This is a genomic window from Flavobacterium salilacus subsp. salilacus (assembly GCF_004634195.1).
Taxonomy (GTDB): Bacteria; Bacteroidota; Bacteroidia; order Flavobacteriales; family Flavobacteriaceae; genus Flavobacterium; species Flavobacterium salilacus.
Map to the genome: position 1 here is coordinate 230,686 of NZ_SKBP01000001.1, position 57,671 is coordinate 288,356.

Sequence of the window (57,671 nt, forward strand, 5' to 3'; positions counted from 1 at the left end):
ATAATCTTTCAGGAAAACCACCATCGCATGCTCCTAAATAATCATCGTGCGTACATGGTAATAACGTATTCCTTTTTAATTTATTATTAACGTTTGTTATAAAAGGCACTTCTATCCACCATCTGTCTGTTTTATCACTCTTATAAAATATAAGTTCTTCTTCATCCATCGGAACTATATACTTTATATAATTTTCTTTGGTATCAAAAGGATATTCATTAGAACGATAGTGTACTCCTTCGATAAAATACCATACTATCTGCGCAATTAAAAGTCCTTCCTGTTTTGTGTCCTGATGGTTAAAAATTCCGAAACACGTAACTTTATCACTTATTCCTGCGTAGCGCGCTAAAGTACAAATTTCTTTTCCATTAAAACCATTTGGCAAAAAATTAACAATATTTCCTGAATCGCCCGATTTTACTGACTCCATATCAAGACTTACGATGTCTGCATCTCTAAAAACCGGCTCTGCAATGGTAGGATTACCTGCAATTTCACCAAGTCTATAGGCATCAAAATACAATTTTTCTATTAAATCTATCTCTTCCTGCGGATTAAAATAGGTTTGATACCCAACATTACTGTAATTAAATAAATTATTAGGCTCATCAACTATTATATGTGTAAGGTATGACTTTGCTGTTATCGTTTCTTTTTCTTTACCAAAATCAAACTTACTGTCTATAGCCACAAGATTTACCATTTGCTCAAGCCTGTCATACCCTCTGTACATTGCATAGGTTATATCTTGCGACCCGCCTATTATTACAGGTATTATTTTGTTTTTTACAAGTTCCTCAACAATAGTTTTTACTACATAGTAGGTATCCTTTACAGTGTTGCCCGCAGGTATATTGCCCAAATCGGCTATTGTTTTATCCCAATTACCCGGATATAACCCGTATAACTGCTTTCGTATATAATTAAGGTGTATCGGCTTGTTTCCGCTTTCCGCCCCTCGGTTATCCAAAACTCCTATTATGGCTATACTCACCCCTTCAGTATCGGGAAAATTACCTTCAAAATGTAAGAGCATCTTTTTGCCTAATGATTGCGAGGGCAATGCTTCTGCATAGCTTGTAAATGTGCTCTCTAAAGGTTTTAAAAACTCAAAAGCCATAAATAATTATTTCTTTTTAACTGTTGTTTTGCGAGCGGTAGCTTTCTTGGGGGTAGTTTTTTTCGCAGCTACTTTTTTTGCAGGTGCTTTTTGCTCTATTATTGCCTTAACCTCGTCAAGCGAAAGAGCAGCGGCATCTACATCCTTACTAAGTTCTATTTTGGTTTTCCCTTTTAGTATAACCGAGCGTCCCCAACGGGCTTTCTCTACCCGTATGCCTTCGTCTTCCCAGTTATGTATTACTTTTTCAATTTCTTTCTTTAGCTTGTCTTCTATAAGCTCTGCGATATCTGATTGCGAGAGGTTGTCAAAATTATATTTTTTATTGACATTAATAAACATTCCGTTCCATTTTATGAAAGGACCGAAACGCCCCACCCCTTTTTGAACCGGCATATCTTTATAACTGGCAATAGGAGCATCTGCCTGCTCTTTCTCTGCTATAAGTTCTTTGGCTCTTTCAAAAGTAACATCCAACGGGTCTTCTCCTTTGGGCAGCGATACAAATGTTTTACCAAAACGCACATAGGGACCAAAACGACCATTATTTACCTCTACTTCTTCTCCTTTATATATACCTAAATTTTTTGGCAATAAAAATAAGCCTAAAGCCTCATCAAGTGTAATACTGCCAATGTTTTGTTCCGGCAGCAGGCTGGCAAATTGTTTGTTCTCATCCTCAGCATCCCCTATTTGTGCCATTGGGCCAAATTTACCTAAACGCACACTTACAGGTTTCCCGCTTTCGGGGTGCGTACCTAATATGCGCTCTCCTGATTCTCTGTCTGCATTTTTCTCAACGTCCTGAACCTTTGGATGAAAATGACCGTAAAAATCAGTCATCATCTTAGTCCAGTCCTCATTACCCGATGCAATTTCATCAAAATCCTGTTCTACTTTCGCGGTAAAATTGTAATCCAGTATTGTTTCGAAATGATTCACAAGAAAATCATTAACAATAATACCGATATCCGTAGGCACTAGTTTTCCTTTATCCGAACCTACATTCTCACTAAGTTCCTGCTCGGCAACATTGTCAGCTTTCAACGTTAGTTGCTGATATTTACGTTCCTGCCCTTCAAAACTACCCTTTTCTACATAATTTCTGCTGATGATAGTAGATATAGTAGGCGCGTAGGTAGAGGGACGACCTATACCCAATTCTTCCAGTTTCTTTACCAGTGAAGCCTCGGTATAACGTGCCGGAGGTCTGCTAAAACGTTCGGTGGCGGTTATATAATTATTCATAAGCCTCTCGCTTATGCGTAATGCAGGGAGCATTCCCTCCTGCTCTACATCCTCATCATCGCTGCCTTCGAGATATACTTTGAGGAAGCCTTCAAATTTTAGTACCTCGCCTGATGCAGTAAATATTTCTTTGTGATTGTTTGCTTCAATTTTTACATTAGTACGCTCCAGTTGCGCATCACTCATTTGCGATGCTACGGTACGTTTCCAAATCAAGTCATACAGCCTTGCCTGATCACGATCTATATTTACGGTATGGCGTGTCATATCCGTAGGTCGTATTGCTTCGTGGGCTTCCTGTGCTCCCTTACTTTTGGTAGCATAGTTTCTGGGTTTGCTAAATTCTTTACCGTACGATCTGATAATTTCAGCTTCGGCAGCACTCATAGCATCATTAGAGAGGTTTACACTATCCGTTCTCATATAGGTTATAAGCCCCGCTTCATACAGGCGTTGTGCCAGCATCATGGTTACTCCTACCGGAAGATATAGTTTTCGAGCCGCTTCCTGTTGTAGTGTGGAAGTGGTAAAGGGTGCTGCAGGCGATTTTTTTGCCGGTTTGGTTTCCAAATCCGACACCTTATATACAGAGCCTATATTTTTATTTAAAAAGTCGTGGGCTTCCTGCTTAGTAGAAAAATTCTTAGGCAGTTTTGCTTTAAAAACCTTCCCGCTTTCGTTGGCAAACTCGGCAGTAATACTATACGATGCTTCAACATTAAAGTTTTGTATATCACGTTCGCGTTCTACAATAAGGCGTACAGAGACTGATTGTACCCTGCCTGCCGAAAGACCGCTTTTTACCTTTTTCCATAACACCGGCGAAAGTTCATACCCCACAAGCCTGTCCAGCACACGGCGTGCCTGTTGTGCGTTTACAAGATCATAATTTATATCTCTCGGATTTTCTATCGCTTTTAATATGGCCGACTTGGTAATTTCATGAAAAACAATACGTTTGGTTTTTGCTTTATCCAACTTCAACTCTTCTGCAAGATGCCAGGCTATTGCCTCTCCCTCACGATCCTCATCACTTGCCAACCAAACCATTTCGGCTGATTTAGATAAATCTCTGAGTTTTTTAACCAAAGCCTTTTTATCCGGAGATACTTCATATTTTGGTTTAAATCCATTGGCTACATCCACCCCTATTTCTTTAGAGGGCAAATCGGCAATATGCCCGTAACTGGACTCTACCCGGTAGTCTTTCCCTAAAAATTTTTCTATGGTTTTTGCCTTTGCAGGCGACTCAACAATCACTAAATTCTTTGCCATCATACGTTTCTTTGTGTCGCAAAAGTATAGGAATTTTTTAAATATTGGTTTTTCCTGTTTTTAAAAATAACCGTTTTGGCTAAAGATTAACCTTAACAAAACACTAAAAACAAGTATAAAACCCTGACTTCATCAACCTTTAGCCAATAAAAAAATCTTTCAAATCAGCACTATAGATATTTTATTTTTTTAAATTATTTTCTGTAACTTGCCAATAACGGAATTATAAGTACCCTAAAAACAGGCTAAAATATCTTTTTATGAAAAACCTGGAAATAAAATTATTGCTCCCTTACAACTGGTATCATGCCCGAAGGATAAAAATATATGACGACCAAAATAACCTTTTGGTAAAAATTGCACACTGCGAGCATGTATCCGTCCCATTAAATGAAAATTGTAAAACCATAACCATACGCATTGATTACTTTAAATCGGTTATACCCGTACCTGAAAATGGCAACGAACTTTTCCTTGCCGTATATATGAATTTCCGGGATACCTTTATTCATAAATATATAGATACCCTGAAACGTAAGTGCGTTACGGGGCATTTTATGCCTGCGGAAGAATTTGACAACTTCAACCTCAGCTTTTACAGCAACGCTATAAACTACCTGCCCGTTTCTAAATTCGACAAACCTTCGGTACTGCTCGGTATAATAATCGCCTCGGGGCTTATTATTACATCGGTAATACAGCAGGAAAACCCTTATCAGGATTTGGTTTTCTTTATTGGAGCGGCAAGTATTATTTCGCTTATTATGCTGCAATCTGAAAAAGACAAGATAAAAACCTTCGACTACAAAAGCCGTATTATTGCTACTGCCTTTTCTTTTGTACTTGCTTTCCTTTTTCTGTCTCCGTCATTTGTTGTAAGTATGCTTTTTTTCATATGTATTGCCACCTATATAATACGTGTAATTGCAAGCCTTACTACTTTAAAAAGAGCTTAAACAAATATGCCAAGTTGTCATACGTTTAAAATTAAATAGTATCTTTGCCAATTCAGAAAATGCACTACAGTTGTGAACTATGGAAAAGATAATTGAAGAAAACAAGCAAGGACAAAGCCTTGTTTTAGAGCAGAAAGAAGGAAATACCAAAAAACTTTTTATTGAAAGCTATGGCTGTCAGATGAATTTTTCTGACAGCGAAATTGTTGCATCTATACTTGCAAATCAAGGCTATAACACTACTCAGCATCTTGAAGAGGCAGACTTGGTTTTGGTAAATACCTGCTCTATTCGTGATAAAGCAGAACAGACCGTAAGAAAAAGGTTGGAAAAATATAACGCAGTAAAAAAAATAAACCCCGCAATGAAAGTGGGTGTACTGGGCTGTATGGCAGAACGATTGAAAAGCCAGTTTCTTGAAGAAGAAAAAATTGTTGACCTTGTTGTAGGTCCTGATGCTTATAAAGACCTACCCAACCTGCTGCAAGAGGTAGAAGAAGGCAGAGATGCCATAAACGTTATCCTTTCTAAAGAGGAAACCTATGGCGACATTGCTCCTGTTCGCCTCAACAGTAACGGAGTAACCGCCTTTGTATCTATTACCAGAGGGTGCGATAATATGTGTACTTTTTGCGTAGTGCCTTTTACACGAGGGCGTGAGCGCAGCCGTGACCCGCAAAGTATTTTAGATGAAATAAATGACCTTTGGACAAGAGGCTTTAAAGAAGTTACCCTGCTGGGACAAAATGTGGACAGTTACCTGTGGTATGGCGGCGGACTTAAAAAAGATTTTGTAAAAGCTACCGAAATGCAAAAAGCAACCGCAGTAGATTTTGCACAACTGCTTGACATGGTGGCAATAGCCTACCCGAAAATGCGTTTCCGTTTTTCGACTTCCAACCCACAGGATATGCACCTGGAAGTAATAGAAGTTATGGCAAAACACCATAATATATGCAAGTACATTCATTTACCCGTACAAAGTGGCAGTACCCGAATATTGAAAGAGATGAACCGCCAGCATACCCGTGAAGAGTATATGGAGCTTGTAGATAACATTTACCGCATAATACCGGACATTTCGCTTTCGCAGGATATGATAACGGGATTCCCAACCGAAACGGAAGAAGACCATAAAGACACACTCTCGTTAATGGAATATTGCAACTTTGATTTCGGGTTCATGTTCGCCTATTCAGAGCGTCCGGGAACATTGGCAGCACGTAAACTGGAAGATGACATTCCTGACGAAGTAAAAAACCGAAGGCTTACCGAAATTATTAACCTGCAACAAAAAATGGCTTATGAGCGCACACAACGCTTTGTAGGACAAACAGTAGAAGTACTGATTGAAAAAAGTTCCAAAAGATCGGATGCGCACTGGAGCGGGCGTAACTCGCAAAACACCACTGTGGTTTTCCCCAAAGGAGATTATAAACCGGGCGAATTTGTAAATGTGAAAACTACCGATTGTACTTCGGCTACACTAATAGGTGAAGCTGTAGGGTATAGCGATATGAATAGCCCCCTAACCCCCGAAGGGTAAACTCAATTGGAAAATACTGATAAAAAAATTATTATTAACTAAAAATAAATCCCCCTTTGGGGGTCAGGGGGCTTATGGAAAGCATACAAGCCATAAAACAACGCTTTGAAATTATAGGGAACGACCCTAAACTTAACCGCGCTATAGAAAAAGCCATACAAGTATCTCCTACCGATATTTCGGTACTGGTTACCGGCGAAAGCGGTGTAGGTAAAGAAAGTATCCCAAAAATAATACACGCCCTGTCGCACCGCAAGCACGGTAAATATATTGCCGTAAACTGTGGCGCAATACCCGAAGGCACCATAGACAGTGAACTTTTTGGGCATGAAAAAGGAGCTTTTACAGGAGCAACCTCTACACGTGAAGGCTATTTTGAAGTAGCTGATGGGGGCACTATTTTTCTTGACGAGGTGGGCGAACTGCCACTTACTACACAGGTACGCTTATTGCGCGTACTGGAAAATGGTGAGTTTATAAAAGTAGGCTCGTCGCAGGTACAAAAAACAAATGTGCGCATTGTGGCTGCTACCAATGTAAACATGACAGAGGCTATAGAAAAAGGAAAATTCAGGGAAGACTTATATTATCGTCTCAGCACCGTAGAGATTATGTTACCGCCATTGCGCGAGCGGAAAGAAGATATACACTTACTTTTCCGTAAGTTTTCGTCCGATTTTGCCCAAAAATATAAAATGCCTCCTATAAAGCTCGATGATGATGCTGTACAACTATTACTAAAATACCGATGGGGCGGAAACATAAGGCAACTGCGTAATATAGCCGAACAAATATCCGTTTTAGAAACCAACAGGGCTATAACTATAGGAACATTGCGGGGCTATCTGCCGGAAGCAGGCAGTAATCTGCCGGCCGTTATAAAAGACAAAAAACAGGAAAGCGACTTTAGCAACGAACGCGAAATACTGTATAAGGTGCTGTTTGACATGAAGGCTGACCTGAATGACTTAAAGAAACTGACAATGGAGCTGATGCAAAACGGTAACAGCAACAAAGTACAGGAATCTAACAAACACCTGATACAACGTATTTATGGTTCGGGAGAAGATCACGGCAGCGAATTTGAAGAAATGGCAAGACCCGAAATGGTAGCTTCGCAACCTGTAAACACGGTTGAGCCTATTATAGACCATCATGAAGATGATGATGATGACGGTAACTACCTTTTTGCCGAAACGGTTGAGGAAGAGGAAACGTTAAGGCTCGATGAAAAAGAGGTAGAATTAATAAAAAAAGCATTAGAGCGTAATAAAGGTAAGCGTAAAGCAGCAGCGGATGAATTGGGTATATCAGAAAGGACACTGTACAGGAAAATTAAACAATATGACCTTTAAGAAAAATGTAATGAAAAAATTAAAGCTATTTGCAGCATTGGCATTAGTATTTATGATAAACGGGTGCAGTATTTATAACTTTACAGGAACCGGAAAAATAGATGCTGAAACTTTTCAGGTTAACTATTTTCAAAATAATGCCGATATTATAGAACCCGGTGTAGAGAGGACATTTACACAAAGATTGCAAGAGTTGATACAGAACCAAACCAACCTGAGCCTTACCAATACTGATGGCGACTTGGTATATGAGGGTGAAATAACACAGTTTCGTATTACACCCATGACGGCTACTGCCGACCAGCGTGCGGCACAAAACAGGTTGAGCGTTACCATAAATGTAAGGTTTACCAACAAAAAAAATGAAGAAGATGATTTTGAAAAACCTTTCAGCTTTTTTTATGACTACCCTGCTAACGACCTCCTTTCGGGGCAAGTATTGAATACTGCCCTCGATGAAATTTTTGAAAGAATAACACAGGACATTTTTAATGAATCGCTGGCTAAGTGGTAGAATGTCCGATGTCGGAAGACAAGAGTTCTGTTTTCTTCGGACATCAGACACCAAACATCGAACAAAAAAGAAATTTGAATACAAAAGACTATATATCCCTGCTTAACAAGCCTTATTCGTTAAATGAAAGGCAAACACCGGAGTTGGAAAGCATCCTTTCAGAATTTCCATATCTCCAAAGCGCGCGTGCCATTCATTTAAAAGGGCTGTACAATCAGGACAGCTTTCGCTATAATACAGAGCTTAAAAAAACGGCTGCTTTTACTACCGACCGTTCTGTACTTTTTGATTTTATTACTTCCGAAAATTTTCAGAGTATTGATAAACTACATTTTGAAGAAGCAAAAAAAGCAGTAACAGAAATACCTGTAAAAGGGAGTGAAGAAGTAAAACCTCCTGTAAACAAACTGGAAGAGTCTATAAAGCAAACTGTTGAAGAAGCAGAAACAACTGAAAAACCAACTTTGTCACAGAAAGAGGCAATACAGGAAAGTGAAATTGCAGAAAAACTTGAAATAGGCAAACCTATAGCATTTACAAAAAACGAAACCCATTCGTTTTCAGAGTGGCTGCAACTTGCGCAGTTAAAACCTGTAATTCGGGAAGAAACTCCTAAAGAGCCTGAAAAAGAATCAGGATTGGAGAAAAAACTGGATATAATAGACCGATTTATAGAAGCTAATCCGAAAATTACACCGGCTAAAAACGCTACGTCAAGCCCCATACCCCATAGCAATAACCACAGTAACAACAGCAGCCTGATGACAGAAACGCTGGCGCGGGTGTACCTGGAACAAAAAAAATATACAAAAGCCATACAGGCATATGAAATTTTAATTTTGAAATATCCGGAAAAAAGTGTTTTCTTTGCAGACCGTATTGCAGATATCAAGATTTTACAACAAAACAATAATTAATAGACGATGGAATTTTCAATTTTTTTATTTCTGATAACAGTAGTAAGCTTTTTGCTTGTTGTGATAATTATGGTGCAAAACCCTAAAGGAGGAGGTTTATCTTCAAGTTTTGGCGGATCTCAAATGATGGGTAGTGTACAACAAACCAATAATTTTTTAGACAAAGGCACATGGGTACTTGCTACAGTGCTTATAGCACTTATACTACTTTCAACATTAAGCTTCTCCGGAGGCTATGCAGGAAACGACAGTAAGCTGATAGACGAATCTGCTGTACCAACTGCTCCGGCTCCGGCTCCGGCAGGTACAGAACAAGGCGATACAACACCTGCTGCCACGGAAGAAGGTACAACAACACAGGAATAAAAATTACAATATATAATATAAATGCCGGCAACTGACATGCTGGCATTTTTTTTTGTTCATACTGTCAGTTTACGGGATTGGCATAGTTTCTGAAAAAACAGAAACAACATTTAATAACAACAAAAAATAATATCATATGGCTTTAAACATTAAACCACTTTCAGACCGCGTTCTAATAGAGCCGGTTGCTGCAGAAACACAAACTGCTTCCGGAATCTTTATTCCTGACACTGCAAAAGAAAAACCGCAAAAAGGTATTGTAGTAGCCGTTGGTAACGGAACTAAAGACCATGAAATGACCGTAAAGGTGGGCGATACTGTGCTATACGGCAAGTATGCAGGAACTGAGCTTAAATTTGAAGGTAAAGACTACCTGATAATGAAAGAAGAGGAAATTTTCGCAGTACTATAAATTGAGTTTAATAATTGAAACTATAACAAAATAAACAATGGCTAAAGAAATAAAATTTGATATTGAAGCACGCGATGGTTTAAAACGTGGTGTAGATGCTCTTGCAAACGCTGTAAAAGTAACACTTGGACCTAAAGGGCGTAATGTTATTATAAGTAAATCTTTCGGTGCACCAACCGTAACAAAAGATGGTGTATCGGTTGCTAAAGAAATAGAACTTGAAGACACCCTTGAAAACATGGGTGCACAAATGGTTAAAGAGGTAGCCTCTAAAACCAACGACCTTGCAGGTGATGGTACTACTACAGCTACCGTACTGGCACAGGCTATTGTAAAAGAAGGTCTTAAAAACGTTGCTGCGGGTGCCAACCCAATGGATTTGAAACGCGGTATAGACAAAGCTGTTGAAGCTATTGTAAACGACCTTGCCAAACAAACAAAAGAAGTAGGTACATCTACCGAAAAAATAAAACAAGTTGCCTCTATATCTGCTAATAATGACGAAGCTATAGGCGAGCTTATTGCTACTGCATTTGGAAAAGTAGGTAAAGAAGGGGTTATTACTGTTGAAGAAGCCAAAGGAACAGATACTTATGTAGATGTTGTAGAGGGTATGCAGTTTGACAGAGGTTACCTGTCAGCTTACTTCGTGACGAACTCTGAAAAAATGGAAGCTGAGCTTGAAAGACCATACATTTTGTTATATGATAAAAAAGTATCGTCTATGAAAGACCTGCTTCCGGTACTGGAGCCGGTTGCACAAAGCGGAAGACCACTATTGATTATTGCAGAAGATGTGGATGGTGAAGCACTTGCCACACTTGTAGTAAACAAACTGAGAGGTTCGCTTAAAATTGCTGCTGTTAAAGCTCCGGGCTTTGGCGACAGGAGAAAAGCATTGCTTGAAGATATAGCTATCCTTACAGGCGGTACTGTAATATCTGAAGAAAGAGGTTACACACTTGAAAATACCACGCTTGACATGCTGGGTACTTGTGAGAAAGTAACTATAGATAAAGATAATACTACACTTGTAAACGGTGCAGGCGAACCGGAAATGATACAAAACCGTGTAAACCAGATTAAAGCGCAGATGGAAACTACTACATCTGACTATGACAGGGAGAAATTGCAGGAACGCCTTGCTAAACTTGCAGGTGGTGTTGCCGTACTTTATGTAGGTGCAGCATCTGAAGTAGAAATGAAAGAGAAAAAAGACCGAGTAGATGATGCACTGCACGCTACAAGAGCGGCTGTAGAAGAAGGTATCGTAGCCGGTGGTGGTGTAGCACTGTTAAGAGCAAAACAAGCACTTGCCGATATAAAAACTGAAAATGCAGACGAAGCTACGGGAGTACAAATAGTAGCTCGCGCTGTAGAAGCTCCTTTAAGAACCATAGTTGAAAATGCAGGTCTTGAAGGATCAGTAGTAGTGGCAAAGGTAGCCGAAGGCACAGGTAATTTCGGATACAATGCCAAGACTGACGAGTATGTAGATATGCTTTCGGCGGGTATCATAGACCCTAAAAAAGTAACACGTGTAGCACTTGAAAATGCTGCTTCGGTTGCAGGTATGATATTAACTACCGAGTGTGCGCTTATCGATATAAAAGAAGATAACGCCAGCGGTATGCCAATGGGCGGCGGTATGCCGGGCATGATGTAATATCATCATAACCAAATATATAGTAAAGGGATACTCTGACAGAGTATCCCTTTTTTTATAAAAATATAAATTTTGTGATAACATATATCACAATACTGCTATTTTCGCGTTATAATTGTCCAACAACCGATTACTTTTATGAAACACCTTATGTTACGCAAATTTATATTGCTCTTATTTATACTAACGGGCAACATTTTAACTGCTCAGACCTCTAAAAAAGATGAAATTGCTAAAAAACTGACTGATTATTTTTTTCTGGAAAGAGAAAACATCCATGTACATTTTGATAAAGATGTTTTCCTTACTGACGAGTCGGTATGGTTTAAAGGCTATACCTACCACCGGAAAAACAGTACACCTTTTTTTGCCTGCGTAAATATTTTTGCCACACTTATAGATGCTGAAGGTACTGTTATAGAAAGCCAGTTGCTGTATGGCAATATGGGTTCTTTTTCAGGTAGCTTTAAATTAAAAGACTCGATGAAATCAGGGCGGTATTATGTTCAGTTTTATACTAATTGGATGAATAACTTTACTGAAGATGAATCGTTTGTAGGCGAAATTACTGTAGTTAACAAAAATATTAACCCCTCCCTGTTTAATACCCCTAACTATTCGAAAGTAAATATTGACTTGCATCCTGAAGGCGGCACGCTGGTAGAAGGGATTAATAATAATATAGGCATAAGTATAACTGACTGTAACAATAAACCGATAGCTGCCGGAAAAGCAATGTTAGTAAATGAAAAGGGTGAAACAGGAAAAGTTATTAATCTGAACGAACAGGGCTACGGAAAATTTGACTTTATCCCGGACAGAACTAAACAATATAAAATTGTTGTAACAATAGAGGATAACAAATATGAGCAAGCTATACCCCCGGCAGAACTAAAAGGCGTATCGCTGGAGGTTAACAGTTATACCCTATCTGATAAAACCATGATTAAAACACGCATTAATTCATTAATGCAGGTGTCCTTATCCGGCAAGCCTTTATACTTAGTAATACACCAAGACGAAAAGGCAATTATTACAGAAATTGATTTTAAAGGGCAGGGATCAGAACTATCGGCTGCCATCAATAACCTCGACCTTTTTGAAGGGCTTAACACGATACGTATATTGGACAGCGAGCTGAATGAACTTGCACAAAGGGTTTTTTACATCTATCCCGAATCGGTATTAAATATGGAGATAGCAAAGGCTAAAGAAACCAACGAAAATATAGAGCTAACCGGTAAAATTAGCCATGCTAACATGAATTTAAGTATATCGATGCTGCCTGCCAATACAGTTACGCTGAAAGAACATAATGATATCTATGCTTCACTATTGATTTCTCCTTACATAGAAAATCATAAAACACTGGAGGCAAGAAGCTATTTAAATACTGTTTCCCGAAAAAACCAGTATGAAATGGATTTGTTTCTGCTAAACCAAAATAGCAAGTACAACTGGCGAGATATTAAAGGAAACCCTCCGAAAAGCAACTATACCTTTGATATAGGGCTTTCCTTAAAAGGAACAATAAACAACAGCGGAAACCTTAAAAATCATAAAGTAAAAGTATCTTCTTTTGAAGGCATGATAGATGAAACCATCGAAATTAATGAAAAGAATGAGTTTTATTTGGATAATCTTATTCTTGCCGATTCTGTTAAGCTCGATTTTTTCCTGGTAAAAGATGATACCAAAAAACAAATAAAACTTTATCCTCAGCTTTTTAATATTAACAGAGTATATAACAAGCAGAATAAACCCGAAGTTGCTGAATGTATTATACCTGAAAGCAGTAACGTTGCTTCAAGTTTACCGGAACTACCCGACCAAATAGATATGAATGCCATTGTACTTGATGAAGTAGAACTACACGGTACTACCAATAAGCTAAAGTATCAAAGGGCATTTGGTAACTCACAATTAAGAGGGTACAAAATTTCAGAAGATGACAGTAAGAGTTTCTTTTACATATTAGACCTCATTCGCTATCATGGCTTTGATGTAGAGACCAGCGGTGGTAGTGTAAGTATAACCGGTCGTACTATTAATACTATAAACGGTCAGCGAACCACACCCATGATATATATAGATAATATTCAGGTACTGAGTTTTGATATATTGTGGAATATGCAAACCGAAGATATTGATGAATTTTATATAAACCAGCATGCTGTAGTTCCCTCTGTAAATAACAGAATGGGTATTATACGATTATATATGAGGAAAGATTACTCAAGTAAAGCAAAAAACAACTCACCAACATCCTTTTTAGTAAAAAACGGCTTTAAACGTATTGCCCCGTTTAAAAACACCACCTACCTGTCAACAGCTACAAAAGGGTTTGAAAACTTTGGTGTGATTGACTGGGAGCCACTCATAACAACAGATGAAAAGGGAGAGTTTAAACTGGAACTGCCCCGCACGGGTCAGGACAGTATAAAACTCCTTATAGAAGGCATTAGCCCTGACGGCAAACTTATATCGGAAATAAAAACCATATCCCTCAATTAAACAAAGAGTTACTAAACAAGCATTTTTGTCATTCTGACGAAAGAAGAATCTCTTGTCTGTTAAACCATTGAGATTCTTTACTTCATTACATTGCGTTCAGAATGACGCGATGTGAACTTTTCGCTTATATTAAAAACCAGCTTAATTAAAATATACCTGATATTGTGCTACCACAGCACCTCGCCTATCCGTTTTGTCACCCATAGAATCATATACAGGGCGACTTTGATAAGCTACGGTAAACTTAGAGGTGTGCCCCTCCAGAAGCCAGTTTACACCTACATCAAAAAAATCCATTGGGTCGTTTAGCCCTTCATAATCGGCATGCTGCAAAGATGCATAAGGTAATAAGGTAGTTTTGCCTATAAGGTTATCTTTAAACTTATACCCTGCCTGTGCATAAAATATTGTGCCAGTACCATACATAGGAAAACCATTACCGCTGCCATTCAACACATCTGGGTTATTACTTCCGTTGGCAGGGTTCATTACAGCGGCATTGCGCAGGTAATTTTTACCAAAATCATAGTGCGTTACATTACCATATATACTCACAGCCTCTCCGTTTGTTCCTGTAGGAGCATCATAAAAAACATCGGCAGCAAGGTGCACCATATTACTCATTATGGTATCATTAACCGTATTTAAATGCCACATGGCATCTTTTTGATAAATAAACCCTGCTCCTATATTAAATACTTTTTTCTTACCGTGATAAGTACCGGCATTATAGGGCGTCATGTTCGATTCTTTATCTTTAAATTGATACTGAAAATACCCGTTCCATTGCATTTCGGGCGGATTGGAGGAAAAACCGGCTATGTCTTCGCTGATGACGGGATTGTAATTTGAAGATTTTGTAATATCCATAGGCTGTGCTAATGCCAAGCGGTAATCTAACCTACCCAATTTACCTTTTGCGAAAACAGATAATTTTCTCAGGAACTGATCGGTAACATCATTAGTGCTTTGCAGGAACAACGGTGCATCAATACCCAATATAGAACCTACCGATGGCGATGAAAAACGAGACAGCCCGCTCCATGCCGAAAGCCCCATACCCATAGACAGCTTTTCTTTATCTATAGCATATTCGCCATAGGCATCGTGTACAAAAAAACCTGCTTTCCTGTCGGATATTGCATTAAAATTATTTTCGCCAAACTGCCCATAAGCAAAAACCCTGTCCGTAAGCTGCCCATACATCTGTATCCTGTATCGGCGTATGCCTATATCAGTACCGCTGCTGCGTTCTACATCATTTATTGTTGTGCCGGGATTGTATTGCATATTTCTTAACCATGCCTGGGTAAGAAAAGTAAACTTAACGTAATTACTGCCATCTTCATTAAGGTATAATTTTCTGTCTTTAAAAATTTCCTGTGCTTTAGCGGTTTGTGGTAATAGTATCATTAAGCCACATAGCATTACAAAAAGTTTAGTTTTCTTCATTCTCTGATTGTTTGATTTTTATTTTGAAAGATGCAGTTATTATACAAAAACCGATAGAAACGAACCCTAAAATTAAGCTTTTCATAAAAACTATCAAGCCTATAGTTCTAAATAACCATAAAAAAAAGAGGCTGTTTCAAAAGTGCTTAAATAAGCATTTTTGTCATTCTGACGAAGGAAGAATCTTTTATCTATTAAACGATTGAGATTCTTAACTCCATCACATTACGTTCAGAATGACACTTTTGAGACAGCCTCTTTTTTTTATATGATATTTATTGCTTACCCCCTGTCATACTGACAACAATTGTGCAAGCCTTCATAATCTTCATCTTTAGCTTTCACAGTATCAGTATCATGACCTGTTTTGGCTATAGCCTTGCGCACGTCATCTATACTGCATTTGTTCTCATCAATAATAAGGTGGATATCCTGATGGTCGGCATGCCAATCGGCATACTTAACACCCGAAACGCCAAAAGCAGCCTTCTCGATACGTTTTTTACACATCTCGCAGTTGCCTTTTACTTCTATATTATACTTGGCGTTTTTCTTCTTTTTCTCCTGTGCCTGCATTGTTAATCCCATCAGCATAACAAGCATTAATAAAAATATTTTTTTCATAGTATGTAAGTTAATAGTTTTTAAATATAAAAAATTTTCTGATTTACTTTATCTTAAATCGTAATCCGGCATAATACATCTGCCCAAAAACAGGCGCATATACTATAGAAGTATCAAAATAGGGACCAAAAGGATCGCTTGCTCCTAAAATTGCTTTATCCTGACGGTAGTTACCTATATTTTCTCCACCCACATATACTTCAAAAACGCCGGAAAAGGTACGTGTTATTTGTGCGTTCATTAACGAAAAAGCAGGTGAATAATTGCCCATTTGTTCCTGCACAGGGTTAGTGCCCGTATAAGGCAAACGCTGTTTGCCCAGCCAATTGTAGGTAAAGTCGAACTTCCATTGCTTACCGCCTTTTTTCACGTGGGTTTCATAGCCTACATTGGTGAAAAACCTATGTTTTGACTGCAATGGCATTTCGGCAGTACCGGAAGTATAGTCGGTAGTAACATCATAGTACTTATAAGCCGTACGGATATTGAAGTGATGGGTTATCTCATAGTTTAACTCCAATTGTAAGCTATTAGCCGATGATGCTCCTTCAAGGTTATAAAACTGTACCTGCTGTGGTGAAGCAAATACATCAACCACTGCACGGTTCTCAAAATCTGTTCTATAAAAATCGACAACAAATTCTGCATTTTTATTGAATAGTGTAAAGCCCTGCATAAAGCTGACGCCATAATTCCAGGCAATTTCAGGGTCAAGCCCGTACACCTTACCGCCACTGTTTAAAATATTTAACTCACGCGAACTGCCAAAATAGGCTTGATTTTCAGCAAATATATTAGCTGCTCGTTTACCTCTGCCTGCCGAAGCTCGCAGCACCGCTTTGTTCCAAGGGTTATAGCGAAGGTGCATTCTGGGTGTAAAGAAAGCGCCTAAACGGTTGTGCACATCAAAACGCCCCCCTGTAACAATACTAAAGTTATCGGTATTATCATACGTATATTCAAAAAATGCACCTACCGAGTTATCTATTCTGCCTACATCTGTAGTGTTTACAAACTCATCATAGTTATCGTAGGTAAAGTTAATTCCTGTCGAAAACTTATTGAGTGTATTATTTATAATAGAGTTGAAAATCAGGTTAGAATAGAAACTCTTTTGGTCGATATCATATTGTTTCAAACCAAAATAAGATTCCTGCTTGTGCCAGTTGTAAGCCGTTTGTATCCCCATACTCTGAAATGGCATATCAGGAAAAACATACCCAAATTTTGCCGAAAGGTCTAATTTATCAGTATTAATTTCAGAACCCCAGTAGTTTGTGGTAAGTTTATCCCTGTCCGGATCAAAATCAAGTTCGCCTGTTTGTTTTTCATCACGCATATAGCGTGCATTAATGAAACTTACCCAACCTTTCTCGGCATCAGTATATTGCCAACGGTTCATTACGTTTACCTGTTTTGCCAATGGGTTATCCAGGAAACCGTCATCATTCATATCATTTTTTGCCACACGGGTATTACCGTGTACAAAAAGGGTGCTGCTCCACTTGTCAGACACTTTTTTGTTAAAGTGCGTGTTCAACTCAAACCGTCCACCTGTAGAACCATAGGCATTCAGGAAAAACGGAATGTCATTTACAGGCTTAAGAAGTTCATAATTTATTTGTCCCGATATACTCTCATATCCATTAACCACAGAACCGGCACCTTTGGTTATCTGTATGCTCTCTACCCATGTACCCGGCACGAACGACAACCCATAAGCCTGAGATGCACCGCGAACAGCAGGTATGTTTTCCTCTGCAATAAGCAGGTACGGGCTGGTAAGCCCCAGCATTTTTATTTGGCGTGTACCTGTAAGTGCATCCGAAAAGTTAACGTCTATAGAAGGGTTGGTTTCAAAGCTTTCGCCTATATTACAGCAGGCAGCTTTCAGCAGTTCTTTACTACCCATGTTCGATACATTAGCCGTTTTTACATACGACCGCTCCAAACTTTTTCTGTTTTTTGTTACCTCCACTTCATCCAGTTCTTTACCGCTTGAAAGTTTCATGGTATAGGTTATATAGTTGGGCGAAGCTATACTTAGTGTATCAGTACGGAAACCGATATAGCTTATTACAAGTTGTGTATTTTCAGAGCTGTAAGGCAGGTTAAAAGTACCATCCTCTATAGTAGATGTACCAATAGTGGTGTTAAGCCAGTATAGGCTTGCACCGGGCAGCGGTTGTTTTTTGTCGTCCAGTATTTTTCCGCTAATGGTTTCCTGTGCCTGTGCAAAGGCAGCAGTAAATAAAAATAAAATTAAAAATATTTTACGCATATAATAGTATGTAATGTTAATAATAATTTTGTTCCACAATGTGGATAAAAGATTATAACATTACTTAGGCGTACAGGGTATAACGGCAATAGAGTTTAAAGAGTGGCGGTGCGTTGGTCTCGCAATAAAAAGCGGGAGTTTGCTTTTTTACTACAGGGGTTGTACCATAAAACGCAATGGGCTTCCATTCATTTATGATGCAAAAATTGACAAGGTCTAATTGTAATGATTTTACAATGATGAGATTGTCTGCCTTATCTTTCAGTTTTACAAGGTCGTTTTTACAGCAGCTTTTATGGCTGTCTTGAGCCATACCACAACATGCTCTTGCCTCTTTTGCATGATGGTCGTTACAAGGTTCTTGTACTTTATAAGCAAAAGAAACTTCGGAAATCTGACCTTTGCAATAATGCACATTAAGCGCAAGCCCCATATTGGCTACCAATATCAGGAAGGACAAAACGAAACTTATGTGCTTTTTTAATTGCATAGTATGCAAAATTAGTTATTTACTGTTTATATAACAGCTATTTACCTGAAAAATTTTCTGAACGTACTTTTTTTTGATAATAAAAAGCAGGTATAAAGAGTATTAAGAATAAAGGCTGTATTAAAAAACGCCTGATATAGAATAACAATAACATATCGACTTCATCTGTACTGAGCACTATATAAAATGCCGCTACAAGTGCTATAAAAAAAAGGATATATAATACAGTACAAATTTTTATAATTGCCTTGTCTTTAAAAACAAGGTAAATTATGGCTAATGATAATACCGTATTGAGCAGGTATCGAAAAGCCAACCCTCCGAAGAGTTTAAGATTGTCGTATAGTGGCAATTCTTTCGATTCTGCTCTAAAAAAAGCAAGGAAAGGATCATAAAATAGCTGTTCCTGAAAAACCCTCACTAATATAATCAGTACAAGCAATACCATTATAGCAGCTATAGTACCCGCGTTAAGCTTTATCTTCTTTTGCATTTCCTGAAAGTTTCATTACCCACACTACCCATAGTGCAAACACCACACCATAAATAAACAGCGGGAAAAGTATATCGTGCATTAGCTCCTCATATTGGGGGTAGTAATAAAAACCAAGCCCTAACAAGGCTATACGCACTATATTTAAAATATGTATTATTACTATTCCTGCTATTATGTATAGGGATGTTCTTTTAAAAGTAGTTGAAAATGCAATAATAAAAGCGGTAAACAGTATCATTACACTAACGGCGTTACACCCTTCAACAATTCGGGCAACACTATCGTTATTTACATAAAAAACATAGGATGCTTCTTTTAAATGGGGTTTTATATGTGCTTCTTTCCCTATTAACTCTACAATATATTCAGACTGTTCTGCTACCAATGTAGTCATACCGTCAACCTCAAAGTTTTCTGCATCAAACTGCCTCAGATATAATGAATAAAGTACCGAAAGTATAAGGTAACTCAACCCGAACTTAATGAGAAAAAGAAAAAAAGGACGGTTTTTTTGCCAGACACTCATTAGATAATTTTTAACAAAAATAAGTAAAATAAAATGAGGTTTAATAAATACATTTGTAGTAAAGAAATATACAAAAATGACATTTGAAGAGCTAAAACCAAAAGTAACCAATATACTGTACCAAAATAACGGTCTGCGTGACGAAAAGTTATTGCAGCTATGCCACATGCTTAAAGATAATATAGACTATTATGACTGGGTAGGGTTTTACTTTAGAAATGGCGATAAAGAAGAACTAATTTTAGGTCCCTATGCAGGCGAACCTACTGACCATACCGTTATACCTTTCGGTAAAGGCATTTGTGGACAAGTGGCGGTTTCCAATAAAAATTATGTAGTACCTGATGTAAATGCAGAAGATAACTATATAGCATGCAGTATTTCTGTAAAATCAGAAATTGTAATACCTCTTTTTGTTGACGGTAAAAATATAGGGCAGATTGATATTGACTCTAACGTGATTGATGCTTTTACCGAAAATGACGAGCGCTTCCTCGAATTTGTAAACAATGAAGTAGCAAAAATGTTTAAAAAGTAATGCTTTTAAATAAAATTGTTACAAAAACGCAATAATAAAATAACCTATTGCCAATATAAAAAATATAATTACCTTTGCAGCCAATCAGGAAAATCCTGAATATACATAATAATTATTTAAATAATATTGGCATGTACTTAACTAAAGAAGTTAAACAAGAAATTTTTGAAAAGCACGGTAAAGCTGCAACCAACACAGGTTCGGCAGAAGGTCAAATCGCGCTATTCACATTCAGAATCAACCACCTTACAGAGCACCTGAAAAAAAATCGTCATGATTATAATACAGAGCGTTCTCTTGTAAAACTGGTAGGTAAACGAAGAAGCCTGCTTGACTACCTGAAGAAAAAAGAAATCAACAGGTATCGTGAGATTATCAAAGAATTAAACATCAGAAAATAATCGAGATGAAAAGAGGTGCCTGCGCGCCTCTTTTTGTTTTTAGATAATGCAGAAAAAGTTTTGGTTTTTCATTGGGTTTAAAACAACTACACAACAACAACTACAACACAACTAAAACCCATTGTTTAATCAAAAGTATTAGAATTTATGATTCCAAATGTAACAAGAGAGATTATCGATCTGGGAGATGGAAGAAGTATTTCGATCGAGACAGGGAAACTTGCCAAACAGGCTGATGGCGCTGTAGTAGTACGTATGGGAGATGCCATGCTACTTGCTACAGTGGTATCGGCAAAAACGGCAAGCCCGGGTGTTGACTTCTTACCATTAACCGTTGATTATCGCGAAAAATTTGCGGCCGCGGGTCGTTTTCCGGGAGGTTTCTTTAAGCGCGAGGCACGACCAAGCGACAGTGAAGTACTAACTATGCGATTAGTGGATCGTGTACTGCGCCCGCTTTTCCCTAATGATTACCATGCCGAAACGCAGGTAATGATACAATTAATGTCGCATGACGAAGAGGTAATGCCGGATGCATTGGCAGGACTTGCAGCATCGGCAGCACTTGCCGTATCTGACGCTCCGTTCAGCACACTTATATCAGAGGTGCGCGTAGCGAGAGTAAACGGCGAGTTTATAATCAATCCAAGCAAAGCACAACTTGCCGAGTCTGACATCGATATGATGATAGGTGCTTCAGCAGAGTCTATTGCTATGGTTGAGGGCGAAATGAAGGAAATATCTGAAAAAGAAATGGTTGAGGCAATTAAATTTGCCCACGAAGCCATTAAATTACAGATTGCAGCCCAAGAAAAACTGAAAGCTGCCGTAGGCAAAGAAAGAAGAACGTATGAAGAGGAAAGAAATGACGAAGCTATTTATGCTAAAGTACGCGAACTATCTTACGAAAAATATTTTGCCATAGCGCAGGAAGGTTCTTCAAAACAAGAGCGCTCCGAAAAATTCTCTCTTATTAAAGAGGAAATAAAAGCAGCCTTTACAGAAGAAGAGCTACTTGAAAATGCCGACCTTATTGGTAAATATCTTTCTAAATCGCAAAAAGAAGCGGTAAGAAATGTAATTCTTGATCTTGGACTTCGTCTTGACGGAAGAAAAACGAACGAGATACGCCCAATATGGTGCGAGGTAGATTACTTACCGTCAGTACACGGGTCTGCCCTGTTTACAAGGGGAGAAACACAGGCACTGGCAACAGTAACACTGGGTACATCCCGCGAGGCTAACGTTATTGACTTACCTACTGATCAGGGAGAAGAAAAATTCTACCTGCATTACAACTTCCCTCCTTTCTCTACAGGAGAGGCAAAACCGCTAAGAGGTACATCAAGACGCGAAGTTGGGCATGGTAACCTTGCACAACGTGCGCTTAAAAACATGATACCACAGGAAAATCCATATACTATACGTATCGTATCAGAAGTATTGGAGTCTAACGGTTCATCATCTATGGCAACAGTATGTGCAGGAACACTTGCACTTATGGATGCCGGTGTACAAATGAAAAAACCGGTATCGGGTATTGCCATGGGACTTATCTCTGATGAGAAAACAGGTCGTTGGGCGGTGTTATCTGACATCCTTGGTGACGAAGACCACTTAGGCGATATGGACTTTAAAGTAACCGGAACCGCAGATGGTATTACTGCCTGCCAGATGGATATTAAAATTGAAGGTCTTGCTTATGATATCATGGAGAAAGCCCTTGAGCAGGCAAAAGAAGGTCGCCTTCACATATTAGGCAAACTAACCGAAGTTCTTGCTCAACCAAGAGAAGAAGTTAAGCGTTATGCTCCTAAAATTATAAAAGTAACCATACCGGGTGCGTTTATAGGTGCGCTTATAGGACCCGGAGGAAAAGTAATACAAGAACTTCAAAAAGCATCGGGTACTACTATTGTTATTAACGAAGTTGATGAGCAGGGAGAAGTTGAAATACTGGGTACAAGCCCTGAAGGTATTGATATGGTACTGCGCAAAATAGACTCTATTATATTTAAACCGCAAGTTGGAGAAACATACAGCGTAAAAGTTGTAAAAATGCTTGACTTTGGTGCTGTGGTAGAGTATATGGATGCTCCGGGTAACGAAGTATTGCTTCACGTAAGTGAATTAGCTTGGGAACGTACTGAAAATGTAACGGATGTTGTTAATATGGGCGATATATTTGATGTAAAATACATTGGTATAGACCCTAAAACAAGAAAAGAGAAAGTTTCGAGAAAGGCATTGTTACCACGCCCGCCAAGGGATGAGAACAGACCTCCGAGAGAAGACAGAGGACCAAGAGATGACCGCCCGAGAGATAACAACAGAGGCAGGGATAACCGAGGTAGAGATGACAGAAACTCACGAGACAGAGATAACAACAGGGAACGCAGAGAGGGTAACGATAGCGATACCAGCGAGTCGTAAATCCAAATCGGCTTACACCTGTAGGATTTCAAAATAAAAAAGACCGACGATTGTCGGTCTTTTTTATTTTATATAATTTGATTATAAGCCTTTCCGGGTTATTTTCCGGCACTTTTTAAAATCGTGATAGATGCACTTTCTCCTTCTTTAAGATTAGACATCAACTCAAAAACACGATCATTATCTATAAGCTGCATCATTGCTGTATTTGGCTTAACATCTCCTTCATTAACCGCTGTTATTTTAAATACATTAGTTGTTTTAAGATCAATCGTAATAACCTTTTTCTTTTTAGTTATTTTATAATTGTTTAAATAAGGCTTATCGTTAAGGTAAACCATTATCATATCACCATCTTCTTTTCCCGCATCCCAAATTTCCAAGTGTACTTTATCCGATTTTGCAAAAACATTCAGGTTTTGATCTTTAATAAGTGTATTCACTTTAAGGCTGTCTAAAATAGCTATCGGGTTTACTTTTCGCTTCGTTTCTTCGTCAACTTTCTTAGATCGCTGTATTTTTTTGTTGATTTTATTAAGTGCCTTATCAATTTTTTTTGATCCTATAAGTGTAATTGTACCGTCAATACACTTCTCATTATTCTTAAAAAGCCCTTTAAAATCTCCTTCAAGAGCACTATTATCATTAACTAATTTTACCTTTCCGCTAAAGTTGATAAAACAAAACATATCATCACTTATTGGCGATTTGGTGTATAAAATATCTTCTTCTCTAAATGTAAAAACTTTGTTTTTAGAATTATATGTCCCTTTTACGATATTTTTAGTTTCATGAGCCCCGCCAAGATCTGTTACGGAGTACCCTGAAATTTTACCATCCTGCTCTGTAAACACTAATCTGTAGGCTATAATTGTCTCATCCTTACCATTTAACTTAACCCCTCCATAATATTCATATTTTTCTTGTGAAAAAAATGTTGTAGAAATCATAAAGAAAGTTAAAAAAAGTATGTTTTTCATTTATAGTTTTTTATATATTTGGCACAAACTTAAAACATTTATCCATGAAATTAAAATTATTATTTTCGATGATTGCACTATTGATGATTTCAATAACTGCAACTTATGCTTCTTTCCCTGTGCAAAGAACTACAACTGACAATGTAACAGTTGTTGAAGAGGAAAATGACGAATTAAGCTCTCCTGCTGCTGCCGCAAGTGGTAAAAGCCAGCTTATCGCGTTACTACTTGTTATCTTTGTAGGTGGTATTGGTATTCACCGTTTTTACCTTGGTTACACTTGGCAAGGTATCGTTCAGTTACTAACTCTTGGTGGTTGTGGTATCTGGGCTCTTATTGACCTTATCAGAATCATTACCGGTGACCTTCAACCTAAAGACGGAAAATATTCTAAAACCCTTTAATTAGAGAATGTTAAGAAAAGTTGTCTTTTATACAAGGGTATGGGTAACTATTCTGGCTCCTGTAGTTTTACTTTTTTTACCTGCTGATTTTTTTGATAAGGGCGAAAGTATTTGCCTTTCCAAATCATTAGCCGGTATAGAGTGCTACGCATGCGGAATGACAAGGGCAGTAATGCACTTTATACATTTTGAATTTGAAGCCGCATGGGAGTTTAACAAGTTATCATACATTGTAGTGCCTCTTTTGTTTCCCTTATGGCTAAAAGCCGTATTTGAAGCGCAAGGCAAACAATTACCCGGAATTTTAGGCAAACTCACTTAAAATAAATCCATGTTATTAAATTGACTTTTAATAACACAATAAAAAATAAAATCCCTGCTATTACGGCAGGGATTTTTTTATGCTGTCATTCCAACCTATTCATAGCTTTTTATTCCTCTAATAAAAAAACATAACCAACAGATTGTAAGACGAATACATTTTTTAATTAAAAAATTGTTGCTCCTGTGTAACTTTTTTGTATCCCGCTACGTATAACTACTCACATACATACTTAAATTAGTCAGGATTTTTATTAAATGAGACAACTTAAAATCACCAAGCAGGTAACCAATAGGGAAACTGCATCTTTAGACAAGTACCTTCAGGAAATTGGAAAAGTAGATTTAATTACAGCGGATGAGGAGGTAGAATTAGCACAACGTATAAAAGCCGGAGACCAGAGAGCACTCGAAAAACTTACAAAAGCCAACCTGCGTTTCGTAGTATCGGTAGCAAAACAATATCAAAACCAAGGATTAACCCTTCCCGACCTTATTAACGAAGGTAACTTGGGGCTTATTAAAGCCGCACAACGTTTTGACGAAACTCGTGGTTTTAAATTTATATCGTATGCCGTATGGTGGATTCGTCAGTCGATACTTCAGGCACTTGCCGAGCAATCGCGTATAGTACGTCTTCCGCTTAACAAAATCGGTTCTATTAACAAAATTAACAAGATGTATGCTTTGCTTGAGCAAAGCAGCGAGCGTGCGCCTTCGGCAGAAGAAATTGCCAAAGAGCTTGACATGACCGTTAACGATGTTAAGGAGAGTATGAAAAACTCAGGGCGTCACCTATCTATGGATGCGCCACTTGTTGAAGGAGAAGATTCTAACTTGTACGATGTACTGCGTTCAGGCGAATCGCCAAACCCGGATCGTGAATTAATACACGAGTCACTTCGCACCGAAATAGAGCGTGCTCTTGAAACACTTACCCCTCGTGAGGCTGATGTTGTAAGACTTTACTTTGGTTTAGGAGACCAACATCCTATGACGCTTGAAGAAATAGGTGAAACTTTTGACCTTACCCGCGAGCGTGTTCGCCAAATTAAAGAAAAGGCTATCAGAAGATTAAAACACACCTCGCGCAGCAAAATTCTTAAAACGTACCTTGGGTAACGTTAAAAAGTGTAAAAAATTATATTCTTAATTTTATAATTTGTTTATAATTTGTATTTTGGCTGCACAATATTGCAATTCAACGAATAAAAATATATAACGTACTTACAGTTCAATAACTGTTCGTTTTTTGATTGATGATTGAACTCCGGCTGATTACCGGAGTTTTTCTTTTATATATCCTGACGTAATTGGTTTTAGTTTTTCTTAAAGACCGTTTTTATGTATTGTACTTTACAACTTTCTACTTTATGACTTTACGACCATAAAGAGTATCTTTGCAAAATAAACACACAACACTTAATGATGAAAAATACACTAATAGCCCCGTCTGTACTTTCGGCAGATTTTGCTAATCTGCAACGCGATATCGAAATGATAAATAACAGCAATGCCGACTGGTTTCATATCGATATAATGGATGGCGTATTTGTACCTAATATTTCTTTTGGCATGCCGGTGCTGGAAGCTATTACCCGCCATGCCAAAAAAACCATTGATGTACACCTCATGATTGTAAACCCTGACCAGTACATTAAAACTTTTGCACAGCTTGGAGCTACCAATTTAACGGTACACTACGAAGCCTGTACCCACCTGCACCGCACGCTACAGGCTATAAAAGCCGAAGGCATGAAAGCAGGTGTTGCATTAAACCCACATACTAATGTGAACCTTTTGGAAGATGTTATAAACGACATTGACCTGGTTTGCATGATGAGCGTTAATCCGGGTTTTGGCGGGCAGTCGTTTATAGAAAATACGTATGCCAAGATTACTAAACTAAAAGAGATTATTATGAAACACAACGCCCCTACCCTTATAGAGATAGACGGCGGTGTGAGTGATAAAAACGCAGCCAAGCTGGTAACAGCAGGGGCAGATGTATTGGTGGCAGGTAACTATGTTTTTAAATCGGATAATCCTGTTGCTACCATTGCCGAACTGAAAAAAATTACCGCGATATAATCGCTGTTATTTTTTATCCATAAGTTTCCACGTTATCATTGATTCCTTTATCGAATTTATTATTTTATCAGTCAGCATTCTGTTTAAAACTACCTTGCTACCGATAAATAGTAAGGCTCTGTTAACAAAATTTAGCTTAACGATATTAATAGTAACTTTTTGAACCCTGCGTTTTACGTGGGGTTTTAGTTTATCTATAACATCTTCTTTAATAACAGGCCAGTTGCTGCCATTGCTAAATGTGGGCATAGGGAAATAATCTTCGCCGGGGTGTTTGGAGAAAATGGGTATTATCTGATAGTAATTATCTTTTGATGATTTAAAATCTTCAATATTTATACCGGCATAGCCATTCCTGAAAATCGGGTTTTTAGTAAGCGCCTCTTCAGGTACCGTAAAATAATCTCTTAAAAATATTTCGCAGTTAAAGCGACCTAAATAATAGTCGTGCACCCTGAACTCCTTGCTTATAAAACCTCCGAAGCCTGCCAGTGTACCACAAGCAATGGCATTTTCGCCAAAGGCATCTACTGTGTTGCCGTCGGGATCTTTAAAAAAACGGGAGGGCGATATCAGGAACTGACCGGCATATCCTTCCTGCATAGCAAGCATATAATCTTCCGGCTTCACTTTCATCTGATTGGTTACGGCTGTAAGCAATTTTCCGAAAACAGAAAGCATATCTTTTTCAAAACTAAATGCCGTTTTATCATCTTTCGACTTGCTGGGGAACGGGTCTATCATTAAAACGGTATTAACAAAGGTGTTATAATCCGTATTCATTTTAACAACTTCATCGTCTTTAATTTTAGAAGATTGGGCTTTTGTAATATCATCCAGTACCTCCCTTACCTTTTCAAAAGGTTCATTATTAATCATCCCCCCATCAACATTCAACGTTTTATAATCTGCCGTACTGTCCTCGGCGTTTGGAAAATAATTCTTCAGCCATTTGGATTTATACACGTCATTAGCCTTCCTGTTCAGTTCTCTGGATTCCAAACCAATAGGAAAAGCACCGGTAGCCATAGCCGCATCCTTTGCGGTTTCCACATTATCGTTATTCCTGAAGCTCAACGGAATCCACCCTTCCTCTATTTTTGCTTTTTCCTCGGGAGTATCATACAGCCCAAAACAGGCATAATCATTATGCACCGTCATTACATATTTTTCTCTGCTCACATCAGCATTAAAATCAACATTATAATCAAACCCTTTAAGGTTGGAGAGTGTAGTAAATATTTTAACAGGAGTTTCAAAATAGGCACGAGGCGGTTTGGGTCTGCCATGGTCTATTGTAGTCACTTTGTCGGCAATTTCATCTATAAATTGGGAGTTGAGCAATGCTACCACATTATCATTCTTTTTTATATCCGATGTGCCTAACATTTTTACAAACATATCCTCTCCTAAAAGATCGACCCAAGCGTTATAAAACCTGTTTTCAGGATGTTCTTTCAGTATATCTTTTTGTTGTGGAACAGGAACGGGTGTTATTTCATCTTCTAATGCCGATGCAGTAATTATACCTGTCATCCCTCCTGCCGAAGCTCCGCCAATAACAGGTATTGCTACTTTATGAGTAGGTATACCGGGATTTCCTCGTTGCTTTTCCCACTCTTGTAAGGCTTCAAGCAAATAATCTACTACTCCGGCTGTATAGGCTCCGGCAGAAACCGCCCCTGCCATACACAACCCTACCCTGAAAGTATCATTTTCCATATTCAGTAATTTTTTAGTTAATAAGCAATATCAAATCTAAAACATTTTGAGGATACAATTGCTACCTAATAGTAGGTATTCATCTTGTAAAATGTGTTCAAAATATAATTTTCTTTCAAAATATTTTTTTAGACAAACCTAAATATATACTTTTGCGTAACTAATTTTAAAATTAGACATGAAGATATATTATGTATTTATTCTGCTTATAAGCAGTATGGCATTTTCTCAAAACGGAAGTATTAAAGGCAAAATAACAGGCAACGGAGCGGCAGTTCCCGCAGTAATGGTATCTATACCGCAATTAAATATTATTATTGCTGCCGATGAAAACGGTAACTATGAAATTAACGGTGTTCCTTATGGTACACATCAAGTACTATTTGATTTTATAGGCTTTAAAACCGAAAAAAAGAAAGTAAAAGTAGATTCAACTATTCCTGTAACGCTGAATATACAGCTACAGGAAGACAATATGGCTTTGGAAGAAGTAGTAATAACCGGTACAATGAAGGAAATAAGCCGAAGCGAAAGCCCTGTTCCCGTAGAGATTATAACTCCTAAACTTTTTAAAAAGAACCCTACAGCCAGTTTGTTCGAATCGGTAGGGATGGTAAACGGTGTGCAACCACAACTTAATTGTAACGTGTGTAACACAGGCGACATCCACATCAATGGTATGGAAGGACCTTATACGCTGATATTAATAGATGGTATGCCCATAGTAAGTGCGCTCTCCACCGTTTACGGGCTTAACGGAATACCTAACAGTATGGTAGAGCGTATTGAGGTGGTAAAAGGTCCTGCCTCTTCACTATACGGCTCTGAAGCTATGGGTGGTATTATTAATGTAATTACCAAAAGCCCGTACAAAGCCCCCGTGATAAGTGCCGACAGCTTCCTGACGAGTTGGGGCGAGCTTAGTATGGACGTTGCAGGGAAAATAAGCGCAGGAAAAGCCACCTCATTAATCGGGGTAAATTACTTTAACTACAACAGTCGTATTGATAATAACGGGGATAATTTTACCGACCTGACGCTGCAAAACCGCGTTTCAATATTCAATAAATGGAATTTTGAACGCAATGAGAATCGGGTAGCAAGTGTTGCAGCACGCTATGTATATGAAGACCGTTGGGGTGGCGAAATGAATTGGGACAAGCAATGGCGCGGCAGCGACAGCATATATGGCGAGAGTATTTACACTAAACGTGCCGAGCTTATAGGGCTATATCAGCTCCCTGCTTCTGAGCGCATTTTTACACAGTTCTCATACAACTGGCACGACCAAAACTCATGGTACGGAAACATCCCTTATATGGCAAATCAGCATGTAGCTTTCCTGCAAACGTATTGGGATAAACCTTTAAGTGATGCTCACAGCCTGCTCTTGGGGGCTTCTATGCGCTATACGGTATATGATGATAACACGCCCGCCACAGCATCGGCAGATGGTACGAGCAACGAGCCTGCCAAAACGCCGTTACCCGGTATTTTTGTACAGGATGAATGGACAATTAACAAAAAGCATAAGCTACTGGGCGGTTATCGTTTTGATTATGATAAAAATCATGGGGCAGTACACTCGCCAAGAGTAGCTTATAAATTTTCACCTAATACGAACAACACTATACGTGCCAGCTTTGGGACAGGGTTTAGGGTGGTTAATCTTTTTACGGAAGACCATGCCGCCCTTACCGGAGCACGTGAAGTAGTTATTGCCGAAGAACTTAACCCCGAACGCTCCTTTAACGGAAACCTGAATTATGTATTAAAAGTACCTACGGACAGTTTCTTTTTGGGGTTTGATATTACAGGCTTTTACTCCTACTTTACCAATAAAATTGTAGGCGATTTTGACTCTGACCCTAACAAAATTATTTACGACAACCTCAGGGGGCATGCCATATCACAAGGGATATCGTTAAACGTTGATGCTACCTTTACTTTTCCGTTAAAAATACTTGCCGGAATATCGTATATGGATGTATTCCAGATGGAAGAAAATGAAAACGGAAACTTAGAACGCACGCAGCAACTGCACGCCCCAAAATGGTCGGGTACTTTTGTGGGTACTTACCAACTACCAAAAAATTACAGTATGGACTTAACAGGAAACTGGTACGGCCCTATGCGACTGCCTATACTGCCTAACGATTATCGCCCGGAGTACTCGCCCTGGTTTTGTATTGCTAATGTACAACTAACAAAAAAGTTTGATTACGGATTGGAATTTTATGGCGGCGTAAAAAATATTTTCGCCTTTGTACCTAAAGACCCCATTATGAGACCTTTTGACCCGTTTGATAAAAACGTTGATTTAGATAACCCTAACGGTTATACTTTTGACCCCAGTTATAATTATGCTTCGCTGCAAGGCAGGCGGGTGTTTTTAGGAGTTCGTTATAATCTGTTTTAAGATGAAAAAAATTTGCTGTTTATTTTTACTGCTTACTCTCGCAACTCTTTACGGGCAGGAACAATATACTGTAACTTTTGAAGGATTGCCCGAAAAAGCTGCGGCAAAGCCCAAACCTATACTGATAAAAGTATATACTGACTGGTGTGCCGTATGTAAAATACAGGATAAAAAAATTGAGAACGATAAAGAACTGCAAGACTTACTCTCTGACAAGATTTACTACCTTACATTTAATGCCGAAACGACCAAAAACATACTCTTTAACGATAAAGAATATAACTATATACCCCAAGGAGCAGGGAATGGGTATCATGAATTATCGGTATATTTGACCGAAGGCAAACAGTCTTACCCGTGCTGGGTGCTATTCTCATCAAAATATGAGGTATTGGGAGTTTATAATGGTTTATTAAAGAATAGTCAATTAAAAGAATTGCTAAAAAAGCAATAGTTATTACACCACTTGCCCGCTAAACTTTTCCCTGTACATTTTGGGTGTCATCCCTACATTTCTCTTGAATAAAGAGCGAAATGTTTTCAAATCATTATAACCCGATTCCAACATTACTTCCATAATACTGTGTTTAGAAGTTTCCAGTAGTTGCTTGGCAGCTTCTATACGGGTTTTTTGCAAATATTCTATGGGTGTTATGCCTGTAACCTGTTTAAAACGCCTTGCCAGGTTTCGTCGGCTCGCGGGGACTTCGGTAATAATTTCTTCTATAGTGGCAGCAGTGCTAAAATTCTTTTTAATCTCATCCTGTGCCTGCTTTACCAATTCATCGCCATGATTGTGAACGGGCACAAACGAACCAAAATATAGTTGGCAGTTTCTGTCCATATCTACCGAGAAAACTTTTGCAGTCCTTACGGCAATTTCACGACTGCAATATATTTCCAGTAACAACATCATAAGATGAAAGCTGTTAGTTGAACCGCCACTGGTATATATCCTGTCTTGTTCGGTTACAACTGCCCGTTCCTGTACTTGTACTTTGGGGAATAATCGTGCAAAAGAAGCCCAGGCATTAATATGTGTGGTAGCCGGTTTATCATTCAGTAAACCTGTAGCCGCGAGCAAAAAAGCGCCTGTACAATAGCTTGCTATGGCAGCTCCTTTTTTATATTGTTGCTGTAACCAAGGTATCCAAGGTTTATTTAATTCTATAGATTCTGAAATCAGCATATTTTTAAATGCGGGGATAAAAATAAGGTCATACCTTTCTTCATTGTGGGCAGGTTTAGGCACATAGCCCGCATAGTCGGAGTTGTTTGCTTCCCAGCAAATCAGCTCTATCGTAAAAGGATGAGGCTTGCCCTCCTCTTCATAAAAACTGTTTACGGTTTCAAACACGTCCAGCATTGCAGCTATGCTCAGCAACCTGTGATTTTCGAGAAGTAATATACCTAATTTCATAATAATCAGTTAGTAATAATAGTGATAAGCAAATATAAAAAAGGTTTTGTCTTGAACGCCCCTCTTAATTGACTTTTTAGACAACCTTATTCTTAAATCTTTTAAGATAGCTTTGTAAACAGTTAGGAGAAGTAATTTTATCGTAATTTTCTGAGGTAAAATTATTAACTGTTTATTATTATGAAAAAATTATTATCACCTTTATCAATGGGTACTGATGCAGCTACCCTTTTACTTCGAGTAATTTTCGGAGGTATGTTTGTATATTTTGGCTATGGTAAAATTGAAATGTATGATGCCATACTACCTAACTTCGGCGACATCATCGGGATAGGTTCAGAGCTTTCGTTTCACCTTGTCATCTTTGCCGAATTCTTTTGCGGGTTGTTTGTATTACTTGGTTTTGTAACACGATTTTCCGTAATACCCATTTTCATCACCATGATTGTAGCCTATTTTGTGGCGCATGGCAATGATGCTTTTAATGATAAAATGCCTGCCTTCATTTTCATGGTGCTTTGCCTTCCTGTGTTTATACTGGGCAGCGGTAAATACTCTTTAGACTACTTTATTTTTAAACCTAAAAATGATAATACATGAGAGCTTTAAAACTCCAGGTACAAATATCAGTTAACGGTTATATTGCCGGATCTAAGGGTGAAATGGACTGGCTGGAATGGAACTGGGATGAGGATATTAAAAACTATGTAAACAACCTTCACGAACCTGTAGATGCTATTGTACTGGGCAGGAAACTGGCAGAAGGTTTTATTCCGCACTGGCAGTCTTTTTCTGAAAATCCTGAAACAGCAGATGATTTCTCCCGAAAAATGGTAGATACCCATAAAGTAGTATTTACTAATACTATTGAAGATAAAGAGGATTGGAAAAACACTGTATTTACAAGCAATGATGTAACTGAAGAGATTAACAAACTTAAAGCCGGAGAAGGCGGAGATATTATTGTATATGGCGGTGGGGAATTTGTTTCTTCACTTATAGAACAGGGGTTGATTGATGATTTCTATCTTTTTGTAAACCCTGTAGCAATCAGTAAAGGCATGCCCATATTTGAAAAATTGAGTACACCACAAAAGTTAATGTTGGTTGAAGCTAAGCCTTTTGCCTGCGGTATAACCGTGTTGCATTATAGAAACAAATAAATTTATTATTAACTATAAAAATCAATCATCATGAAATTTTTAAACCCTTATTTAAATTTTAACGGTAATGCCGAAGAAGTTTTCAATTTTTACAAAAGTGTTTTTGGCGGTGAGTTTTCTACCCTGATGCGTTTTAAAGATATACCTGCCGATGTACCAATGGATGGCTGTGTGGATATGGAAGGAAATAAGCCCGCCGAAAACGAAGGCGAAAAAATTATGCACATTGCATTACCTATTGGCAACAACATCCTGATGGCAAGCGATGTGCCATCGCACATGGGACAGGTTACGGCAGGAACTAACACTTCGTTAAGTATAACTGTGGAAAGCAAAGAGGAGGCAGACAGCGTATTTGCAGCCCTATCAAGTGGCGGAACAGTTACTATGCCTATAGATAATATGTTTTGGGGCGATTATTTCGGTATGCTTACAGATAAATTCGGCATACACTGGATGGTAAGCTTCAACACGCAACAACAGTAATAATAACAATGCTTTTTGTTAAGCTAAAAATAAAAACCATGTTAAATAACTCAAAAGCATTCAGTGGCTTCTCGGTAGATGATACAGAAAAGGCAAGGGAGTTTTACAGTAATATTCTTGGCTTAACCGTTAAGGAGGGGAATATGGGCATATTGGAACTTGATATACAAGGGAGTAATCCTATAATCATTTACCCGAAAGCGAACCATGAACCTGCCACCTTTACCATACTCAACTTTCCTGTTCCTGATGTTGAAGAAACAGTAGCCGGATTAAAAGACAGAGGAGTTGTTTTTGAAAGCTATGACTATGAAGAGCTAAAAACAGATACAGATAATATTTTCAGGGGCGGAGGTCCACACATTGCGTGGTTTAAAGACCCTGCCGGCAACATACTAAGTATTATTCAGGAATAGACGGAGTATCAATCATCAATTAGAAAAAAACGAATAATTATGTATCAGGAAACAATTAATGAGCTTGAGAGCGTATTGGGAGAAACCATCTCCCTGCTTTCTTCTGCTGAAGAAGCACAATTTAATGCTGTTCCCTTTGAAGGAAGCTGGACAGCGGCACAAACAGGAATCCATCTTTTTAAATCAGAATCGGGAATGGATAAATTATTCCGTACACCCGCACCGATTGCCGAACGTGATCCGGATGAAAATGTAGAAGGACTTAAACAAACGTTACTTGATTTCAGTAGAAAAATGGAGGCGCCGGAGTTTATACTGCCCGAAGATAAGCACTATAACAAGGAGGAAGTTGTACTGCTTTTAAAAGAACTAAGACCGGAAATAATTGAGGCTTTACAAAATACTGATTTAAGAGAAGTACCTCCGTTACCGGACTGGAACCCGCTTAAAGGTTATACTAAACTGGAATTGGCTCATTTTATGATTTACCATACACAAAGGCATAACCACCAGATAGAAAACATATTAAAAAACGTATCCGCTTCATAAACTATCCTTCCCGATAGTTAATCATTGCCCTCACATATTTATATAATACCGGAAAATGCTGTGAAAATTGCTGGGGTGTTTCAAAAAAATGCTCCAGCAATACTGCTATAAACTCAAACTGGTTGGTGTAGGCATAACTACGCAAATAGCCCGACTGTATTAAAGCATCTCTGTTATCGGCAACTTGTATATGCTCCCATATTTTATCGAGCATATCACTAAAAATAACCCGCGAGCTGCCTATTTTTCGCCTGCGGTGCGAATCAAAATGCAATACATGGGCAAATTCGTGCAAGCCGAGGTTTATATTGTCATTATCATACGAGAGTCCTTCTTCAAAATGTTTCCACGAAAAAACCACAGCCCTTGCCATAGGGTTAAATTCTCCTCTATGATAATTACCGCTTTTTGATAAAAAAATATCAGGATAAAGCACAATAACCGAGAACATATCGGGCAAATACTTCCGCATACCAAAAGTGAGCATTACTGCCGTAGCTGCAATTTTCAGTTTCATTTCGCGGGTAACCTCAAGCTCATCGCGCCCTGCAAAAGTATAATTGTTTATAAATGCAGCTACCCGATGCCTAAAGTATGATTTGCGTTTTGGCGAAAGCTTTTGATAAAATACAAAATGCTGTCGCAGCACAAATTCATCTCGTGCTGCAATAGTTTTTTTTACCGGATAAAAATGCACATATACAGGGCGGTTGAAAAGCAGTATATAGGCAGGCTCTATAATAACCCCGAAAATAAAAGCCGCAAACGCAACCAGCAATATAAGTACAGCTACTATTTCCATATTACTAAAAAGCCGAATGTACCCTCTGCTTCTCTCATCTTATTTATGTGATAAAATCCCTCGTTTTAATATTTGCCCAAATTCATACATATCTTCATACGAACAATAAAATGGCACAGGTGCAAGCCTTATAACGTTGGGTTCTCTCCAATCGGTTATTACTCCATTCTCCATCAGGTAGTCAAATAGAGCCCTGCCCTCTCCATGCAAAAATACAGATAGCTGGCAAGCACGTTCTTTAGGGTCAGAAGGGGTTATAATTTCAAAGGTACTATTTACCTCTTTGTCTATTTCGTGTAATATAAACTCGAGGTAAGCGGTTATACAATCTCTTTTTTGGATTAATGCAGGCATACCCACCTCATCAAACATTTCTACTGAGGCAAGGTACGGAGCTAAAGATAGTATGGGCAGGTTACTTACCTGCCAGCCATGAGCGCCACGCACAGGATCAAACTCCGGCTCCATCAAAAAGCGACGTTCTTTGTTATGTCCCCACCAGCCGGCAAAACGTGGTAAATCCATATCATGATGGTGCATTTCGTGTACAAATGCTCCTGATGCGTTACCCGGTCCTGAATTCATATATTTATAGCTGCACCATGCTGCAAAATCTACATTCCAGTTGTGCAGTTCCATACCTATATTACCTGCTGCGTGGGCTAAATCCCACCCCACATATGCCCCAACAGCCTGTCCGGCCGCCGTTATGGTTTCTATATCAAATACCTGCCCGGTATAATAGTTTACACCGCCTATGAGAACGAGTGCTAATTCATCTCCTGCTTCTTTTATGGTATCCAGTACATCTTCGGTACGAATGTTATGCTCGCCTTCCCGCCTTTTTATTTCAATAATAGCATCGTTTGGGTCATAACCATGAAAACGCACCTGACTTTTTATCATGTACTGGTCGCTGGGGAATGCTTTTTCTTCGCATATAATTTTATACCTGTTCGGTTTCGGATTATAGAAAGTAACCATCAGCAAATGCAGGTTTACCGTAAGGGTATTCATTACTGTAACTTCGCTGGGCAGCGCGCCTACTAATTTGCTTAAAGGCAATGCAAAACGCTCATGGTAATCCCACCAGGGCTTATCGGCATAAAAATGTCCTTCTACAGCCAGCTTAGCCCAGTCGTCCATAACCTCATCTACATAGGCTTTTGTTCTTTTGGGTTGCAGCCCTAAAGAGTTTCCTGTAAAATAAATTACCTGCTTACCGTTTATATGCGGAAAGATAAATTCATCCCGATATTTAGCCAGTTTATCTTTTGAATCGAGTTGCTGTGCAAATTCGCGTGTATTTTGAAATTCCATTATTGTTTGTTGTTTGGAGGGTAAAAATAAGCAAATAAAAAAAGAACAAAATAAAAAATCCTGCTTTTACAGCAGGATTCTTATAAAATGTTTAAAATTTTTACAGTATCAGCATTGCATCACCGTAGGTATAAAAGCGATATTTTTCTTTTATTGCCTCGTCATAGGCTGCGCGCATAAGGTCGTGCCCCATAAATGCCGAAATCATCATTAATAATGTTGATTTAGGTGTATGGAAGTTGGTTATCATACAATCGGCAACACTAAAATCATACGGAGGGAAGATAAACTTGTTAGTCCACCCTACATAAGGATTTAATGTATGTTGTGATGAAACTGAGCTTTCCATAGCTCGCATAGTGGTAGTTCCTACTGCACACACACGCTTTTTAGCTGTTTTTGCACTATTTACAATATCACAGGCTTTTTGTGTAATGATAAGCTCTTCAGAGTCCATTTTATGTTTTGATAAATCTTCTACCTCTACCGGGTTAAAGGTGCCTAAGCCAACGTGCAGGGTAACTTCGGCAAAATCAATGCCTTTTATCTCAAGCCTTTTCAGCAAGTGCTTAGAGAAGTGAAGCCCGGCAGTAGGTGCGGCAACAGCGCCCTCCTCTTTAGCATATATGGTTTGGTAACGCTCGGCATCTTCCGGGGTTACTTCTCTGTTAATGTACTTTGGTATCGGTGTTTCTCCCAGTTCTGTAAGTTTAGCTCTGAATTCTTCATACGAACCATCATACAAAAAACGCAATGTTCTTCCGCGTGAGGTTGTATTATCTATTACCTCTGCTACTAATGAATCGTCATCACCAAAATAAAGTTTGTTACCAATTCTTATTTTTCGTGCAGGATCTACCAGTACATCCCACAAACGCTGCTCGGCATTTAGTTCTCTCAATAAAAAAACCTCTATTCTTGCTCCGGTTTTTTCTTTATTTCCGTATAGACGTGCGGGGAAAACTTTGGTGTTATTTAGTACCATAACATCGCCCTCATCAAAATAATCCAATACATCTTTGAACAACTTGTGCTCTATTGTTTTTGTTTTCCTGTCTATAACCATCAAACGGGCTTCATCTCTGTTTTCGGCAGGAAATTCGGCAAGCAATTCGGTGGGCAGGTTGAAATTGAAGTTTGATAATTTCATATTTGTATCTTTAATTTCAGCGCAATAGGTGCGCTACTATAATTGGGTGCAAATATACTACCGTAAAGCAGGCGTTGTCAAGTGTTTTGCAATATATTTATTGTAATATATTACTAATGGGGTAAAAACAAGGTCTCAGAATTTTTTTACAGCCTGTTAATTGTAAATCCGAGCTTTTCGATATCATCCCAAAAAGCAGGATAGGATTTAGAAACTACCTCAGCATTGTTAATAGTAATAGCGGTTTTTAGTGCGAGCGGTGCAAATGCCATAGCCATTCTGTGATCGTTATAGGTTGCGACAGAAACTCCTTCATTTAAAGGCAGGTTGTGTTGTTGCAAAGTAAGGCTATCCTGAGTAACTGTAACGGTTGCTCCAAATTTTTCAAGTTCTGTTTTAAGCGCCTCAAGTCGGTCAGCTTCCTTTATTTTTAGTGTATGAAGTCCAGTAAGGTGGCACGCCATGCCTAAACCCAAACAGGTAACTGCTATGGTTTGGGCTATATCAGGGGTATTGTTGAGCGACAAATTGATGATTGATGGTTGATGGGGTTTGGTTTTACTCAATGTAATAGCATTATTATTGAAAATGGTGGTAACTCCAAACCTGGTGTATATTTCTGCTAAGGCTGCATCGCCCTGAAAGCTGTTTTGCTTAAATGATGATAGGGTTATTGTACTGCCCAATGGTGACAAAGCGAGTATGGCATAAAAATAGGATGCTGAGCTCCAGTCGCTTTCCACTACAAGGTTTACCGAAATTTGGCTTTCAGTTTTTGGTTTTACTTCAATTCTATTATCATTCATACTTGCTACAATACCTGCTTCTTTAAGCAACGCAAGTGTCATGTTTATATAGGGTAATGAGGTAATTTCTCCTTCAAGTGTAATTTCAAGACCATTTTCCAGTTTTGATCCTATTAATAGCAATGCCGTTATGTATTGGCTGCTTACATTAGCATTGATGCTAACCTTGCTTTTAGTCAGTTTCTTCCCGACTATTTTTAGCGGCGGATAGCCTTCTTTGTCTGTATAGGTTATTTGAGCTCCAAGATTGTTAAGTGCTTTAACCACTATACCTATGGGGCGTTGTTTCATTCTTTCAGAACCTGTGAGCACTATCTCTCTGCCTTCTTGCATGGCAAAATAGGCCGTAAGAAAACGCATAGCAGTACCTGCATGATGCACATTTATAATATCGGCAGTGCTGTTGAGTGCTTCCTGCATTACAGTGCTATCGTCAGAATCGGATATGTTTTGAATATTAATTTGCGGAAAAAGTGCCTGTAATAGTAAAAGCCTGTTGGTTTCGGATTTACTCCCTGACAATACGAGTTCAGCCGATTGAATGGTTTTTATCGGATTTATTTTTATATCCATTACGGTAGCGGTTTTTATATAAAACCTATTGTTGTTGCTTTACTGCTTTTTTGCAGTGAGTTTTTTACGCAGGGGAGTTATTACAAACATCTCGAACAGTGACATGCATACAGCCCATGATATGATATACCCCCATTGATTAGGCATATCAATATCAAATATTAAAATCAAAAGCGAGGCTAATATGGCATACATGATAAACCCACCGACAAAGTGTATTACTTTTTGTTTCATAATCCTGTTTTTGAATTACTTGATTCAAAAATAGTAATTTTATTTCAACTTTTCGTTGTTATGATGCCTGTCGTGGTCGCGCTTTGCTTTCAGATTCATTTTTTTATCAAAAGCTTCTTGCAGGTTTACTCCTGTTTGGTTGGCAAGGCATAATACTACAAAAACCACATCAGCAAGTTCTTCTCCTAAGTCTTTATTTTTATCGCTTTCTTTCTCGCTTTGCTCACCATACCTGCGGGCTATAATGCGGGCTACTTCTCCTACCTCTTCGGTAAGTTGTGCCATATTGGTAAGTTCGTTAAAGTAGCGAACGCCATGTTCTTTTATCCAGTTATCTACTTCCTGTTGTGCGTTTTTTATATCCATTATTCTACTTTTTTAAGTACTACTTTTTCAGCTTGTTTTTCTATCATACTCCGGTAAAAATCTTTTAACGTAGTATAATATGTCTGAGGTATGATAGCATAATTTATTGAATGGGTAATTGCAACTTGCAATTGGTTATTTATAACCGCAATATTATATTTAAATTCACCAATATTTTCTTCCATTACCACATTTACAGGTTTGGGCAAAGACTCCACTATATATCCCTTGGGAAGATTGAGAAGTATTATACTTTTCTGCTGCATAGGAAAAACAAAATCAACCGGATATTCACGTTTTTCCTGTTTGAAAGGACTCTCTTTTGCTGTAACAAATAATAACGGGTTCAAGTATATTTTACCGCCTATAAACTCTGTCTCATTATCAGTTGTAAAATTATATTCTTCATTAATAGGTTTTGATACATCATCAACATTCGACAACTTGAAATCGTTTACAATAATATTATTGTATTTTTCCTCAATGCCGGCAACATAGTTTTCTTCATTCCTTTCTGCGTACGCTTCACGAAAATTATAGGCATAAAAATCAAAGTAAGTGTGACGCGCTTTTCCTGAAATATTTCCATCAGCAGATAAATCGGCTGTAATAGCAGTGGATTTTAAAGAATTTTTGGTAGGTATAAGTTCAATCTCCTCATTAGAGCCGTCTTTTTTTATCAGTCTTCCTTTCCAGTTTAGTGTCCTTTTCGGCAAAATTCCCGGAGCTGTATATTTGCTTGTAGCATCCAATAAGATTATAGTATCATTTATATTGACGGATGCTATTACATAGTTAAATCCTCTCACGCTGGGGTAAGCAGTTATACCGTTAGAGCGGGTACTTATAAGCACAGGGTTAGCATCCAGTCCTGCATAGCGTAACATGGCAGTAAGCATGAGGTTAATCTCGGCTGTATTACCAACCTTATCCTCATAGGCTTTTTTTACTCCTTGCTCACAATAATAACTATTCTCTTCGTTCCAATTCATTCTCGATTTAACATAGTTAAAAACAACTTCCATTTTCTCTTCAGGAGTTTTTATACCTGCTAAGAGTGCTGATAAATCATCTTCAAAATAAGAATCATGTTTTAATTCTTTTCCAAAATCTTCATCTTCATATATTTGCTTGGCAACTGCGGACCAAGTGGTTGTATATTCTTTTTTTTGCTCTCCGTCAAAGTGCGTTAATGCTAATTCATGTTTTAATGTAGATCGATAATTATCTATATTGTTTACATGGGCTTCTTGTTTTAAAGCTTTTACATTTTTTGCTGTATATGTCGTTGTAAACTCATTGTATTTAGTAACACCTCGGGTCAGTTTAGGTTCTGATTTATCTACATCGACATAACCATATAATAGGGTATTAAAGACAAAGCATGAGGGTATAGATAACTTATAGCTTACATAATTTGCCGGTATTTCATATTGAAAATGCCAATCTCTTATATTTGTATAATAAGGCGTTTTTATGGTATATCTATATTCTATTACACTGCCTTCCTTTACGTTGGGAAGCGTTATTTTTTTAATACTATAATCTTCAACTATGTCTTCATCAAATTCTCCTTCTTCTTTTAATTTTGTTTCCTCAATTTTACCGTCAACAAGATTATAGGTACAGGCATTGGAATAATAGGCTCTTATTCTTCGCCCGCCCGTATAATACACAAGCTCATCGGTAGCATATTCATAACCCTCTTTTTTATAAATTTTTATACGGGTATCCACCTTTGTAATCATGTATAATTTTCCATCTCCATCTAATATAAAAGAGGTATTACCACTACGATATAATATAGCGGCAGGTGCATCCGGATCATCAGGATGTGATTTTTGTTCTAACTCTTCCCTGCTTACTTTACCTAAATTGAACTCTTGAGCAGTAAGCTGCAAACCGGACAACAACACCAGACAAATTGTTATGATCTTAAAACGCATTTGATAAATTTTAAAAGCGTTATAGTTTTTTAAGTACTATTTTTTCGTTCTGCTTTTTAAGCATATCATTAAAATATGTCTTAAGGTCGTTGTAGTATTCCGGGTTTAACCTCCCTACATTAACATCATTACTTATTGACATTTGTATTTGGTTGCCCCGTTGCGCTATATTAAAACGAAAAGTACAGATATTGCCTTCCATAGCCACTGTTGCCGACTCAGGCATAGTTTCTATCATATAACCTTCGGGTATAGTGATACTGATGTTGTATCTGTCTTGATGAGGGTAAATAAAATCTACAGGGTAAGTACGGTTTTCCTGCTTAAAAGGATTTCCATTAATGGCGTAAAACAACATTGGCGAAATATATATTTTATCACCTATAACATCTGCGGCAGCGGTGTTTTGAAATGAGAAACCTTCTGTAACCGGCTTGTCATATTCTTTATCATTAGTAAGCTTATAATCTGATATTATTATATTACCTAATTCCTTTTCCCTTTTCGAAATATAACTATCCTGATTTGTGTCAAGATAAGCTTCTCTAAACATGTATGCATTATAATCAAAATATTGCGTTCTAATTTGTCCATCCATACTGCCATCGCTTTTAAGGTTTGCCATAACAATATTATTTTCAACCGAATTTATATCGGGAGTAAGAAATACTTCGGCAGAAGAAAGGTTTTCTCTTATTATTCTGCCTGTTACATTCAATGCTCTTATAGGTAATAAACCCGGTACCCCATTTTTGGAAGTAGCATCTAAAAATACAATCCCATTTTGCGATTCCAAGCCTGCAACCACATAGTTAAACTCTGTTCTGTTAACAAAAGATACATGTCCGTTAGCGCGTGTACTAATCAATATCGGATTAACATTCAGCCCTGCATAGCGCAGCATGGCAATAAGCATTAGGTTTATCTCGGCAACATTACCTGTCTTCTCCGCATAGGCTTTCTTTACACCGTTTGTACATTCATATTTAAACTCTTTGTTAAATGTCATTCGGTCTCTTACATAGTTATATATTATGGCAACAAGTTCGTCCCTTGTCATATTTGTTCCGGCAACAAGTGCTCTTATATCATCCTCAAAATAGCTTTTTTCGTCAAGCTCTCTGCCAAAATTTTCGTCGTTATAAATTGATTTTACAACGGCATCCCAGTCTGATGCATATTTTTTCTCTTCTTGATTAGGAAAATTCGTTTTAGCGAGTTCATGTTTTACAAATGAAAGGTAATTCTTTATGTTGTCCACATAATGCTCACCTTTTAATGCTGGTACATTTTCAGCTTGATATTTTTTAATTATTTCGTAAAAAACTACTGAACCTACTTCGTTTTTCAACACCGAACTGCTCTGACCATACCCGCCCTTAGGATTAGGGTTACTATATATTCTTGTTGTCTTTTTTGTATCCTGTTCTTCCTTTATGGGAAAATACGGGCTCAATATCCTGTTATAAGTAAAATATTGAGGTATTTTTATAGTATATTCAGTATTATTAACGGGTAATTCTCCCTGAAAATACCATGCAGGTATATTTCTTATAAAAGGCGATTTTTTTTGATAATGATATTCTATGATGGAGCCTTCTTTTACAGCAGGCAGGGTTATCTTCTTTACATGCCAGTTAACACTATAATTTTCTTTAAACTCTCCTTCGTTTTTGAGTTTTGTTTTTTCTATCTTATCACCATTCAGATTATAGGTAACAACATCGGTAAATATAACCTCTTCTTTATCCAAGCCTTTGGTATAGTAAGGTATTTCCACATTAGCATGACTATAACCTTCTTTAGTATAAATTTTAGTTCTTACTTCCACATCAGTAACAATTATCCAATCTCCCGAACTGTCAAAATCAAAATAGGTTACCCCTTTTTCATATAAAACTGCCGCAGGCGCTGATGGGTCTTCTTTATGGGCTTTCTCTTTTAATTCATCGATACTCACATTTCCCAACTCAAACTTTTGGGCAAATGCACCAAATGACAGGAAAGTAAAAGCAATTAACAGGGTTATGTTTTTCATCTATTTATTTTTAGTAATAATAATTTTTTCGTTTTGTTTCTCTATAGTTTTCTGAAAAAAATCTTTTATAGTAAGGTAGTAGTCCTGAGGTATAGAAGCATAATTAAGTTGCAGCATAGCACGTACTATCAACTGATTATCATTAACAACAACATTATAATTAAAACTGCCTATATTCTGCTCCATAGCGAGTGAAAGGGATTGAGGAACAGACTCTACGGTATAACCTTCGGGTAAGGTTACACTAATCATGTACCTGTCCTGACGCGGAAATATAAAATCGACAGGATATTCGCGCTTTTCCTGCTTAAAAGGATTTTCGCTTTGTGTAAGGAAAAACATCGGGTTAATATAAATTTTATCGCCTATTATATCAATATTTCCATCGCCGTTGTGGGTAAATTCATATTGCTCCGTAACCGGTTTATCAAAATCTTTTGCATTGGCTATCTCATAATTGTTGACCTCAATACCTTTATAGCTTTCCTCAATTCGCTCTATACGGCTCTCCTTGCTCAAACTGGTATAACGTTCCCTAAAAGCATAAGCATTATAATCAAAGTACTGGGTTTTTAGCTGTCCTTTCAATTTTCCGTCAGCATCCAATGTAGCCAGAAGGCTGATAGATTCCATAGACGGAGTTGTAGGCAATAGTGGTATCTCTCCAGAAACTCCATCTTTCTTGATGAGCCTGCCTAACCAATTAATAGCCCTAATGGGTAAAATATCAGGCTTTGCTGACTTTGATGTAGCATCTAACAGTATTGTTTTATTGCCCGACTGTACCGCAGCAATAACATAGTTAAATGCATCGCGATTAGGAAACAGGGCTATTTTATTAGATCGGGTAGTAACCAATACCGGGTTTGCATCTAAACCTGCGTAACGAAGCATAGCTGTAAGCATCAGGTTAATATCGGCTATATTACCTACTTTATCTTTATAGGCTTTTTTTACACCTTCCTGGCATGAATATCCGTAATATTCATTCCAGTTCATTTTATCTCTAACATAATAATATATAGCATTCATCTTTTCTTCAGATGTTTTTAACCCCGAAAGTAATGCATTGATATCCTCTTCAAAATAACCCGTTTTCTTCAGCTCTACACCAAAATTTTCATTATCGTAAATTGATTTTGCTACATCCTCCCAAGTTGCCGAAAAAGATTTTAGAGGCTGGTTGGGGTATTTTATCATGGTTATTTCGTGCTCGATGCTGGCGGTATAGTTATTAATATTACTGACAAAAGACTCATCTTTCATTGCAGGAAGATTGGTAAACTCATAGCCGGTAATGGTTTCCAGATAATCTACTTTGCTATTGTCAAATGTAGTCTGTGTAACCATCCCTTCGGATCTGTTCTTGGTGGTAAAACTTATACTCTTACTTACTTTTTCTTGAGTAACCTTTGGCATGTGGTATCCTCTGAAATTTGGGGTATAAGTAAAATATTCAGGTACTTTGGTCACATACTTAGAGTGATCTACAGGTATTCCCTCCTGAAAACGCCACTCAGGAAAAGTACTGATATGGGGCGATGTTATTTTATACCTATATTCTATTATACTGCCCTCTTTTACATCCGGCATTACAATTTTTTTACGTTTCCAGTATTTGTTAACCTCTTCTGTAAATTCACCCTCACTTTTCAGTTTTGTTTTTTTTATACTGCCGTCCTCTAAATTATAAGTATAAGCTTTAGATATACTTACCTCTTCTCTGTCAGAGCCCGGATCATAAAATTGTATTGATCTGTTTGCCCAATCATAACCATCTTTATTATATATTTTAATTTTCATATCTACTTCAGTAATCAGCTCAAAACCTTCTCTTTCTGAATAAATCATGTAAGTCTCGCCTTTACTGAATAAAATTGCGGCAGAGGCATCCTTATCAAGAGGGTGGCTTGTTTGCGCCAATTCTTCTTTAGTAACTTCACCAAGTTCATACTCAAACTCTTGTGCTTGTAGTGTAATGTGGCTTGAAAAAAGAACAAATAAGGCAATTAATCGAATTTTCATAATATATAATATAAGATTGGTTTAGTTTTTTACAAGTACCATTTTAGCATTATCGTTGCGTGCTATTTTTTCTCTGAAAAGCCGGTAATTCTCATAATCAGCACTATCGTAAAGCCCGTTATTAATCATAAGCGAACGCTTATACAGTATTTCATTCGGGCTTACCACAACATACTCCGCTTTATACTCGCCAAACTTATCTGTAAGGGTTACATTATCCGGTTTTGCCTCTATGGCAAAGCCTTCAGGCAGTTTTATGCTTACCTCATCCACATCATAAAATCCGGTCCTTATCTCCATAGGCATTTTCCTGTCTCGGTAACGTTGTGGTATGAGAGAGGATTGGTTAAAAGCATTTACTGCAAATATTATTCTGTTACCGCTCCTATTTCCATAACCTCCGGCTTCGATACTAATATCCTCTATAAACTCTTGGGTATCAAGTTCATTTTTAAGCTCTGTTTTTTTCAGTTTCAGATTATTAATATTACTGAATCGGTTTTTGTATATCCTGTCTAAATCATCAGGAGAGGCAGTTGCATAGCTATATTTATCATCATATTGTAAGCCTGCCGATGTGATTTTTATACTCCCTATAATGGCACCATCGGGTGTTAGGGTATATTCTCCTTTAGCAAATTGTGTATTCTTTTTTGTGTTATATACTGAGGTTCGAACTAAACAACTTTTTTCGGGCTTTACCAAAAGAGCCGTCCTGTCATCTGTAAAATCGCCCTGAAAACCAAATGGCAGTTGCTGGCTGGTACACTCCAGCCATACCAATTCATTATTATCAGGTATGGCAAGTATAACATGATTACCCTGCATCGATACAAAGTCTTCCTTAATATCACGCTTACCCCTGTCGCCGTATATTACTGCATAATAAGCTTCTACACCCGCAGCATGCAACAATGCTCTTGTATAATTAGTCAATGCTTTACAATCGCCATAGCCCAGCCTGTCCACATCCTTAGCAAGCATAGGCTTCCAACCGCCAATACCAAGCTGAATACTTATATATCGGGTTTTGTTTTGCATATACTGATAAATTATTTTGGCTTTTTCTAAAGGAGTATTTGCGCCTGCTGTCATTTCCTGTACTTTGGCAATAGTTTCTTTGGGCAACTCATCAGTACCTGTAAGAAGGTTATGATACATCCATGTCCCGAAAGATTCCCAGTTTAAAGCCTCGCCCTCTACCCCTTCAAGGTTAAAGGTGGTAAGACTAAAAAGTACATTGGGAAATACTTTGTGTAAAGAGGGTGAGTAATCCTCATATCTATAAGCTGGCAGATTTTCTACAGTCAGTTGTATTGTATTGCCTTTCTTTTCTGTTTTTAAAACACCTTCATCAAAATTATAAGTTTTGTATTTAAAGCCTAAATCAGACGCACAAGTTATACTTATAGTTGCTTTTTCGGTACTGATATACCAGGCTTCTATAGGCATCCATCGGGGTATAAAAGCGGTATTCGAAGTTTCTGTCTTACTGGTGTAAACTACTGTAAACGGGTAGTGTATAGGTGTATAATCAAGATATAGCAGCCTGTTGTCGGTTATTATAGAACCCTCAGAAATTGAACGTTCTTTAAAATCTTTTTTCTTGATTTTTTTAATTTCTTTACCAAAACTATCATAAACAACAGCCTCTATAGCCTTAATATGGGTTGAGTTATCAAAAAATTCAGCGGCATTAATATAATTCACGCCATGCTCATTAAGAACAGTAATTATTCTTTTCGTTTCAATAGTCATTGACTTTTTGGAAGATATATTGATTATCTTTTCGTCAAAACGAATAACTGCATTTGCATTTTCCTTTAGTGTATCAGGGAGCGTTACTATCGATACATTGTATTGAGCATAAAGGTTTTGTTGAGCTAAAAAGAAGAATAATAATGAAATTCTTAAAAACATGTTAATATTTTTTTGTCAAAAATAACCGAATTTATAAAACCTCAAAATTTTATTCTCTGTTTTTACTATCTATTAATATTGTAACGGGACCATCGTTTACTAATGCTACTTTCATATCAGCACCAAATTGTCCTGTTTGTATCTTTTTACCTAAGTCTTTTTCCAGTACCGTTATAAAGTTTTCATATAGCGGTATGGCAACCTCAGGTTTTGCAGCTTTTATGTAGGATGGGCGATTGCCTTTTTTTGTAGCAGCGTGTAGTGTAAACTGGCTAACCACAATAATATCGCCACCTATATCCTGAATCGAGCGATTCATTACACCGTTTTCATCGCCAAATATTCTGAGTTTATTAATTTTTCCTGTAAGCCACATACTATCCTCTTCCGTATCGGCATCCTCAATACCCAGCAGGATAAGCAACCCTTTATCTATAACGGCTACTTTACTGCCTGCTATAGTTACCGATGCTTCGCTTACTCGTTGCAGTACCACCCTCATTTACTCTTCATTGTTTTTACCATCACCATAAATATCGGTGCGGTAGTTGTCGTCATCGCCTTCCAGCATTTGCAGGTAACTGCGGTAACGCGACCATGCAATTTTATCTTCGTCAAGCGCATCTTTAACGGCACAATGCGGTTCTTCTTTATGCAGGCAGTTATTAAACTTACATTGGTCTTTCAAGGCAAAAAATTCAGGAAAGTAGTCGCCTATTTCGCCTTTTTCCATATCTACTATACCAAAACCGCGTATGCCGGGCGTATCTATAATTTTTGCTCCAAAATCAAGATCAAACATTTCGGCAAAGGTAGTGGTATGCTGCCCTTGGCTATGCTGTTCGGAAATTTGCTTGGTTTTTAGGTTAAGTGATGGCTGCAAAGCATTTACCAATGTAGATTTCCCTACACCTGAGTGACCGGAAAACATACTTACATTGTCCTTCATTTCATCCTTTAGCTTTTCAATACCTTTACCCTCAACAGCCGAAACTTTCAGGCAGGTATAGCCAATACGACCGTAGATATATTGCAGGTAGAGCTGCTCATCTTCAATTTCCCTGTCAAAAGTATCTATTTTGTTAAATACAAGTATTGCTTCTATGCCATATGCCTCGGCGGTGACCAAAAAACGATCTATAAAACTTGTGGTTGTGGGCGGATTATTGATAGTAACCAAAAGAAAAAGCTTATCGATATTAGAAGCGATAATGTGTACTTGTTTAGACAGGTTTACCGATTTGCGTATAATGTAGTTCTTACGCTCGTGTATAGTGGTAATAACAGCATCAACAGCATCGCCGGTTTCCTCAATTTCAAAATCTACCACATCGCCTACCGCAACCGGATTGGTACTCTTAATACCCTGAATACGGAATTTACCTTTTATACGGCATTCATAAAAAGTACCGTCATCGGCTTTTACGTTGTACCAGCTTCCTGTAGATTTATATACGAGTCCTGTCATAGCGACAAAGATAAGCAGTTTATGTAATAACTGACTACCATAAACTAAGTAGTAACATCATCACTACTATTAATAATCTTTTCCTGATGCCCTATGCTTTCCTGATGTATGGCTTTAAAAAGCCGGTCTATAAATTCCTCCGTAAGTCCTCTTTCAGTTCCTATAGCCATCATACGTTTGCGTACCTCATTCCAGCGTTTATTTTGCAACACCGCTACGTTATTCTCTTTTTTTAATGCTCCTATATCTTCGGCAATTTGCATGCGTTTGCCTAAAGCTTCCATCATTTTTGCATCATATTCATCTATACGAAGCCTCAAGTTTTGTAACCTGTCATTAAACTCGCTTGTTTCATCGGTTGGTTTACGCAGTATAAGGTTTTGCAGTATCTCTTTCAGCATGTCAGGAGTTACCTGCTGTGCGGCATCGCTCCATGCTTTATCAGGATTATTATGCGTTTCTATCATCAACCCATTATAATTCAGGTTAAGTGCCTGTTGCGATACTTGCTGTATCATATCGCGCCTGCCGGTAATGTGCGAAGGGTCGCATATAATAGGCATATCCGGAAAACGGTCATGCAGTTCAATCGGTATTTGCCATTCGGGTATGTTGCGGTATTTAGTTTTCTCGTAGGTAGAAAACCCCCGATGTATTACTCCCAGCTTGCGAATACCTGCATTATATATCCGTTCCACTCCGCCAAGCCATAAAGCAAGATCCGGGTTTACGGGGTTTTTTATCAGCACTATTTTATCTGTTCCTTGCAGTGCATCGGCTATTTCCTGTACTGCAAAAGGGTTTACGGTAGTACGCGCCCCTATCCACAACACATCAATATCATGCTCCAAAGCGAGTTTTACATGGCTGGCATTTGCCACTTCTACAGCCATTAGCAAACCTGTTTCGGCTTTGGCTTTTTGCAGCCACTCCAGCCCGATGGCTCCCACGCCTTCAAAACCTCCGGGGCGGGTGCGGGGTTTCCATATCCCAGCACGGTATATACTTACATCACTATCTTTAAGTTGCCTTGCTATATCCAACACCTGCTCTTCGGTCTCTGCACTGCAAGGTCCTGCTATTACCAATGGGTGCGACAGTTGTAGGTCGTCCAGCCACTGCCTCATTTCGCTGTTATTTTCCATTTTCTGCATTATAAAACAAATTTACTGCTTTTGTATTATAAATACAGAAAGTAACTTGTATTAAAAACGAGTTATTGGGCTACTTTCTTTTCAGGCAGCATTTTGTTTAACAGTTTTTCGAAAAGCGGTACAAACCATACAAACAGCAACACACCGCCAATATTGAACATCATGTGTGCATTAGCTACAAGGTGTTCTACATGCTCGCCGCTACCTGTTTTTTCTACCAGTTCTGTAAAGGGATAAAACAACAGCAGTCCTAAAATAATAGAAAGAATATTAAATAATAAGTGAAATAAACCCGTTTTTAATGCCTGCCTGCTACCATTTATGGTAGCCAGTAAGGTATCGCTGCATGTACCCAACTCTGCGCCCAGCATAATGGCTATACCTCCTGACAGACTGAGCAAACCTTTTTTTGCCAAGATAATAGCCATACCCATAGTGGCTGAAGACGATTGCACGACCAGCGTAATTAAAGCGCCCATTAAGGCTCCGAAAACCGGCGATTCTACACTTTTGAGCCACTCGGCAAAATAAGCCTCTTCACGTAAAGGCTCTACCGCTTTTTCCATCGTGAACAACCCGAAGAATAACACTCCGAAATATAATATAACTTTGCCAACACTATTCAATCGAACCGATTTTGAAATAAACAGTAATAAAAAACCTATAAGCAGTAAAACAGGAGAATATTTGCTCACATCCATAGCAATAATCTGGCTACTGATGGTAGTACCGATATTAGCGCCCATAACTATTCCCATAGCCTGTTTAAAAGTAAGAGCTTTAGAATTTACCAGAATAATGGTTATTATAATTACCGCAGAGGAAGAATCTACAATAGCAGTTATTACAGTTCCCGTAATTATACCTGAAAATATATTGGAAGTAAAACGTGCAATCCACTTTTTTACATTATCGCCCACTACACTTAAAATAGCGTCGGAAAGACTAAATACGGCAAAAAGAAACAGAACTAACCCACCAATTACCGACAATATAATTTCAGTCATAAAAAAGCGTTTTTATGTTATAATAAATGTTAAAAAAAGACCCTGCTGCCAAAAGTAATTATAAATCCCTGTTCCTGTATTAAGGCATTATTAAACCCACACAGAGCAGCTTATAATTTATATAAAAAATGACAGGTGTTTTTTTAATGTTTTTCTTGTTACTTTTGCTTAAAACAAATAGGCTATGTCAATAGAGGTTAAGGATATTTCTAAAAGTTATGGCGAGCAAAAAGCGCTCGACACTGTTTCATTTACCATAAAAAGGGGTGAAATTGTTGGTTTCTTGGGTCCGAACGGAGCGGGGAAATCTACACTAATGAAAATACTTACTACCTATCTTAATGCTGACGAAGGTACAGCTTTGGTAAACGGCAGTAGTGTAACCTCGCAGCAAAAAGAGGTACAAAAATCAATAGGCTACCTGCCGGAACATAACCCTTTGTATCTTGACTTGTATGTGCGCGAATATCTTGCCTTTAATGCCGATGTATATAAAGTACCTAAAGCGCGTATTGAAGAAGTAATACAGCTTACAGGCTTAACCCCTGAAGCCAATAAAAAAATAGGGCAACTCTCTAAAGGGTATCGTCAGCGTGTGGGGCTTGCCACAGCACTGCTGCACGACCCCGAAGTACTGATACTGGATGAACCCACTACAGGGCTTGACCCTAACCAGCTTGTAGAAATACGGGAACTGATAAAAAACATTGGTAAAAATAAAACCGTATTCCTATCTACTCACATTATGCAGGAGGTAGAGGCTATTTGCGACAGGGTTATTATTATTAACAAAGGTAAAATTGTTGCTGACCGCAAAATAAACAGCCTCTCTGAAAATAAAGAACAAGTTATTGAGGTGGCTTTTGATTACAGAGTGGAAGAGCAGCTTATACAAAATATTCCGCACCTTGTTTCGTATAAAAATACTTTTGATTTTACCTGGGAACTTACTTTTTCTACTGATAAAGATATGCGTCCGTCAATCTTCGATTTTGCCCATGATAATGGGTTAAAAACATTACAACTCAATCTGAAGAATAAAAATCTGGAAGCCGTATTCAGGGAAATGACTAAAAACGAGGATTAACTTTACTGATATACTATATGCCCTGAGTACAGTTGTTCTACCACTACAACAGGCGGTTCGTTTTTCAGCACCAAGTTACCTGTGGAATAGATAGTACCTTTTACCTCCTGTTGCGGGTTTATAATGATATCGTTTGAGCTTCGCTGAAAAACTTCTGCTTTTTGGGCAATCAGCCCGCTGCCTTCAAATCGTGAATCGCCGTTATAAAACTTTACAAAAAGCTCGTTTACTGCTCCGCTAATTTCATAATAGGAAAACTGGTCATCTTCAATCAGAAGATATTCGGTGTTTACTTCTAATTCGAAAGTACCTGATGCTGTTTCGCTGAACAAACCAGACTGTATTGCCAGAGAAGGAAAAGTAAGGACTCCGTCAGATTTCACTGCGAACTGCGAAGCAGAGTATATTTTTTCGAGATGCGGTGTGGTTACATATACTGTAGTACTGTTATAGTCCCGTGTCCAGTTACAGTTGTTGCTGTTGGTAATGAATAACTCTCCCTCTATAACTTCCGCAGTGATATACTCTTTTAGGTTTTCTCCTGTATGTACTGTTACCCGTTGTTCTGTTCCTTCTTTTATAACCAGCTCGATACCCGCCGAAATATGAATTGCATTAAAATCGGCAACAGCTATATCATATTGTACAGCATCGCCTGCTGTCCTGAAACATTCAAGAGCCGAGTCGCTGTTGCAGGCAGTTACCAACTGCAATGCGATAATTAAAAAAGTAAATCGTTGTATCACATTCATAACTTATAGTCTTATGCCCATACTAAACTCTAACACTTCTGCTCTTGCAGCATGTGTTTTAAGGCTAATTCCGCCAAATATTTTTTTACCGAAATAATATTTCATGCCCACCCTTTGGTACAGGCTTCCTGTTGATTTAAAAGGTTCATATACATATACCCCTGCCTGTGCTTCGAGAGACAGGTTGTTTATAAACAATTCATGCCCCGCAAATACGCCTACTTTTCGGTAATCGGTGTCGGGATCTACATTTTCTTCGGGAAACGCAACGGATTTAAACTCGATGTACCCCTCCAGGTATTTAGGCCAGAAAAAATCGACTCCCAACTGAAAGGCACTCTTTCTGCTCCATCGTTTGTCTGCATAAAAAGACACGGCGTAGTAAGGATACTGCTCACCACCAATAACATTATTTTCGTTAACCCCGCCCCTAAAGGCTATGTTATATCGTATCGGTTCTTTATACGGAATACTATCCTGATGCCTGGCTATGTAGGTACGGTTTTCATTTTTATCAAAAGTATAATTCAACCCCACATTTACCGCAAAGGTATTGGTACTGGTATTGGGCGATTTCATACTGGCATTACTATGATGGATAAAGGATAGTCCTGCCTGCACCCCAATCCCTTGCCATAAATCCTGCTTACTATAATTCAGCATAAAGTAGGTAGTAGGCATAACGCTCGCGCCATAGGCATAGTTCCTAAAATTGGTTTCTTTGTCATACGGGTTGGTATTATAGGCTATCCCCTGCCCTATGCGAAAGACGAGGTTCCTCTTGAGGAAGTAAAAGTTATAATGCCCGTACAGCCCGTACATTTCGCCTAACGATTGATTTTTCATATCCTCATAATGAAATGAAAAACCCCAATCGGGATAATTGTATGCCGACTCCCATTCTTTTTCACCAAAAGTTTTTCGGTTAAAACTAATAACAACTCCCTCAGGATGTCCTGTAATAAGGTGTTGTATCGACTTGCGGTGCGGGACTATATTGCCGTAAAAATAATTAGCATCAACGGTATATTTGCCTTCTGCCCCGCTTTGGGCAAAAAGTAAAAGGGGAAATAACAACAAAAAATAAAGTAATAAATGCCTCATTTTACGGATTGAGGAGCAAATATAACAGAATTTAAAAAACCGCCTTTGCCACTTCCTTTATATTATCTGATTTTCCCATAGAATAATAATGTAATACGGGTATGCCTGCGGCAATCAGCTCTTTACTTTGCGCAATGCACCATGCTGCACCTACCTCTGTTACGGCTTCGTTATCCTTTGCTTTAACTACTTCCATAATTAAATCATCCGGTAAATCAACCTTAAAACGATGGGGTATCTGGTTGAGTTGTTTTTTGGTAGAAATAGGCTTTAACCCCGGAATAATGGGTACTGTAATGCCTTCGCTCCTGCATTTCGCTACAAAATCGAAGAACTTTTTGTTATCAAAAAACATTTGGGTTACTATATAGGTAGCTCCGTTTTTAATTTTCTTTTTCAGAAAATGAATGTCGCTGTCAAGGCTGGGGGCTTCCATGTGTTTTTCAGGATAGCCCGCCACCCCGATGCAAAAATTGGTAGCCGAGGTATTTTGTAAATGATCGTCAAGATATATTCCTTTGTTAAGGTTTTCTATCTGCGTAACTAAATCGGTGGCATAGCAATTTCCCTCTTTTTCAGGTTTAAAATATATTTCGCTTTTTACGGCATCCCCACGAAGTGCCAGCACATTATCGATGCCTAAAAAATCCAAATCAATCAGGAAGTTTTCGGTATCTTCTTTAGTAAACCCGCCACACAATATATGCGGAATGGCATCTACTTTATACTTGTTTTGTATGGCTGCACAAATACCTACCGTACCGGGACGTTTTTTTACGATTCGTTTTTCCAGTAATCCGCTTGGCAGTTCCTTATATTCGTACTCTTCCCTGTGGTAGGTTACGTCTATAAAGGGTGGGTTGAATTCCATAAGCGGGTCGATACTATCAAAAATAGACTGTATGTTTTGCCCTTTTAATGGCGGTAATATCTCAAAGGAAAATAATGATTTTCCGTTTGCTTTTTCTATATGTTCGGTTACTTTCATAAGCCTCCCCAACCCCTCCAAAGGAGGGGATTTTACGGGCAATTTATTTGTTACTATTTAATCTTTTCATTTCCTTTAGGAATTCCTCTTCGGTGGGTTAAGGCGCTATATTAGGATTAAGCCATTTTTCGGCTTCCGCCAATGTTATACCTCTTCGTTCGGCATAATCTTTTACCTGGTCTTGCTTTATTTTTCCCAACCCAAAATATTTACTCTCAGGATGTGCAAAATAATATCCTGATACTGATGCAGCAGGCAACATGGCAAGGCTTTCAGTTAGTTTTACACCTGTGTTTTGTTCTACACTAAGCAATTGCCAAATTGTTTTCTTTTCCAAATGGTCCGGACATGCCGGGTAACCCGGTGCAGGCCGAATGCCTTTATATTCTTCTTTTATCAGCGCATCATTAGTAAGCTGCTCACTTTTGTCATATCCCCAAATTTCCTTACGTATCTTTTCATGCAGATACTCGGCAAAAGCCTCTGCAAGTCGGTCGGCTAACGCTTTTATCATAATCGAATTATAATCGTCATGCTGCGCTTCAAACTCCTTTGCTTTTTCATCTGCACCAAAACCGGTAGTTACACAAAAAGCTCCTATATAATCTTGTTTACCCGATGCTTTTGGAGCTATAAAATCAGCCAAAGCGATATTGGGCGCGCCCTTAGTTCTTTGCGATTGCTGGCGAAGGGTTAGAAAAAGCCCCCTATCCCCCAAAGGGGGTACAGCAACTTCGAAAGCCCCTCCTTCGGAGGGGTTGGGGAGGCTTACCTCTATATCATCATCATTTACCTGATTTGCAGGAAATATACCATATACACCTTTCGCTTTCAGCGAGTTTTCATTCACTATTTTATGTAACATTTGCTGTGCATCTTCAAATAACGATTGTGCCTGCTCGCCCACAACCGCATCGATAAGGATAGCAGGATATTTGCCATGCAAATCCCATGTCTGGAAAAACGGTGTCCAGTCAATATAGCTAACCAAATCGGAAAGTTGAGGTTCGATGGTTGCTACTCCTGTAAAATCAGGTTTAACCGGAGTGTAATTTTCCCAATCCAATAGTAACTTATTCGCTCTTGCCTGCGCTATGGTAAGATAGTCTTTATCGCGCGCACGACTAAGATAGCCTTCTCGCAATTCATCATATTCGGTGCGTAATTTTGTACTATAGTCCTTTTTAGTAGTGGCGTTAAGTAAATTCCCTGCTACGGTTACCGCACGCGAGGCATCATTTACATGTACTACGGTTTCCCTGTACTCAGGGGCTATTTTTACGGCAGTATGCGCGCGCGAAGTCGTTGCCCCGCCTATCATAATCGGAATACTGATATTGAGCTTATCCATTTCTTTGGCGAGATACACCATTTCATCCAGTGATGGAGTAATTAAACCGCTAAGCCCGATAATATCTACCTTTTCTTTTATGGCGGTTTCGATTATCTTTTCGGGTGGCACCATCACACCTAAATCTATAATCTCAAAATTATTACACGCCAACACAACCGCAACAATATTTTTGCCTATATCGTGCACATCGCCTTTTACGGTTGCCATTAATATCTTGCCAGCATTACCAGCCCCCCCCGCCCCCGAAGGGGGAGCTACTGACTCATTTTCTTTAATTGTGCTTACTATTTTATCTAAAACTAATTCTATATTATATAAAACCTCATCATTAATGAAGCGTATTACTTTATATCCTTGTTCTTCAAGCCATGCGGTTCTTTCCTCATCACTAATTTTATTTTCAGGAAGTTGGTGTATTAATCCATCTACTTCGATAATTAAATTTTGTTTTAAACAAATGAAATCTGTTATGT

Annotated in this window: 53 protein-coding genes (2 of these 53 only partly in view); 24 read left to right on the top strand and 29 right to left on the bottom strand. The window is 38.2% G+C overall.

Features of this window, described 5'->3' with window-relative positions; genetic code table 11:
* On the bottom strand, positions 1-1,123 hold the 5' portion of the coding sequence (locus E0W68_RS01180; protein WP_135217575.1) for a formimidoylglutamase. It extends 29 nt beyond the left edge of the window; only the first 1,123 of its 1,152 coding nucleotides appear in the window; its start codon is at positions 1,121-1,123; its stop codon lies beyond the left edge, outside the window.
* A gap of 6 nt (positions 1,124-1,129) precedes the next feature.
* Positions 1,130-3,646: a type I DNA topoisomerase gene (gene topA / locus E0W68_RS01185; RefSeq protein ID WP_135217929.1), complete on the bottom strand. Its 2,517-nt coding sequence runs from the start codon at positions 3,644-3,646 to the stop codon at positions 1,130-1,132.
* A gap of 260 nt (positions 3,647-3,906) precedes the next feature.
* On the opposite strand from topA, the gene E0W68_RS01190 reads away from it, so the two are divergent.
* The 9 genes from E0W68_RS01190 (at position 3,907) to E0W68_RS01230 (ending at position 13,892) form a co-directional block, all read left to right on the top strand.
* Positions 3,907-4,602 carry a hypothetical protein gene (locus tag E0W68_RS01190; RefSeq protein WP_135217576.1) on the top strand — a complete coding sequence of 232 codons (696 nt, stop codon included), beginning with the start codon at positions 3,907-3,909 and terminating at the stop codon, positions 4,600-4,602.
* A gap of 79 nt (positions 4,603-4,681) precedes the next feature.
* A complete protein-coding gene (gene miaB / locus E0W68_RS01195; RefSeq protein WP_135217577.1) occupies positions 4,682-6,148 on the top strand; it encodes a tRNA (N6-isopentenyl adenosine(37)-C2)-methylthiotransferase MiaB in 1,467 nt (488 codons plus the stop codon).
* Between the two features lie 74 nt (positions 6,149-6,222).
* Complete coding sequence (locus E0W68_RS01200) at positions 6,223-7,503, top strand: sigma-54 interaction domain-containing protein (RefSeq protein WP_135217578.1); 1,281 nt, start codon at positions 6,223-6,225, stop codon at positions 7,501-7,503.
* A gap of 10 nt (positions 7,504-7,513) precedes the next feature.
* Positions 7,514-8,017 carry an LptE family protein gene (locus E0W68_RS01205; protein WP_135217579.1) on the top strand — a complete coding sequence of 168 codons (504 nt, stop codon included), beginning with the start codon at positions 7,514-7,516 and terminating at the stop codon, positions 8,015-8,017.
* Positions 8,018-8,091: 74 nt separating this feature from the next.
* Entirely contained in the window at positions 8,092-8,934 is an 843-nt protein-coding gene (locus E0W68_RS01210) for a tetratricopeptide repeat protein (RefSeq protein ID WP_135217580.1), read from the top strand.
* A 6-nt stretch (positions 8,935-8,940) separates the two neighbouring features.
* A complete protein-coding gene (secG, locus tag E0W68_RS01215) occupies positions 8,941-9,300 on the top strand; it encodes a preprotein translocase subunit SecG (protein WP_135217581.1) in 360 nt (119 codons plus the stop codon).
* A 136-nt stretch (positions 9,301-9,436) separates the two neighbouring features.
* The gene (locus E0W68_RS01220) at positions 9,437-9,712 is read left to right on the top strand and encodes a co-chaperone GroES (RefSeq protein WP_135217582.1); all 276 of its coding nucleotides are present in this window, start codon (positions 9,437-9,439) and stop codon (positions 9,710-9,712) included.
* A 37-nt stretch (positions 9,713-9,749) separates the two neighbouring features.
* Positions 9,750-11,378, top strand: coding sequence for a chaperonin GroEL (gene groL, locus E0W68_RS01225; protein WP_135217583.1), 1,629 nt, complete (start codon positions 9,750-9,752; stop codon positions 11,376-11,378).
* Between the two features lie 138 nt (positions 11,379-11,516).
* Positions 11,517-13,892 carry a hypothetical protein gene (locus E0W68_RS01230; protein WP_135217584.1) on the top strand — a complete coding sequence of 792 codons (2,376 nt, stop codon included), beginning with the start codon at positions 11,517-11,519 and terminating at the stop codon, positions 13,890-13,892.
* A 141-nt stretch (positions 13,893-14,033) separates the two neighbouring features.
* Here E0W68_RS01230 and E0W68_RS01235 read toward each other — a convergent pair whose 3' ends face one another.
* The 6 genes from E0W68_RS01235 to xrtF form a co-directional block, all read right to left on the bottom strand.
* Complete coding sequence (locus E0W68_RS01235; RefSeq protein ID WP_135217585.1) at positions 14,034-15,344, bottom strand: hypothetical protein; 1,311 nt, start codon at positions 15,342-15,344, stop codon at positions 14,034-14,036.
* Between the two features lie 282 nt (positions 15,345-15,626).
* Positions 15,627-15,968 carry a heavy-metal-associated domain-containing protein gene (locus E0W68_RS01240; protein ID WP_135217586.1) on the bottom strand — a complete coding sequence of 114 codons (342 nt, stop codon included), beginning with the start codon at positions 15,966-15,968 and terminating at the stop codon, positions 15,627-15,629.
* Between the two features lie 43 nt (positions 15,969-16,011).
* Positions 16,012-18,249 carry a TonB-dependent receptor plug domain-containing protein gene (locus tag E0W68_RS01245; protein WP_135217587.1) on the bottom strand — a complete coding sequence of 746 codons (2,238 nt, stop codon included), beginning with the start codon at positions 18,247-18,249 and terminating at the stop codon, positions 16,012-16,014.
* 64 nt (positions 18,250-18,313) lie between these two features.
* The gene (locus E0W68_RS01250; RefSeq protein ID WP_135217588.1) at positions 18,314-18,739 is read right to left on the bottom strand and encodes an HYC_CC_PP family protein; all 426 of its coding nucleotides are present in this window, start codon (positions 18,737-18,739) and stop codon (positions 18,314-18,316) included.
* A gap of 37 nt (positions 18,740-18,776) precedes the next feature.
* Complete coding sequence (locus E0W68_RS01255; RefSeq protein ID WP_135217589.1) at positions 18,777-19,232, bottom strand: exosortase F system-associated membrane protein; 456 nt, start codon at positions 19,230-19,232, stop codon at positions 18,777-18,779.
* Positions 19,210-19,761, bottom strand: coding sequence for an exosortase family protein XrtF (xrtF, locus tag E0W68_RS01260; RefSeq protein ID WP_225990311.1), 552 nt, complete (start codon positions 19,759-19,761; stop codon positions 19,210-19,212). Before xrtF ends, E0W68_RS01255 begins: the two co-directional genes overlap by 23 nt.
* Positions 19,762-19,837: 76 nt before the next feature.
* Between xrtF and E0W68_RS01265 the strand changes: the two genes are divergently transcribed.
* From E0W68_RS01265 to E0W68_RS01275, 3 genes are all read left to right on the top strand, one after another.
* Positions 19,838-20,299, top strand: a complete 462-nt coding sequence (locus tag E0W68_RS01265) for a GAF domain-containing protein (RefSeq protein ID WP_135217591.1) — start codon at positions 19,838-19,840, stop codon at positions 20,297-20,299.
* A 131-nt stretch (positions 20,300-20,430) separates the two neighbouring features.
* The gene (gene rpsO, locus E0W68_RS01270) at positions 20,431-20,700 is read left to right on the top strand and encodes a 30S ribosomal protein S15 (RefSeq protein WP_135217592.1); all 270 of its coding nucleotides are present in this window, start codon (positions 20,431-20,433) and stop codon (positions 20,698-20,700) included.
* 147 nt (positions 20,701-20,847) lie between these two features.
* Positions 20,848-23,133 carry a polyribonucleotide nucleotidyltransferase gene (locus E0W68_RS01275; protein ID WP_135217593.1) on the top strand — a complete coding sequence of 762 codons (2,286 nt, stop codon included), beginning with the start codon at positions 20,848-20,850 and terminating at the stop codon, positions 23,131-23,133.
* Positions 23,134-23,231: 98 nt separating this feature from the next.
* Here the strand turns inward: E0W68_RS01275 and E0W68_RS01280 are convergent, their stop codons facing one another.
* On the bottom strand, positions 23,232-24,113 hold the full coding sequence (locus E0W68_RS01280) for a hypothetical protein (RefSeq protein WP_135217594.1): 882 nt from the start codon (positions 24,111-24,113) through the stop codon (positions 23,232-23,234).
* 44 nt (positions 24,114-24,157) lie between these two features.
* Between E0W68_RS01280 and E0W68_RS01285 the strand changes: the two genes are divergently transcribed.
* The 4 genes from E0W68_RS01285 to rpe all read left to right on the top strand — a co-directional run bounded on the left by E0W68_RS01285 (position 24,158) and on the right by rpe (position 26,929).
* Entirely contained in the window at positions 24,158-24,517 is a 360-nt protein-coding gene (locus E0W68_RS01285; RefSeq protein WP_135217595.1) for a TM2 domain-containing protein, read from the top strand.
* 7 nt (positions 24,518-24,524) lie between these two features.
* Positions 24,525-24,839 carry a DUF2752 domain-containing protein gene (locus E0W68_RS01290; protein WP_135217596.1) on the top strand — a complete coding sequence of 105 codons (315 nt, stop codon included), beginning with the start codon at positions 24,525-24,527 and terminating at the stop codon, positions 24,837-24,839.
* A gap of 257 nt (positions 24,840-25,096) precedes the next feature.
* Positions 25,097-25,960, top strand: a complete 864-nt coding sequence (locus tag E0W68_RS01295) for a sigma-70 family RNA polymerase sigma factor (protein ID WP_114677033.1) — start codon at positions 25,097-25,099, stop codon at positions 25,958-25,960.
* A gap of 306 nt (positions 25,961-26,266) precedes the next feature.
* Entirely contained in the window at positions 26,267-26,929 is a 663-nt protein-coding gene (gene rpe / locus E0W68_RS01300) for a ribulose-phosphate 3-epimerase (RefSeq protein ID WP_135217597.1), read from the top strand.
* A 6-nt stretch (positions 26,930-26,935) separates the two neighbouring features.
* On the opposite strand, the gene E0W68_RS01305 is transcribed toward rpe, so the two are convergent.
* Complete coding sequence (locus tag E0W68_RS01305) at positions 26,936-28,651, bottom strand: patatin-like phospholipase family protein (protein ID WP_135217598.1); 1,716 nt, start codon at positions 28,649-28,651, stop codon at positions 26,936-26,938.
* A gap of 178 nt (positions 28,652-28,829) precedes the next feature.
* Between E0W68_RS01305 and E0W68_RS01310 the strand changes: the two genes are divergently transcribed.
* Together E0W68_RS01310 and E0W68_RS01315 are read left to right on the top strand one after the other, a co-directional pair.
* On the top strand, positions 28,830-31,070 hold the full coding sequence (locus E0W68_RS01310; RefSeq protein ID WP_135217599.1) for a TonB-dependent receptor: 2,241 nt from the start codon (positions 28,830-28,832) through the stop codon (positions 31,068-31,070).
* Position 31,071: 1 nt separating this feature from the next.
* Positions 31,072-31,524 (top strand): thioredoxin family protein, encoded by a 453-nt coding sequence (locus E0W68_RS01315; RefSeq protein ID WP_135217600.1) that lies wholly within the window; start codon positions 31,072-31,074, stop codon positions 31,522-31,524.
* A 3-nt stretch (positions 31,525-31,527) separates the two neighbouring features.
* On the opposite strand, the gene E0W68_RS01320 is transcribed toward E0W68_RS01315, so the two are convergent.
* Positions 31,528-32,490: a GlxA family transcriptional regulator gene (locus tag E0W68_RS01320; protein WP_135217601.1), complete on the bottom strand. Its 963-nt coding sequence runs from the start codon at positions 32,488-32,490 to the stop codon at positions 31,528-31,530.
* 180 nt (positions 32,491-32,670) lie between these two features.
* Between E0W68_RS01320 and E0W68_RS01325 the strand changes: the two genes are divergently transcribed.
* The 5 genes from E0W68_RS01325 to E0W68_RS01345 are packed head-to-tail and all read left to right on the top strand — an operon-like array spanning position 32,671 to position 35,104.
* Positions 32,671-33,090 (top strand): DoxX family protein, encoded by a 420-nt coding sequence (locus E0W68_RS01325; RefSeq protein ID WP_205435309.1) that lies wholly within the window; start codon positions 32,671-32,673, stop codon positions 33,088-33,090.
* Complete coding sequence (locus tag E0W68_RS01330) at positions 33,087-33,653, top strand: dihydrofolate reductase family protein (protein WP_135217603.1); 567 nt, start codon at positions 33,087-33,089, stop codon at positions 33,651-33,653. The genes E0W68_RS01325 and E0W68_RS01330 overlap by 4 nt, the downstream gene beginning before the upstream one ends.
* 30 nt (positions 33,654-33,683) lie before the next feature.
* A complete protein-coding gene (locus tag E0W68_RS01335; protein WP_135217604.1) occupies positions 33,684-34,139 on the top strand; it encodes a VOC family protein in 456 nt (151 codons plus the stop codon).
* Between the two features lie 38 nt (positions 34,140-34,177).
* On the top strand, positions 34,178-34,555 hold the full coding sequence (locus tag E0W68_RS01340; RefSeq protein ID WP_135217605.1) for a VOC family protein: 378 nt from the start codon (positions 34,178-34,180) through the stop codon (positions 34,553-34,555).
* 39 nt (positions 34,556-34,594) lie between these two features.
* A complete protein-coding gene (locus E0W68_RS01345; RefSeq protein WP_135217606.1) occupies positions 34,595-35,104 on the top strand; it encodes a DinB family protein in 510 nt (169 codons plus the stop codon).
* 1 nt (position 35,105) lies between these two features.
* Here the strand turns inward: E0W68_RS01345 and E0W68_RS01350 are convergent, their stop codons facing one another.
* From E0W68_RS01350 to E0W68_RS01415, 14 genes are all read right to left on the bottom strand, one after another.
* Positions 35,106-35,906 (bottom strand): zinc-dependent peptidase, encoded by an 801-nt coding sequence (locus E0W68_RS01350; protein WP_135217607.1) that lies wholly within the window; start codon positions 35,904-35,906, stop codon positions 35,106-35,108.
* Between the two features lie 39 nt (positions 35,907-35,945).
* Positions 35,946-37,226: a kynureninase gene (gene kynU / locus E0W68_RS01355; protein ID WP_135217608.1), complete on the bottom strand. Its 1,281-nt coding sequence runs from the start codon at positions 37,224-37,226 to the stop codon at positions 35,946-35,948.
* Positions 37,227-37,326: 100 nt separating this feature from the next.
* Positions 37,327-38,376 (bottom strand): tRNA preQ1(34) S-adenosylmethionine ribosyltransferase-isomerase QueA, encoded by a 1,050-nt coding sequence (gene queA, locus E0W68_RS01360; RefSeq protein WP_135217609.1) that lies wholly within the window; start codon positions 38,374-38,376, stop codon positions 37,327-37,329.
* A gap of 146 nt (positions 38,377-38,522) precedes the next feature.
* Positions 38,523-39,755: a 3-phosphoshikimate 1-carboxyvinyltransferase gene (locus E0W68_RS01365; protein WP_135217610.1), complete on the bottom strand. Its 1,233-nt coding sequence runs from the start codon at positions 39,753-39,755 to the stop codon at positions 38,523-38,525.
* Between the two features lie 39 nt (positions 39,756-39,794).
* Positions 39,795-39,989 (bottom strand): hypothetical protein, encoded by a 195-nt coding sequence (locus E0W68_RS01370; protein WP_135217611.1) that lies wholly within the window; start codon positions 39,987-39,989, stop codon positions 39,795-39,797.
* Positions 39,990-40,028: 39 nt separating this feature from the next.
* Positions 40,029-40,355: a nucleotide pyrophosphohydrolase gene (locus E0W68_RS01375; protein ID WP_135217612.1), complete on the bottom strand. Its 327-nt coding sequence runs from the start codon at positions 40,353-40,355 to the stop codon at positions 40,029-40,031.
* On the bottom strand, positions 40,355-42,301 hold the full coding sequence (locus E0W68_RS01380; RefSeq protein ID WP_135217613.1) for a DUF3857 domain-containing protein: 1,947 nt from the start codon (positions 42,299-42,301) through the stop codon (positions 40,355-40,357). The genes E0W68_RS01375 and E0W68_RS01380 overlap by 1 nt, the downstream gene beginning before the upstream one ends.
* Positions 42,302-42,320: 19 nt before the next feature.
* Positions 42,321-44,339 carry a DUF3857 domain-containing protein gene (locus E0W68_RS01385; RefSeq protein WP_135217614.1) on the bottom strand — a complete coding sequence of 673 codons (2,019 nt, stop codon included), beginning with the start codon at positions 44,337-44,339 and terminating at the stop codon, positions 42,321-42,323.
* Positions 44,340-46,364 (bottom strand): DUF3857 domain-containing protein, encoded by a 2,025-nt coding sequence (locus tag E0W68_RS01390; RefSeq protein ID WP_162845784.1) that lies wholly within the window; start codon positions 46,362-46,364, stop codon positions 44,340-44,342.
* Positions 46,365-46,385: 21 nt separating this feature from the next.
* Complete coding sequence (locus E0W68_RS01395) at positions 46,386-48,284, bottom strand: DUF3857 domain-containing protein (protein ID WP_135217616.1); 1,899 nt, start codon at positions 48,282-48,284, stop codon at positions 46,386-46,388.
* Positions 48,285-48,333: 49 nt separating this feature from the next.
* Positions 48,334-48,786, bottom strand: coding sequence for a D-aminoacyl-tRNA deacylase (dtd, locus tag E0W68_RS01400; RefSeq protein WP_135217617.1), 453 nt, complete (start codon positions 48,784-48,786; stop codon positions 48,334-48,336).
* The gene (rsgA, locus tag E0W68_RS01405; RefSeq protein ID WP_135217618.1) at positions 48,787-49,752 is read right to left on the bottom strand and encodes a ribosome small subunit-dependent GTPase A; all 966 of its coding nucleotides are present in this window, start codon (positions 49,750-49,752) and stop codon (positions 48,787-48,789) included.
* 44 nt (positions 49,753-49,796) lie between these two features.
* On the bottom strand, positions 49,797-50,897 hold the full coding sequence (locus E0W68_RS01410; protein ID WP_135217930.1) for a bifunctional 3-deoxy-7-phosphoheptulonate synthase/chorismate mutase type II: 1,101 nt from the start codon (positions 50,895-50,897) through the stop codon (positions 49,797-49,799).
* Positions 50,898-50,968: 71 nt separating this feature from the next.
* Positions 50,969-51,913: a Na/Pi cotransporter family protein gene (locus tag E0W68_RS01415; RefSeq protein WP_135217619.1), complete on the bottom strand. Its 945-nt coding sequence runs from the start codon at positions 51,911-51,913 to the stop codon at positions 50,969-50,971.
* A gap of 184 nt (positions 51,914-52,097) precedes the next feature.
* Here E0W68_RS01415 and gldA point away from each other — a divergent pair, with 184 nt between their 5' ends.
* Positions 52,098-53,000, top strand: a complete 903-nt coding sequence (gldA, locus tag E0W68_RS01420) for a gliding motility-associated ABC transporter ATP-binding subunit GldA (RefSeq protein WP_135217620.1) — start codon at positions 52,098-52,100, stop codon at positions 52,998-53,000.
* A 2-nt stretch (positions 53,001-53,002) separates the two neighbouring features.
* On the opposite strand, the gene E0W68_RS01425 is transcribed toward gldA, so the two are convergent.
* The 4 genes from E0W68_RS01425 to E0W68_RS01440 form a co-directional block, all read right to left on the bottom strand.
* Positions 53,003-53,752 (bottom strand): head GIN domain-containing protein, encoded by a 750-nt coding sequence (locus E0W68_RS01425; protein ID WP_135217621.1) that lies wholly within the window; start codon positions 53,750-53,752, stop codon positions 53,003-53,005.
* Positions 53,753-53,755: 3 nt separating this feature from the next.
* Entirely contained in the window at positions 53,756-54,856 is a 1,101-nt protein-coding gene (locus E0W68_RS01430) for an acyloxyacyl hydrolase (RefSeq protein WP_135217622.1), read from the bottom strand.
* A 31-nt stretch (positions 54,857-54,887) separates the two neighbouring features.
* A complete protein-coding gene (metF, locus tag E0W68_RS01435; protein WP_135217931.1) occupies positions 54,888-55,844 on the bottom strand; it encodes a methylenetetrahydrofolate reductase [NAD(P)H] in 957 nt (318 codons plus the stop codon).
* Positions 55,845-55,941: 97 nt separating this feature from the next.
* Positions 55,942-57,671, bottom strand: partial view of a vitamin B12 dependent-methionine synthase activation domain-containing protein gene (locus E0W68_RS01440; protein ID WP_135217623.1) — the 3' portion only. 2,512 nt of this gene lie beyond the right edge of the window; the window shows 1,730 of its 4,242 coding nt (coding positions 2,513-4,242); its start codon lies beyond the right edge, outside the window; it ends in the stop codon at positions 55,942-55,944.

Excerpts from the sequence above, each read along its gene's own strand:
- topA (WP_135217929.1), bottom strand. The coding sequence starts at position 3,646 with ATGGCAAAGAATTTAGTGATTGTTGAGTCGCCTGCAAAGGCAAAAACC.
- E0W68_RS01190 (WP_135217576.1), top strand. The coding sequence starts at position 3,907 with ATGAAAAACCTGGAAATAAAATTATTGCTCCCTTACAACTGGTATCAT.
- miaB (WP_135217577.1), top strand. The coding sequence starts at position 4,682 with ATGGAAAAGATAATTGAAGAAAACAAGCAAGGACAAAGCCTTGTTTTA.
- E0W68_RS01200 (WP_135217578.1), top strand. The coding sequence starts at position 6,223 with ATGGAAAGCATACAAGCCATAAAACAACGCTTTGAAATTATAGGGAAC.
- E0W68_RS01205 (WP_135217579.1), top strand. The coding sequence starts at position 7,514 with ATGAAAAAATTAAAGCTATTTGCAGCATTGGCATTAGTATTTATGATA.
- secG (WP_135217581.1), top strand. The coding sequence starts at position 8,941 with ATGGAATTTTCAATTTTTTTATTTCTGATAACAGTAGTAAGCTTTTTG.
- E0W68_RS01220 (WP_135217582.1), top strand. The coding sequence starts at position 9,437 with ATGGCTTTAAACATTAAACCACTTTCAGACCGCGTTCTAATAGAGCCG.
- groL (WP_135217583.1), top strand. The coding sequence starts at position 9,750 with ATGGCTAAAGAAATAAAATTTGATATTGAAGCACGCGATGGTTTAAAA.
- E0W68_RS01230 (WP_135217584.1), top strand. The coding sequence starts at position 11,517 with ATGAAACACCTTATGTTACGCAAATTTATATTGCTCTTATTTATACTA.
- E0W68_RS01235 (WP_135217585.1), bottom strand. The coding sequence starts at position 15,344 with ATGAAGAAAACTAAACTTTTTGTAATGCTATGTGGCTTAATGATACTA.
- E0W68_RS01240 (WP_135217586.1), bottom strand. The coding sequence starts at position 15,968 with ATGAAAAAAATATTTTTATTAATGCTTGTTATGCTGATGGGATTAACA.
- E0W68_RS01245 (WP_135217587.1), bottom strand. The coding sequence starts at position 18,249 with ATGCGTAAAATATTTTTAATTTTATTTTTATTTACTGCTGCCTTTGCA.
- E0W68_RS01250 (WP_135217588.1), bottom strand. The coding sequence starts at position 18,739 with ATGCAATTAAAAAAGCACATAAGTTTCGTTTTGTCCTTCCTGATATTG.
- E0W68_RS01255 (WP_135217589.1), bottom strand. The coding sequence starts at position 19,232 with ATGCAAAAGAAGATAAAGCTTAACGCGGGTACTATAGCTGCTATAATG.
- xrtF (WP_225990311.1), bottom strand. The coding sequence starts at position 19,761 with ATGAGTGTCTGGCAAAAAAACCGTCCTTTTTTTCTTTTTCTCATTAAG.
- E0W68_RS01265 (WP_135217591.1), top strand. The coding sequence starts at position 19,838 with ATGACATTTGAAGAGCTAAAACCAAAAGTAACCAATATACTGTACCAA.
- rpsO (WP_135217592.1), top strand. The coding sequence starts at position 20,431 with ATGTACTTAACTAAAGAAGTTAAACAAGAAATTTTTGAAAAGCACGGT.
- E0W68_RS01275 (WP_135217593.1), top strand. The coding sequence starts at position 20,848 with ATGATTCCAAATGTAACAAGAGAGATTATCGATCTGGGAGATGGAAGA.
- E0W68_RS01280 (WP_135217594.1), bottom strand. The coding sequence starts at position 24,113 with ATGAAAAACATACTTTTTTTAACTTTCTTTATGATTTCTACAACATTT.
- E0W68_RS01285 (WP_135217595.1), top strand. The coding sequence starts at position 24,158 with ATGAAATTAAAATTATTATTTTCGATGATTGCACTATTGATGATTTCA.
- E0W68_RS01290 (WP_135217596.1), top strand. The coding sequence starts at position 24,525 with ATGTTAAGAAAAGTTGTCTTTTATACAAGGGTATGGGTAACTATTCTG.
- E0W68_RS01295 (WP_114677033.1), top strand. The coding sequence starts at position 25,097 with ATGAGACAACTTAAAATCACCAAGCAGGTAACCAATAGGGAAACTGCA.
- rpe (WP_135217597.1), top strand. The coding sequence starts at position 26,267 with ATGAAAAATACACTAATAGCCCCGTCTGTACTTTCGGCAGATTTTGCT.
- E0W68_RS01305 (WP_135217598.1), bottom strand. The coding sequence starts at position 28,651 with ATGGAAAATGATACTTTCAGGGTAGGGTTGTGTATGGCAGGGGCGGTT.
- E0W68_RS01310 (WP_135217599.1), top strand. The coding sequence starts at position 28,830 with ATGAAGATATATTATGTATTTATTCTGCTTATAAGCAGTATGGCATTT.
- E0W68_RS01315 (WP_135217600.1), top strand. The coding sequence starts at position 31,072 with ATGAAAAAAATTTGCTGTTTATTTTTACTGCTTACTCTCGCAACTCTT.
- E0W68_RS01320 (WP_135217601.1), bottom strand. The coding sequence starts at position 32,490 with ATGAAATTAGGTATATTACTTCTCGAAAATCACAGGTTGCTGAGCATA.
- E0W68_RS01325 (WP_205435309.1), top strand. The coding sequence starts at position 32,671 with ATGAAAAAATTATTATCACCTTTATCAATGGGTACTGATGCAGCTACC.
- E0W68_RS01330 (WP_135217603.1), top strand. The coding sequence starts at position 33,087 with ATGAGAGCTTTAAAACTCCAGGTACAAATATCAGTTAACGGTTATATT.
- E0W68_RS01335 (WP_135217604.1), top strand. The coding sequence starts at position 33,684 with ATGAAATTTTTAAACCCTTATTTAAATTTTAACGGTAATGCCGAAGAA.
- E0W68_RS01340 (WP_135217605.1), top strand. The coding sequence starts at position 34,178 with ATGTTAAATAACTCAAAAGCATTCAGTGGCTTCTCGGTAGATGATACA.
- E0W68_RS01345 (WP_135217606.1), top strand. The coding sequence starts at position 34,595 with ATGTATCAGGAAACAATTAATGAGCTTGAGAGCGTATTGGGAGAAACC.
- E0W68_RS01350 (WP_135217607.1), bottom strand. The coding sequence starts at position 35,906 with ATGGAAATAGTAGCTGTACTTATATTGCTGGTTGCGTTTGCGGCTTTT.
- kynU (WP_135217608.1), bottom strand. The coding sequence starts at position 37,226 with ATGGAATTTCAAAATACACGCGAATTTGCACAGCAACTCGATTCAAAA.
- queA (WP_135217609.1), bottom strand. The coding sequence starts at position 38,376 with ATGAAATTATCAAACTTCAATTTCAACCTGCCCACCGAATTGCTTGCC.
- E0W68_RS01365 (WP_135217610.1), bottom strand. The coding sequence starts at position 39,755 with ATGGATATAAAAATAAATCCGATAAAAACCATTCAATCGGCTGAACTC.
- E0W68_RS01370 (WP_135217611.1), bottom strand. The coding sequence starts at position 39,989 with ATGAAACAAAAAGTAATACACTTTGTCGGTGGGTTTATCATGTATGCC.
- E0W68_RS01375 (WP_135217612.1), bottom strand. The coding sequence starts at position 40,355 with ATGGATATAAAAAACGCACAACAGGAAGTAGATAACTGGATAAAAGAA.
- E0W68_RS01380 (WP_135217613.1), bottom strand. The coding sequence starts at position 42,301 with ATGCGTTTTAAGATCATAACAATTTGTCTGGTGTTGTTGTCCGGTTTG.
- E0W68_RS01385 (WP_135217614.1), bottom strand. The coding sequence starts at position 44,339 with ATGAAAAACATAACCCTGTTAATTGCTTTTACTTTCCTGTCATTTGGT.
- E0W68_RS01390 (WP_162845784.1), bottom strand. The coding sequence starts at position 46,364 with ATGAAAATTCGATTAATTGCCTTATTTGTTCTTTTTTCAAGCCACATT.
- E0W68_RS01395 (WP_135217616.1), bottom strand. The coding sequence starts at position 48,284 with ATGTTTTTAAGAATTTCATTATTATTCTTCTTTTTAGCTCAACAAAAC.
- dtd (WP_135217617.1), bottom strand. The coding sequence starts at position 48,786 with ATGAGGGTGGTACTGCAACGAGTAAGCGAAGCATCGGTAACTATAGCA.
- rsgA (WP_135217618.1), bottom strand. The coding sequence starts at position 49,752 with ATGACAGGACTCGTATATAAATCTACAGGAAGCTGGTACAACGTAAAA.
- E0W68_RS01410 (WP_135217930.1), bottom strand. The coding sequence starts at position 50,897 with ATGGAAAATAACAGCGAAATGAGGCAGTGGCTGGACGACCTACAACTG.
- E0W68_RS01415 (WP_135217619.1), bottom strand. The coding sequence starts at position 51,913 with ATGACTGAAATTATATTGTCGGTAATTGGTGGGTTAGTTCTGTTTCTT.
- gldA (WP_135217620.1), top strand. The coding sequence starts at position 52,098 with ATGTCAATAGAGGTTAAGGATATTTCTAAAAGTTATGGCGAGCAAAAA.
- E0W68_RS01425 (WP_135217621.1), bottom strand. The coding sequence starts at position 53,752 with ATGAATGTGATACAACGATTTACTTTTTTAATTATCGCATTGCAGTTG.
- E0W68_RS01430 (WP_135217622.1), bottom strand. The coding sequence starts at position 54,856 with ATGAGGCATTTATTACTTTATTTTTTGTTGTTATTTCCCCTTTTACTT.
- metF (WP_135217931.1), bottom strand. The coding sequence starts at position 55,844 with ATGAAAGTAACCGAACATATAGAAAAAGCAAACGGAAAATCATTATTT.